Below are 55,970 nucleotides of genomic sequence, written 5' to 3'. Positions count from 1 at the left end.
CGAATCACGGAGAACAACATCATGCTGAGCTGGGACGACGACGTTCAAGCCACCCCGCAGGCCGCACCGCAGCCTGCCCTGCAACCCGCTGCATCGGCTGCCACCGCTGACCAGCAAGGCGTGCTGCCGTCGAGCGCCACGCAAGCCGGCATCCTGGGCAACAACCCCAACGCCGCCGCCGCGCAGAGCAACCGCCGCGTCAACGCCGCCGACAAGCGCGTGATCAACGGCTCGACCGACGTCAACCAGCTCGTCCCGTTCAAGTACAAGTGGGCGTGGGAAAAGTACCTGGCCGGCTGCGCCAACCACTGGATGCCGCAGGAAATCAACATGTCCCGCGACATCGCCACGTGGAAAGACCCCAACGGCCTGACCGAAGATGAGCGCCGCATCATCAAGCGCAACCTCGGTTTCTTCGTCACCGCCGACTCGCTGGCCGCCAACAACATCGTGCTGGGCACCTACCGCCAGATCACCGCGCCGGAATGCCGCCAGTACCTGCTGCGCCAGGCCTTTGAAGAGGCCATCCACACGCATGCCTACCAGTACATCGTTGAATCGCTGGGCCTGAACGAAGCCGAGATCTTCAACGCGTACCACGAAGTGCAGTCGATCCGCGACAAGGACGAGTTCCTGATCCCGTTCATCGACACGCTGACCGACCCGTCGTTCAAGACCGGCACGCCGGAAAACGACCAGAAGCTGCTGAAGTCGCTGATCGTGTTCGCCTGCATCATGGAAGGGCTGTTCTTCTATGTGGGCTTCACGCAGATCCTGGCGATGGGGCGGCAGAACAAGATGACTGGGGCGGCGGAGCAGTATCAGTACATCTTGCGGGATGAGTCGCTGCACTGCAATTTTGGGATTGACTTGATTAATCAGATCAAGCTGGAGAATCCGCATCTGTGGACGGCGGAGTTCAAGGCTGAGATCACCGAACTGTTCAAGAAGGCGGTGGATCTGGAGTATCGCTATGCTGAGGACACCATGCCGCGTGGCGTGCTGGGTCTGAATGCGCCGATGTTCAAGTCTTACCTGCGGTTCATCTGCAATCGTCGTTGCCAGCAGATTGGGCTGGATCAGCTGTTCCCGAATGAGGAGAACCCGTTCCCGTGGATGTCTGAGATGATTGACTTGAAGAAGGAGAGGAACTTCTTTGAGACTCGGGTTATTGAGTATCAGACGGGTGGGGCGTTGAGCTGGGATTGAGTTTTTTATTTTTTAATAGTGATGCAAAATGGGAGCTGATGGCTCCCATTTTTTATGGCCCGCTGATATGAAAAACGGCTGTTACCGGCCAGAAGCAGCCGGCCAGTACTACTTGCTTCAGCATTAGCGGACTCTCATGACATGGATATACAATGGCTCCTATCGGCCAGAAGAGGTCGTTAAATACGTTGCTCCGAAGCAGACAACGGCTATCCCACGAGACATGCTGTCAGAGCTTTAGAGTCCGGCATTCGGGAAAACGCGAGTCCCTTTGATTGATTGGCTGGAGAAAACTAGATGAGTGAACGTGATGACCTGCTTGCTTCCGTCGCGAGCGAGATCAGGACCTATCGAAAAGGGGACCTTCCCGAACCGACGCCGGAGCACGTCGACCGTTGGCTTCATCAGTTCACGCCTGCTCACCAGTTGCCGTTCCTGCGCGAGTTTGACCACGTCATCAAGCGGACCTTCATCACTCGGAAGAATGTGAAGGACTTCCTGCGTCACCTCGTTACCAACCAAAAACTGGCCGGGGATGATCCTACGGAGTATTGGTCGTCCGCGAACTTCTTGAGCATCCAGCAGAACGGGCAGAGCCAGAAGGAGATGCTGAAGCTCTTCTCGAAGTGCCTTGAAGACGAGTGTGGCCTTGACTTGGATGATTGCGGAGAAGATGGCGGCGACTTCATCTACCTTGATGACGTGATGTTCAGCGGCAACAGGGTAGGCAATGATCTTGAGCCGTGGATCGTCAACGATGCGCCGCAGTCGGCCACGGTTCACGTCATAGTCGCGGCTTACCACACACTGGGTCAGTTTCTCGTCGAGCGGAAACTCAACGGAGTGATAGCGAATTCCGGCAAGAAGATCGCTATTAAATACTGGCGAGCGCTCACGGTCGAGAATCAGAAGGCGCATAAGAACAGTTCAGAAGTGCTTTGGCCCACGGCAGTCCCGAACGTCGCCGAGGTTCAGGCCTACATGGCGCTGCCGTCGAGATTCCCCTTTGAGCCGCGTCAACCAAGTGCGAAGCCTATTGCGCCATTCTCGTCGGAGGCGGGGCGTCAGATCTTAGAGAGCGAGTTTCTCATCGCCGGCGCCAAGATCCGGGCCATGTGTGAGAACCCGAAGCAATCCATCCGCCCCCTAGGCTTCAGCCCGTTCGGCGTGGGCTTCGGCTCAATGATTGCCACGTATCGGAATTGTCCGAACAACTGCCCGCTTGCCATGTGGTGGGGAGACCCTGAGTCGACTTTGGGAGCCCTGCACTGGTATCCGTTACTACAGCGGGAAACCTACTCGTCCGCGGGAAACATCTTCGATGACCTTGCGGCGCTCTAACACCGATCCGGCCGAGAATCGCCTGCTGCGGACCTATGTTCGCAGTGAGGTGGTCGTCGTCTTCAAGACGAAGGAAGACTTCGGCGGCCTGTCGAACATGGCGTCGGGTTACCCGCTACAGATCAACGGCGTCCGCATCTTGACGACAGAGGCTCTGTATCAGGCGTGCCGTTTCCCCCACCTACCAGAGGTCCAACGGGAAATCATCGGGCAGCACAGCCCGATGACCGCCAAGATGAAGAGCAAACCGTATCGTAAGGACTCAAGGTCAGACTGGGATGAGGTCCGGTACAAGGTCATGCGCTGGTGCCTGCGCGTGAAGCTTGCGCAGAACTACGAGGAGTTCGCTCGGCTGCTGCTCGCCACGCGCGATCGGCCGATCGTCGAGCAGTCGCGTAAGGATGACTATTGGGGCGCCAAATTGGCGGATGAAGCCGGCGATATATTGGTCGGACAGAACGTCCTAGGCAGGCTTCTGATGGAGTTGCGGGAGAAACTCAAGGAAGACACGGGAGGTGCGCTGAAGACTGTGCACCCGCTCGGCATCCCCGACTTCCTGCTGTTGGGCAAGCCAATCGAGACTGTCACGGCCAGAGACTCAGGCGGCGGTCAGAAGCGACAGCCCGCGCTATTTTAGCCTTGATGCCAGTCCAATAAAGGGACGTAGTGCACGCCTCATGATTTGCGAGTCAGCTTCTCGAAAGCCTGACCGGCCGCAAAGGGCATAGATCCGGGAGTTCTCGAGACAAGTGGTGAGCTTCCGCTTCGGCCGAAGACCAGCCGCTGGTAGGGACCAGATTAACTGTCAGCTTTGGGACGGTAGGGACCGTCGCCGGCGCCCACCGATTTGACTCTCTACGTTAGCCCACCCAAATAACTATCCGCTGACGCTGAACCTTAACCTTCAGAGATTGACCGACGCTGAATCCTGCCCGCTCCAACCAAACGCCTCGCAACCGAATCCAAGGGATCGTTCGCAGACCTGTGAAGTTGTTGTTGTTTCCTGGAACAACCGGGAAGTGAGTCCGACTAATCTTGATAGTCCGAACTTGCGTGCCAGTGGATCTGATTTTCATGGCGGCTCCTGAGAGAATGACCGCAAGCTGTCCAGGTGCGGTAAGGCCGCTGCGAGAGTGTGTTCAGCACTTGACGGGAGGAAGCCTACATGCAGATTATGGCGACGGCAATTCCCTATAGATGCACGTCCTACGAAGCACTGCTGAGACCTCCTACAAGCCCCATGTGACATGCTTAATTCGATGTGTTTTTATGTGCTACCTGAAATTACTATCGGGAAATCATGCCAAGGCGATTGACAAAAAATCGACTGCGATCGATAGAAAAGACGAAAGAGGGCCAACAAGCTACGTTCACACATCGTGTTGATGTATGGCTAACTCGCGGTGCAGCCATAGCACAAATAGCCGGTGTGGCAATCGCATTGTTTGGCATCTTCTACACGGTTATCCCTCTCTACCAGAAGGCTGCAGTAGATGAGCAACTCGCCAGGAAGGAGGCAGAGCTCAAGGACGTCGAGGCGAAGCTGGTTGTTGCACGCATTGAAGCATATCGGCTTCGCCGAGAGCAGTTCTTGCGACCTGTCGTATTCGAGGTTGCGGAAGATTGTACAGGCTTGCGAAAATCGCTCATGCAGCCGGAATTGCCGCAGAAAGATGAGGCGCGTAGTCGCCAAATAAGTCTCGACATCAATATTGAAGATTGTGTGACTCGGACAATCGATCGCGCTATTGCGAAACAAGTGCTGACAGAAGCGGACGGGAGGAAGTTGCGTGAGCAGGGATTGCGTGTAGCAAAGAAATTGGAGGAAAAGCGAAAGAAAATCGCAGCGTTTATTTTCAGCCTCCCGAGATTGGCAGAAGATGATCCATCCCTGTTGGCGCCAGACGGCTATTTCGCTAATGAGATGGATAGGATAATCGGGCCGTATATCAATCGAAGTCCGGAGTTCGAAAGAAGACGATTCGCCTCTAGGGTTTATTCGACACAAAACCGTGCGGCAATCGAATATCGTTTGGAGGCGGCGAAACAGTTGCGAGAGTCACTATCGCCAAATCAATGGGCAGATTAGAAGAAAGAGGAGCGGATCTATTTTAAGATCACGGTCGGAAATAGATCTGTCCCCCTTTCCTCGCTATGCGACATCGGCACCACCATCGAACTGCACCTTGTCCGACAAAGGCCAAAACTCCCCGGAAAGCCTTTCGCGCGGAAACGACGCAATCGCAGCCGTACTCAAGCCCTCACTGTCGACAGAAATGATCTGCTTAGCCACCGTCCGATACCCAGCACGGAAGTGGTTGGCCCCCTTGATCGCAACGATCTTGTACCCGGTAACATCCAGCCCGTGCATCGCAAACGGCTCGACATCAAAGATCTGCTCGGCACGCGAAGCCACGATGACATCGACACCATTGATGATGAGGCGACACATAGCACCCAGGTCGAAGCGAACGCCTTCGAACATCGCCCCAGGGCGATTCACGAACCGACCGTCCGTGATGCACTTCACATAGGCATCCGCCTCGATCGGCGCGCCCTGGAAGCGTCCTTGCTTGCCGCCCAGCGAGACCCTGATCGTGGCCCCGACACCCGCGCGCTGTGCATGTGCAACCACGGCCGCATCGTTGATCGACGCGAAGCAGCACGTGCCGGCGGGCGGATTGGCGTCCAGTAACGCGCGAAGCAGATGCGTGCCGTCTCCGGGTGTGCCGCCGCCCGGGTTGTCTGCGTACTCGTTGACAACGACAGGCCCCTCTGCCGCCGACAGGGCAAGGGCGACGCCCTGTGCGGGGGTCGGAAACGTCGGACGGAACGCCTCGCGATGCGACCAGATCCATTGCGCGACTTCGTCGACGCAACGCTGCGCAAGCGCGGCGTCTCCGGTTGTGGTGCACACGACCGCCGGGCAGGGGGCCGCGATATCCGCGTAGGGGAAACCGTGGAACCACGAGCAGTCGATGACGCCGGGCTGTGCGGCCAGCTTCCGGCAAACGTCGTTGACTTCCGCCGGGATGAACCCGTCTTGTGTCGTCACGATGTACGGCAGCATCGGCAGGCGTCGCATTGCGGTGACCGGTGTGAGCCCGCCCCGAATCATCTCAAGCAGCAGCTCGACGGCTTCGACGCCCCGGTCATGGAAGTCGGTATGCGGATACAGCTTGCACGGCAACGTCAGGTCGCAAGCGTCGCGCATCGCGTCCGTCATGTTGCCGTGCAAATCGTAGACCGCGGCCATCGGGACACGCGGCCCGACCAGCGCACGAACGGCAAGCGCCAGATCGCCTTCGACGTCTTCAGTGCCGTCGGCGACACCGGCGCCATGCAGGGCCAGCAGCACGCCGTCAACCGGCAGCGCAGCGCGAATGCCTTCGAGGATGTCTTGCTTCATGGCGGCATACGCGCCGGCTTCGATCGTGCCCGAGGGCGTCGCCTGCCCGACATAGGTGGGAATGAGCGTGGCGCCGGTCCTGCGCGCGCCTTCGATAAAGCCGCCCACCTGATGATTCGATTTGTCGAACGCCGCGCGGATCTCGTCGCCCCGATACTGCTCGAACGCGCGCAGCGGCGTCATGCCCGCGAATTCGGCGGCGTACGTGTTGGTCTCGTGGATGAGTCCGGCAACGGCCAGGCGGACGGGCAATTGGTCTGAAGTCACGGGAATGCCTCCGGGAGGTAGGTGTTGCGCGCGATCAGCGATTGACCTTCTTTGGATCAAAGCTTAGAGCGAGCAGGGCGCTGGGGACAAGCGCATGGCGCTCTGCCAACTCCGAGACGTGAAGCCTGCGGCAAACCGATTCCCAGCGGCGGATCAAACGAATCGGCTTCATCGGTTCAGCCGTCGAGGTTGCTGCATTTCACCCGGTAGGAGTCGGCATCGTGTGCCCGGCTGAACGGGTTGACAACGACAGGCACGGCCGCCAGCTTCCGCAGCCTGCATTGCACGTCCGACACCATGTGCGGAGCTTCGGATGAGGCTTTCTGGCTAGTTGCCGGTTGCCAACGCAGGCGCGGCAGCGGCGTTCGTGTCGCTCAATCCCATTTCGGCCAGTCCTACGGTGTAATGACCGCCGGTCTCTCTCTTCAGGGCGAGAAGGTCGTAGGTCTTCAGCATGTCCACCAGGCCTGAATGTCCATAGCTGGCGGGCGAGAAGCTGGGATCGGTACGCTTGAGATACTGTCCCAGCGCACCGAGATGCACGCGGCCCTCGGAGGTGTTGGCGGCAAGCAAGCTGATGGCTTCGACCACGAACCTGGGTCGTCGTTTGACTTGAGGTGGCTTTGGAGGAGCTGGCTTCGTCTGGACGGGAGCACCACCGACCGTCTCGGAAACCGCTGCGGGGACCAGTGCCGGTGTCCATTCGAAGAATTGGTCGCTGGCATTGCGCAGCGCTTCCGGCGTTTTAGCCTCTCCAACGATGCAAACCGTCGCGCCACGCTCTCGGAGCTTACGGCAGAGATAGGCAAAATCAGAGTCGCTGGTTACCAGGCAGAATTTGTCAGCCCGGTGATCGAACATGGCTTCCAGCGCATCCAGCGCAAGTGCAATGTCGGCGGTGTTCTTTCCCGCCGCGTATTGATACTGAAGGCAGGGCGTAAAGGCCTGCCGAACCAGCGCTTCCTGCCATGTCTTTCCGAGCGTGCTTTGATTGCCATAGCCGCGCCGGAGTACCACGCGTCCAAACTGGGCCACAACGCGAAGGGCGTAGTCCAGTATGTCCGGTGTCGTGTTATCGCAGTCGACAAGTACTGCAACACGAGATTCGGCAACAAGGGGTGGCGCGCTCATCTGTTCGCTCATCGAGTGACGAAGGGTGACGTCATGATAATGGCAAATCGATACCTGATAGGAGGCTCCGCAATTGGCGGCAGCTTTGTGCGGCGGCAATAGACGTTGTCGATTCCAGAGTCCTCCCGAGGATAGAAGCGCCGTTGGGGCGACGACAACCGGGTCAGGCCGCCTGTCGCATCGCGCCAGACCCATGGCCGCCCAGCGTTGCGGCGTAATCCTGGAACCGCCGAAGCTCCTCAGGCGGAACGAGCGAGCCACCGGTGGACCAGATCACATGCGTGGCGTCGTGCATGTTCAATCCATGATCGCGCACATACGCCTGGCCCTCGGGTGAGCCACGCAGCCAGCCCGGGCCGCCGATGCCGGCCGCCGCTGACGGTTCGACTTCCACGCCCATCGACGTCTTGAGCGCGAGCAACTGAACGTAGAGTTGATCGTCGGGGACGGTGAACACGCCGGCGAGTTGGGAGGCCATCAACGGGCTGACCAGATGGGATGCCTGGCCGACGGCAAGGCCATCGGCGTCGGTCCGGTTATCCAGGCCGATGTCGTAGACGGATACGGGAGTTTGCGCACCTGAGGCCAACTGCACCAGTACGCACGGCGAGGCTACGGGCTCGGCGAAGAAACAGTGCACATGTTCGCCGAACAGTGCCTTGAGCCCGTAAGTGATACCACCGGGCGCACCGCCGACACCGCAGGGCAGATAGACGAAGAGCGGATGCGCGGCATCCACGACGCGGCCGGCTTCGGTCAGTTGGTGCGCCAGGTGACGTGCCGCAGCGGCGTACCCGAAGAAGAGCAGGGCGGAGCGCTCGTCATCCACAAAATGGCAGCGCGGCGCTGCCAGCGCCTGTTCCCGGCCCGCTGCCACGGCTTCTGCGTAGTCGCCTTCATGTTCCACGACGCGTACACCGCGTTTGCGCAGGCGATCCTTCTTCCACGCCTTGGCGTCCGCGGACATATGCACAACCGCATCGAACCCGAGAGCGGCCGCCATCACGCCGATGCTCAGGCCAAGGTTGCCCGTGCTGCCGACCCTCACCGAGTATTGCGAGAACAGCGCGCGCGCTGCCGGCGTCGCCAGCACGCGGCGGTCACCGTCCGGGTCGAGGATGCCGTGTTCGATCGCGATGGATTCGGCAATCGCCAGCACTTCATGAAAGCCGCCGCGAGCCTTGATGGAACCGGCAATCGGTAGTTCGTCGTCACGCTTGATGAACCAAGCGCCCTCGGCGCCGACGTTGCCGACGATCGCATGCTGTAGTCGGGTGGCGGGCATCAGTTGCGATTCGACTTGCCCATGGCTTGAGGCCAGTTCCGGAAACAGCGTCGCCATGAGGGGTTCACACCGTGCAAGAAGCGCCTCGGCCGATGCGATCCCTTCCGTCGATGGGGCGGAAGCCGGCAGGGGTTGCCCCAGCTTCGGATTCAGCCAAAGCAGCGGTTGTCGGGATTGAAGTCTTGCTAATAGGTCGCCAGAGAGCGGCAGAGTGGCCATTACGTCCTTCCAAAGGAATTCCTTATGAGGTGTGATCGTAGGCGCTGCGCTCGTGCAAAAATAGCGATCGTTTCTAACGCAAGCATTAGCCAGGCTAATACGAATGCAGCTCGATTCCTCTGTTCTCGGGGCGCTGCGGTGTTTCGAAGCCGCGGGGCGCCTGCTGAGCTTCACCAAGGCCGCCGAATCGCTGAGCCTCACCCAAAGCGCGGTGAGCCAGCAGATTCGGCATCTGGAAGACCGTCTCGGCTACGTGCTCTTCGTGCGCCAGCCGCGCAACTTGAAGCTGACGCCAAAGGGCGAGGCGCTGTTCGAGACGACGACGCGCGCGCTGCATGACATCCAGCAGACGATTCAGCGACTCGGCCTGCCAAACGCGCCTTTGCAGGTCAATTGCCTGCCATCGTTTGCGCTGCAATGGCTGATGCCGCGTCTGACCGAGTTCCACCGGGAGCAGCCGGATGTGTCCGTGCGCCTGAAAGCCGAGTTCCAGCCGCTGGACAGGCAATCGATGGACGCGGAGGATATTGACGTGGCAGTGCGTTACGACCCGGTCCGCTACAGCCAGTTGCACGCTGACGTCTTGCTGGATGAATACCTGATTCCTGTGGCCACGCCCGAGTACCTCGCCCGGCATCCCGGGTTAGCTGATGGAGCGTCGCTCGACGGTGTCATGTTGCTGCATGACGCATCGCCATGGGTCGGCGCAGCCGAGTTCGTGGAATGGCGCACATGGCTTGAGGCGTTTCACCCGGCATGGATTGCGCATCTGGAGGGGCCGCAGTTCAATCTGTCGAGTCTTGCCATCAGCGCGGCGTTGAACCACCAGGGGGTGGCGATGGGGCGTACGGCCTTGGTCTATGACGAGATCAGGAGCGGACGGCTGGTGAACGTCTTCGGCAAGCACGTACGCGCGCCGGCGCGCTACATGCTGCTTTCTCGGAACGCTGAGGATCGGCGCGTGACTATTTTCTCTACGTGGCTCAAGGCAGAGTGCGCGCGATTCGATGCTGCGCGAATGGAGTTGCTTTCGCTGGACGGGGTGCCGGCAAAAGCCGGGCAGGGGCGTTGATTCGATAGCCCATCGATCCGACGCCGCAACTGAAGCGTGGGTGGCATGGTCGAGCCGCCAAAACGCTGTGCCGTCAGGTCGCATACCAGTAGAAGGGGCAACTGCCTGGCATGGCACGCTGCAGATCGCTGGTCACCCCGCGGCGTTCGCAACGCACGGGGAATGCTCTTGGACGCTGCCGTTCGCGACACGATATACGCGATCTGCTTCCTGGACCAGCGCATGGCGATGCGTAATCACGATTAGCGTTGGTACCCGTTGCCGGACACGGGCAAAAACTCGCGCCTCGCGTTCCGGGTCGAGCGATGACGTGGGCTCATCCAGAATGATGACCGCTGGGCGGCGCGCGAGCGCACGGCCCAGCGCAACACGCTGGCGTTCTCCCCCTGATAGGGCCCTGCCTTGAATGCCCAGTGGGCGATCCAGGATATCGCCGATTCCTTCTGCGGCGATCTCATGCAGTTCGAGCAAGGCAATGAGTTGATGCAGTGCGTGGTCTGACGGCGGATTGTCGCAGCCGTAGGTCAGATTCGCCCTGAGCGAGCCGGTGAGGATCATCGGCGCTTGAGGTGCGACAGCGACTTCGCGCGCGATATCGCTGATGGACAGCTTGCTGACGTCCGCGCCAAAGAGGTAGACCGTGCCAGCCGCGGGTCGGGCGAGTCCGAGCATCAAGTGGACCAGGCTCGATTTGCCTGCGCCCGATGGCCCAGTGAGCGCGACAAACTCTCCCCGCCTGATGGTGATGTTCACGCCCTGCAAAAGCTGCTTGTCCCCTTGTGCGATAACTGCGTGCTCGATGCGACAGACCTCGTTCGCAGTTCGGTCGATCTGCGCGTTGGATTCGCTGCGCTCGATTGGCAGCTCCAGAAGTCCGAAACTCTCGCGCAGCGCGAGATGGTTGCGGCGCAGATCGGACAACGACCCCGCAAGGTTAGTGAAAGGCATTGCTAGCGTCACGATGTAGCTAACAATCATGACGAAATCGCCTGCGCGGAATTCCGAATGGGTAACACCATACGCGGTCGTCACCGTGAAGAGGGTGAGCAACATGCCGGTGCAGATGGATTGGGCCGCGAGCAGAAGCGCGAGGTGGGTGTTTCCGCTGGTCACTTTACCGATATAGACATCGAGCATGCGGTGCAACGCGGCGTCTTCTCTCAGGTACGCGTTGTTGACTTTGATGTCCAGCATGAATCCGAGCTTTTCAACGAGATGGCTCGACAGCATGTCGGCACCGCTGAAAATCTCTTCGTGGGCGCTCTTGCTTTTGTCCGCCAGGAACCATGTCGCGGCAAAGAGAAGCAACATGGATATGGCAAATCCAAGAGCGAACGCGCCGCCGGTCAGTTGCCACAGAACGACGCTGGACATTATCAACTGGAGAGCAGTCGGGGCTATTGCCCAAAACACCGCAAACGTGATTGCACTGAAAGCCGCGCGACTTCGAGCGATGACTGAAACCAGCTTGCCCGGATCTTCTGCCGCCAGGCGTTGGTAGTCAACCCTGATGAGTCTGGCAAAGATGGCGTTATGGAATGCGGCATCACATCTTGCAAGAATGGCCGCGGAAAGTATGGCTTTCAGCCAATCGAATGCGCGACCAGCAGTCCAGGCGAGTCCGTAGGCGGCTGCCAGAAGCACCGGCGAGCCTGTAGCGCTATGTGTGGCGTCTACAGATAGAGCATTGGTTGCCTCACGCAAGAGGTAGGGAACTAGCGTAGACAATGCCGCAGCCAGCGTTACGAATAAAGTTGCTCCGCAGAAGTGGACTGGCAAGGCTGGATATCTTCTGACCGTGATTCGGTAGGCGAGGATCCAATCCTTTAACAAGTCCATAAGTAACCTCATCGTCATGGCCTCCAGGCCACTACCGTACCCCCTCTGCGGTAACTCGATCCACCAGTGTCTGTAGCCTGCGCAGACAATCCGGCGCCACGATTGAAACGGCCCTCGCCAGTGCCCCGGCCGACCTCGGCGCCTGAGAGTGCGTTACGTGAGCTTGACGCAGCGCAAGAGGCTACAGGATTTGCTTTGGGAAGAATCTCGCTTCCGATTGAGGCCACTTTTGGCTCCGATATGCATGGCAAGTCGCCATCGGAGACATGGAACTAGACGTTGGGTACGGAATCAACCGGGTGAATTCGAAATTGGTCGCGGAAATTTCTGCTGGGCGCTCGGTTCAGTAATACGCCCGAACCGGCGGAAGCGGCGGTAATGGAATTGCAGCGGCGGTGTGCCCATGCAAGGCCTCGCCAACTGCATGACGATCCACGGCGATGGTTTTTGTGTTAGCTCTATTGCGAAATGCTTCCTGAGGGCCGCGGCAAATCGGAAAGGGGCGGAAATGAGCTGGAGATCGGATGTGGGTATGTGCGACGGGGGGATCTGGATCTGGCGCAACATCTCCAGTTCGGTTCGCACTAACGTGCAGTCCGGATCGTAAAGCTTAAAGGCCGTCACCTTCTTCTTATGAATCTGTTATGACGTCACCGAAGAGACCAGCCATCGCATCGAGACTGGTCGCCAGTTTGCACGCGTGCGGAATCAGTCGGCCTCAACTTTCAGGTTGCGCAACAGCGGTTGCCATTTGTCGCTCTCGGCCTTCAGCCAGTGCTGCAGCCCCTGCGGGGTCTGTTTGTCCAACGGGACGATCTGCGCACCCAATTCGGTGAGCTTTGCTACGACTGCCGGGTCCCGCAGTCCCTTCTGTAGCGCCTCCGTGATGCGCTTCGTGATGCTCGGCGACGTGCCTTTCGGCGCATAGATGCCGTGCCAGACCTTGACCTCGAAGCCTTTGAGACCGCCTTCCTGAAGCGTTGGGGCCTGGGGTAGCGCGGCAATCCGTTGCGCCGTGGTGACGCCGAAAAGCTTCACGCGGCCGGCCTTGATCTGCGGTAGCGTGGCAGTCGTCTGATCACATAGCAGGTCGACTTGCCCGCCCAGCAATGCGGTAAGTGCGGGCCCGGCGCCGGGATAGGGAACCGCCGTCATCTTGGTTTGCACCGACTCCTCAAACAGCAGGCCACACAATTGCGACACCGCGCCGAGGCCTGCGTTAGCCAGCGAGACTTTGTCCCGGTTCTGGCGAACATAATGGATCAGTTCCGGCAGCGTCGAGGCGGGTAGGTCTTTACGGCCCATGAGCGTCATGGGCACATCGGCGACTTGCCCGATGTACTCGAAGTCCTTGAGCGGATCGTAGGAGAGCTTTTTGTAAAGCGCGGGCGCTGTGGCCATCCCGTTGTGGTGAATCAGGATGGTGTAGCCGTCGGGCTGGGCGCGGGCAACGTACGCTGCCGCGACCGTACCGCCGGCGCCGACCCGGTTCTCCACGATGACACTTTGACCGAGCTCACGCGTCATGGCAGCGGCGAGCGAGCGAGAGACCACATCAGTGGGGCCGCCGGCGGAGTAAGGAACAACCAGGGTAATCGGCCTGGACGGGTACGCGTCCGTGGCGTGGGCAGTCGATGTCACCATCGCTGTGGTAAGCAGGCCAGACATGAACACACTGGCAATCCTGAGTCCAAGCATCATTGTCTCCATCTTGATTTGCCGGCACGCGAGAAACCGCCAGCGAAAGGTGCGTTGCCCGTACGATGGGAGACGCCGCCTAAAGCGGCAATTCATATTTCCGGAAGTGGACTTTTGTGATGGGCGAATGCTGCGCTGAACAACGGCGACGATGTGCCGGCGGGGAAGCAGCGCAAGAGGCCCATCGTCGGCAGCAGACCGAGGATGTGTCGGAAGTTGAAGCGAGACGTCGAGGATGTTGCACGGGGCGCCTGGCGTCGGTCAGCGCGTGGGGCGCTTAAGGCAGGTGGCGTAGACGGCAGACACGTGGCAGAACCTTCGATAACGAGGGCGATGCCCGCAGTCGGCTTATCGGATGAGATGTCGGAGCGGGGTCGTATGGCAACCGTTTCCTTGAGAACACCGTTATCGCATTGGGCGGTGGCTGGCCGCAGGCATGCGGCCAGCCGCCCCGCTCGGTGCGCTTCTGAACGGAGCAGGTCGTTACGCCAGCGCGCCGTCAAGATAGGGATCGACATTGCGAGCAGGCGCGTCCGAAGGCCACTTCTGATCCAGGCCCGCCACAAAGTGGGCGCCGTCGTAATACGGATCCACATTGCGCGCACCGTCGACATATGGGCTGCGCGGTTCCTGCACCGAGCGGGCGCCTTCGGTGTACGGGTCACGTGCATCGCTGACCGAACGGGCACCATCGGTGAACGGGTCGCGTGCGCCAACGTGCGACAGGCCTGCAGCCTGTGCACCTGCGGCAGCGGCAACCAGGGCGATAGCGAGGACAAGGCGCTTGGTGATGTTGGTAGTCATGATCGATTTCCTTTAGCAATGAGTAGTGTTGAGGTCCGGCGGAGACCGCTTCGTTGCAGCTCGTCGCCTGGCCTTGGAAAGCATTAAAGGAAACCGATGTATCTCGCCTGTAAAGCGTGCGAGCGCCGTTTGTCGGCGCGAGTGTCATCGCCGCGGCGCGATACAGAGCGGTACAAATCCCCACCACGGACCACGCGGCAAACGTGCCGGACATCCCGTCAGAGTGACGAGAGAGTGCGGCTTCGATCGCAACAGGGCGCTTTTGGCTTCAGGCGCTAAGCCCTCCGCGAAGGCGCTTCAACCGCGCCATCCGGCATCTCCGTGCTGATCCGATGCACGGCAATCCCCTCTATCGGATCCAGCGGATCGCGCCACGGGGCACGCTCCAGTGCGCGTTGCGTGTCCTCGTACCCGGCCCTCCAGCGGCGCTCGATCCCGCACGTGGAGAAGTCGATATCGCGGTGCATGTCATTGCCATCGAGTTGCGGCGCGTCGAGCTCGACCACATGCATGGTCGTCCCACACCCCCAGCCGAGCAGTTCCTGCACGTCGGCCTGCACGCGTTCGCTTTCGGGGATGTGCTTGCCCAGTTCGCGGATCACATGCCGCAGGCGGTGGATCTGCCGCTGCCGTTCCAGATGGGATTCCGCCCGGCTGGAGTACTGGATATCCCGCAGCCGGCTCATCACCTGCCAGATGGAATCGGGCTCCGGGCCGCTGGCGGGCCAAAGCTGCACGGCAAAGATCAGCGAGCTGCGGCGCGGGCGGTCATCGAGAATCGCTTCCAGCGGCGTGTTCGAATAGATGCCGCCGTCCCAGTAGGGCTCGCCGTCGACCTGCACGGACGGGAAGCCAGGAGGGAACGCCGCCGAAGCCATCACGTGATCGACGTTCAGCGGCGCGTCGCGGTTGGTGAAGTAGCGCATGCGGCCGCTGCGGACACTGACCGTGCCGACCGTCAGCCTTGTCTGCCTGGCGTTGAGGTAGTCGAAGTCGACCAGCCTCGCCAGAGTCGCGCGTAGCGGCGAAGTGGAGTAGAACGCCGCCCTGGCCAGGCCGACAGTGGCGCGTACGCCCAGCCACCAGGCATCGAGGGTTGGGGTGAAGAACGAGGGAATGCCCCGGGTTGTGACCGACAGTACCCGCAGCCAGTCCTCCATCTGCCGAAGGCCGCCGCTCCCTTCGGCAGCGCCGCGATAGGCAACGCCGTCCCAGAATTGCTTGAGCCGCGAGAGCCGCTGCTCTGGTGGATTGCCGGCGATGATGGCCCCGTTGATCGCCCCGATCGAGGTGCCGATCACCCACTCCGGCTCGAGACCCGCCTCATGCAGGGACTGGTAGACGCCCACCTGATAGGCGCCGAGTGCGCCACCGCCTTGCAGTACCAGCACGACCTGGCCCGGTAGCTCCGCGAACGGCGCTCCGGCATGCGCGGGGCTGGTGCCTGGTGTTTTTGCGTTCTCGCCCATTTGCTCCCCCAGTCTGTCGTGGCACAGGGACGCCAACTGTTCGCCAGTATCGCCCTGCATTTCGAGGCCGGCAATCGCCACCACGAGGTGGCGCGGCGTCGACACTCGATCGCTTGTTTGGCGCTGGCGTCTGGACTTCAATCCGTGGCTTGGGCCAGACCATGGCTCAATATCGTCTTGCTCGACTATTGTGTATTGGATGATGAAACGCCTTCCAGGCTGCGCTTGACGAGATTGCAGAGAAGCAGATAGATTGGCGCAACCATGAGCCGCCGCCTTGCCTCCCTCTCTCTTGATCTCACTGCGAACCAACCGCAGTGGGGCGCGCGCGCCAAATCCAAAAAACAGTCGCTCACCTGACCGGAGCGTGCTGTTCCGTCAGTTGAGCGACGGAACAGCATCAGTGTAGAAGACGGTCTGCCAATTTCCCCCTTACTGTCTTGAGCGCCTCTTGCTCTGTCGCTTGCCTGTGCGGTTTCCGAATCGGTCGATCCGGAGCATGCAATGCAAGAAGTGGAATATCTCTATCGTGGTATCTGGCTACCCCTGGTCACCCCTTTTCGCAACGATGAGGTGGATTACGTCGCACTGCGGCGGCTAGTGGCTTATTACCGCTGCAGCGGCCTGGCGGGATTGGTGGTGTGCGGCAGCACCGGCGAAGCCGCCGCACTCGATGAGGCGGAACAGTTGGCTGTTCTGGATACCGTGCTGGCCGAGGCCGGGGAGTTGCCGGTCATGATGGGCCTGGCTGGCAATAATCTCCGGCATGTGCTGGGCCGCCTGGACAGGATTGGCGAGCGTCCGCTGGCGGGGGTTCTGGCGCCTGCACCGTACTACATAAGACCGTCGCAGGAAGGATTGAAGGCATACTTTCGCGAGCTGGCCGATAGATCCCGGGCACCACTGGTGCTGTATGACATCCCTTACCGCACTGGGGTGACACTGAGCGCCGAAACGCTGCTCTCGCTGGCGAACCACGGCAATATCCGAGGCATCAAGGACTGCGGTGGCAACGCTGAAACCACGCAGGCGTTGATAGCCGATGGCCGCCTGGCTGTCCTTGCGGGAGAGGACCACCAACTGCATGCCACGCTGTGCATGGGCGGGCAGGGCGCCATCGTTGCGTCAGCGCATATTCGGCCTGATCTCTTCTCGGCGTTGTGGCGCGCAGTGGCTGACCAGCGCCTGAGCGTCGCCCGCCAGCTTTTCCATGCCCTTATGCCGCTGATTCGGCTTCTGTTTGCAGAACCTAACCCAGGCCCGGTCAAGACATTGCTGGCCAGGCATGGCTTGCTGTCTGATGAACTGCGTTTGCCGATGACGTCGGCTTCAACCGCGCTCGCCGAGCAATTGGCCATTGCGTGTGAAGCCTTGGATTCGGTTCACGCGAATGCGTTGTAATTGCGCAGGCTAGACGCAGGCGTACGGTCACTGCCGTATGCCTGGCCGCTATTGTGAGCGAGGACTGGGTCCGAATGCCAAGGACCTTCGCCTACGGAGCTGGCGAGAGGTTCGATACTGGGAACTCGACGGCGAAGTGCGACCCCATGCATGTCCGTTTCCCTTCGCCTTATCGATGCGCCAGCCCTGCGATTCCGGGTACCTTAGCGCTTCTTCAACTTCCTTCTGAGGGTGTTGCCAATCCGGATTCATTCCCGGCACCAGTGCATGATGGCCCCAGCTCCCTCTGGCACATGATGGAGATTCTCTTGTGGATGATCGGAAAGGGCTACGAGATTGAGCCGGGCCTCATTGAAACCGCATCCACGACCATGCAAGTCAACCTGGCCAGACGTGCCCGAGATGTGGTTCCGGCGATGGCGCGGCAGTTGCGGGCATTGTTAGCGTAGGGCGGCTCCCGTCAGCCGCCCAAGGCGTCAGCAATGCAGGACGATGTCGATCGCATCAACGCACCCTTCACGCTCCACAAGGGCGAACAGCCGGTTTGGTCTGAAGCCGATATCCCGGACGTGGCCCCATTCCTCAGAACACTGAACGACGGCTAAGCGCCGCACGCGCCGGTGTCGACTCGTTTGCTGCCGAGCGCCTGCCACATCAGGCGGGTATGACGCTCTGACCGATTTTCCTTGCCACCTCCTGCCCGAGGCTGGTGACGCCAAAATTCCGTCATGCCGATGCCGATGCCGATGCCGGGCCACGCGAGCCGACTCGCGCCGCTGTCATCGCCCTGTCATGCCGGCGTTCGACAATGCGCAGCAAAGCAGGGGGCCGAGCCTTCCCGGCTGCCCGCGTGACGCGGCGCAGCGACGGAATGTCTTGACTCCCGATTTTTTCCGCCTTCAATGAAAACGTTTTCATCCGGCCGCGCTGCTGTGGTTGCCGGCAATTCTCGAAACACTCAGCCGTGACGCGAAGACACCTCATCGATGGCAAGCCGGAAGCCAGGCCCGACAGCGGCGGCGCGACGCTGCTGGACGTGGCTCAGGCCGCGCGCGTGTCGCTGGCGACTGCGTCGCGCGTCTTCAGTACGCCCGCCTTGGTGCGCGACAGCACCGCACAGCGTGTGCTCGACGCGGCGCATAAGCTGAGCTTTCGCCCGAACCTGCTCGGCAGCAAGCTGCGCGCCCAGCAGTCCCGGATGATCGGCGTGATGCTGCCGACGATGGACAACGCGGTGTTCGCCGAATGCTGGCGCGGGATCGAGGAGGCGGCGCTCGCCGCCGGCTACTCGCTGATGCTGGTCACGAGCGGCTACGACCCGGCACGCGAGCGCGAGCGCGTGGAGTACCTGCTGCGCCATCGCGTCGACGGCATGGTGCTGACGGTTGCCGATGCCGCCCGCAGCGCGGTGCTGGACCAGCTCGACGCCGAGGGCGTGCCCTATGTGCTTGCGTACAACCAGGCCAGCGTGCGCGGCCGGCGGCATTCCGTTTCCGTGGACAACCGCGGCAGCGCGTGCGCGGGCGTGGAGACGCTGATCGCCGCCGGGCACCGGCGCATCGTCGTGGTCTCGGGCGCGTTCGTCGCCTCGGACCGCGCGCGCCAGCGCTTTGCCGGCTACCAGGACGCGATGCGCGAACACGGCCTCGAACCGGTTCCGGCACTCTGCCTGCCGTCGCACACCGCCAGCAATGCGGCGCAGATCCGCGCGCTGATGGACGCTGACGACGCCCCCACGGCCTTCTTCTGCACCAACGACCTGCTTGCGATCGGCGTGATCGCCGACCTCGGCCGGCTCGGCCTGCGCGTGCCGGCCGACGTGTCCGTGCTCGGCTACGACGGCATCGCGCTCGGCAGCGTGGTCGAGCCGACGCTCGCGACCGTGGTGCAGCCCAACACCGACATCGGCGCCCGGGCCGTGCGCCATCTGCTGGCGCGGCTGCGCGCCGCGCCCGACGACGCGCCGGCGCCCGCGCGCGTGACGCTGCTGCCGCACGCTTTGCGCGTGACCGGCACCATCGCGGCGCCGCCGGAGCGTGCCAATCCGAGTACTCGCGCGCGTGTCCCGCGTATCCCATAACCCAGCGTCTTCACCACCGACAGTTGCCAACCAAGGAGCCTCTCATGCAACCGTTCTCCGCCTGGCGCCGCCCGCTGCGCCGGATCGCCCTGATGTTCGCCGCCGCGGCATTCAGCCACGGAGCCTTCGCGCAGACCGCCATCTGCTACAACTGCCCGCCCGAATGGGCCGACTGGGCCGCGCAGATCCGCGCCATCAAGGAAAAGACCGGCGTTACCGTGCCGCTGGACAACAAGAACTCCGGCCAGTCGCTGGCGCAGCTGGTGGCGGAGAAGGCGAGCCCGGTGGCCGACGTGGTCTACTACGGCGTGACCTTCGGCATCCAGGCCAAGAAGGACGGTGTGACCGCACCGTACAAGCCGGCGCACTGGAACGACATCCCCGATGGCCTGAAGGACCCGCAGGGCAACTGGTTCGCGATCCACTCGGGCACGCTCGGCTTCATGGTCAACGTCGACGCGCTGCGCGGCAAGCCGGTGCCGCAGTCGTGGGCCGACCTGCAGAAGCCCGAGTACAAGGGCCTGATCGGCTATCTCGACCCGGCCAGCGCGTTCGTCGGCTACGTCGGCGCGGTCGCCGTCAACCAGGCGCTGGGCGGCACCTTCGACAACTTCGGTCCCGCGTTCAAGTACTTCAAGGATCTGCAGAAGAACCAGCCTATCGTGCCGAAGCAGACCGCCTACGCGCGCGTGCTCTCGGGCGAGATCCCCATCCTGCTCGACTATGACTTCAACGCGTACCGCGCCCGCTACAAGGACCACGCCAACGTGGCCTTCGTGATCCCGAAGGAAGGCACGGTCGTGGTGCCCTATGTGATGAGCCTGGTCAACAAGGCCCCGCATGAGGCCGAGGGCCGCAAGGTGCTGGACTTCGTGCTGTCGGATGCCGGCCAGGCGCTGTGGGCCAATGCCTACCTGCGCCCGGTGCGCAGCAGCGCGGTCTCGAAGGAAGTCCAGGCGCGCTTCCTGCCGGCCTCCGAGTATGCGCGTGCCAAGCCGGTCGACTTCGGCCGCATGGCCGACGTGCAGAAGGCCTTCAGCGAGCAGTACCTGAAGGAAGTGCGCTGAGCACGCGCTGGTAATGGTCGGTCGTCCCCGCGCGCCGCGCGAGCGGGGACGACGCCACGGCAAGGCCCCTCCCATGACAAAGCGAAATCTTCTCCTGTTCGGCTTCGCGCTGCCGGCACTGGTCGTATTCCTTGCGTTCTTCTGCCTGCCGATGGCGCGCCTGGTCGCGGTCAGCGTCGACGGCCCGCAAGGCGCGGGCGTGTACTGGACCGTGCTGACGAGCCCGCGCTATCTGCACAGCCTGATGGTGACCGTGCTGCTGTCCGGCGCCGTCACGCTGGCGACGCTGGTCATTGCCGGCATCGCCGGCACGTTCCTGCAGCGCAACCCCGTGCCGGGCAAGGCAGCGCTGGTCGCGGTGCTGACGTTCCCGCTGGCGTTCCCCGGCGTGGTGATCGGCTTCATGGTCATCATGCTCGGCGGGCGCAACGGCCTCTCGGCGATGGTCGGCGACTGGCTCGCGGGCGAGCGCTGGGCCTTTGCCTACGGGCTTGCCGGCCTCTTCGTCGGCTACCTGTACTTCTCGATTCCGCGCGTGATCCTGACCGTGATGGCGGCGGTGGAGAAGCTCGACACCTCGCTCGAGGAAGCCGCGCGCTCGCTCGGCGCGAGCCCGTGGCGCGTGGTGCGCGACGTGATGCTGCCCGCGCTGATGCCGGCGATGCTCTCCAGCGGCGCGATCTGTTTCGCGACCAGCATGGGCGCGTTCGGCACCGCTTTCACGCTGGCCACGCAGCTCGATGTGCTGCCGCTGACGATCTACAACGAATTCACCAACTACGCCAACTTCGGCATGGCCGCCGCGCTGTCCATCCTGCTGGGCAGCGTGACCTGGGCCCTGCTCGCGGTGGCGCGCTGGTTCTCCGGCGATGCGGTCGCCGCCACCGCGTAGGAGCCTGATCATGTCTAACGTTCGCCCCGGCCTTCGCTACTGGCTTCAGCTCGCGCTGACGCTCGCGGTCTGCCTGTTCATGATCGTGCCGGTCGTGCTCTCCGTGCTGGCCGGCCTCACCAACAATATTTTCGTCGGCATTGCCAGCGGCCTGACCACGCGCTGGCTGGAAGAGGTCTGGTCGCTGTACCGCAATACGATCTTCCTGTCGCTTGGCATCGCGCTCGCCTGCCTGGCCTGCACGCTGGTGCTCGGCGTGCCCGCCGCGTACTATATGGCGCTGCGCCGCAACCGCGTCACGCGCCTGATCGAGGAGCTGCTGATGCTGCCCGTGGCGATCCCGGGCCTGGCCACCGCGCTCGGATTGATCCTGCTCTACGGCCAGTGGCAGGCGCTGCGCACGAGCTGGGTGTTCATCCTGATCGGCCACGTGCTGTTCACGCTGCCGTTCATGGTGCGCGCCGTGCTGGCGATCCTGTCGGCCATCGACATCCGCACGCTCGAGGACGCCGCCGCCAGCCTTGGTGCGAGCCGCATGCAGCGCTTCTTCACGGTGATCCTGCCGAATTGCCGCCAGGGCATCCTGGCCGGCGCGCTGATGGTGGTCACGCTGTCGGTTGGCGAATTCAACCTGACCTGGATGCTGCATACGCCGACCACGCAGACGCTACCCGTGGGACTGGCCGACAGCTATGCGTCGATGCGGCTCGAGATCGGCTCCGCCTACACCATCGTGTTCTTCGTGATGATCATTCCGCTGCTGGTGCTGATGCAGGCGCTGGCCGCCATGGGCGCGCGCGCCCGCAGGCACATCCGCGCCGAGGTGCCGGCCGTGACCGCCGCGCCCGCCACCCCCACCGAGACCCGCCATGCATGAATCCACGACCATTCGCCTGCGCCGCTGCGGCAAGACCTTCGCCGACGGCGCACTGGCGCTGCAGCCGCTGGACCTGGACATCGGCGCCGCCGAGACGCTGGTGCTGCTCGGCCCCTCGGGCTGCGGCAAGACCACTACGCTGCGCATCATCGCGGGACTGGAGTCGCCGGACGCCGGCGGCGAGGTCTGGTTCGGCGACGCCAACGTGACGGCGCTGCCGATCGAGCAGCGCGGCGTCGGCATGGTGTTCCAGAACTATGCGCTGTTTCCCAACATGACGGTCGCCGAGAACATTGGCTATGGCCTGAGCGTGCGCCGCGTGGACGCGGCCACCCAACGCCGGCGCATCGACGACATGCTCGGCATGATGCATCTCGGGCCGTTCGCCGACCGCCGCGTCGACCAGCTTTCGGGCGGCCAGCGCCAGCGCGTGGCGCTGGCACGCGCCATTGCCGTGCAGCCGCGCGTGCTGCTGCTGGACGAGCCGCTGACCGCGCTCGACGCTAAGCTGCGCGATGCGCTGCGCGCCGACATCAACCAGCTGTTGCGCAGCCTTCGCATCACGGCCGTCTACGTGACGCATGACCAGGCCGAGGCGATGGCGCTTGGCGATCGCATTGTCGTCATGGACCGGGGCCGCATCGCGCAGGCCGGCACGCCGCAGGAGATCTACCGCGCGCCGGCCAACGCGTTCGTCGCTGACTTCATCGGCACGATGAACCGCCTTTCCGCCACGGCTGAGCACGGCGGCGCGTGGCGCGTGCCGGGCGGCGTGGTGCCGCGCGACGGCGCGACGGTGGCCAGCCCCCGCGCCGAACTCATGTTCCGGCCCGAGGACGTGGCGCTTGCACCCGCCGGCAATGCGCACGTGCAGGGTGCCGTCGTCACCGCGCTGTTCCTCGGCAACTGCACGCGGCTGCTGGTGGACGTCGGCGCCGGCGCGCCGCTGATCGTCGACACCACGCGGCGCGACGGCTGGCAGGCCGGCGAGCGCATCGGGCTGCGCATCGACACCGCGCACATGATCACACTGGCGGAGGCCGAGGCAGCATGAACACGCCCTATCTTGTCGCGCATGTCACCGATCTGCACATCAAGGCCGGCGGCAAGCTCTCCTACCGGATGGTCGATACCGCCGGCGCGCTGCACCGCTGGATCGACACACTGCTGGCCCTGCCGCAACGCCCGGACCTGGTCATCATCACCGGTGACCTGGTCGACTTCGGCGCCGAGGCCGAGTACCGTTTCCTGCGCGATATCCTGCAGCGCCTGCCGATGCCGTACCGGCTGCTGCCCGGCAATCACGACAGCCGTAGCCAGCTGCGCGCCGTCTTTGCCGATCACGACTACCTGTTCGCCAACGGCGCCGGTGAGGCGCCGGTCCACTATGCCGTCGACGCGGGGCCGCTGCGTCTCGTTGGGTTCGACTGCACGGTGCCCGGAAAGCCGGGTGGACGCGTCGATCCCGCCGCACTCCCATGGCTCCATGCCACGCTCGCCGCGGCGCCGGCCACGCCGACGCTGCTGCTGCTGCACCATCCGCCGTTCCACACGGGCATCGGGCATATGGACGAACAGGGGCTGGACAATGCGGCGGCGCTGGAGGCCGTCGTGCGACAGCACCCGCAGGTCGAGCGCGTACTGTGTGGCCACCTCCATCGCCACATCACACGGCGCTTCGCCGGCACCATCGCGATCACCGCGCCCGGTCCCGCGCATCAGGTGGCGCTGGACCTGGACCCGCAGGCACCGTCGCGCTTCCGGATGGAGCCGCCCGGCTACCTGCTGCACTGGTGGCATCCTCGGCACGGCCTGGTTACACACGCCGCCGCGATCGGCGAATATGGCGCCGCGCATCCGTTCTTCGATGCGCAGGGCAAGCTGATCGATTGAGCGTAGAACGCCTTGCGAGGGACATGTCTTGCGCATCAACTGCGCGCCGCGCACGCATTGGTGGCATAGCGGCAACGTAATGGAAAAGGCGTTAGCTGGATTGCGGCGCCGTTATCAGTCCTTGCGTCACGGCAGAGTGGGGCAAGTCGGCGCCAGCCGCACTCCCGGCTTCCCCGGCCGCTTCCGCCGCGCGCTCCGAACGGACCAGGGCTATTACCTGGCTGAAGGACGACGCGGCAAAGGCTGTCGTGCCGCGATGCTCCTGGGTGTCCCGCGACATCTCCGACACGAAGCCAAGAATCAGCCTCGCGGCAGGCGCTCGCCGCTGAAGCCGCCGCAGCAGAATACGGAGATAGACGTTCGACTGTCCTGCATCGAGCGACGTGATGCAGATGGTCCCCATTGCCGGCAGATTCTCCGGGGAAAATCCCGTGCGGGAGAACTGTTCATAACTGGCGGCCTCTGCCTGAATACCTGCCCTGGACAGAAGTTGTACGGTGGCCGCCGCGACCAGTTCATCGAGCCCCCCGCGACCGGCAATGCAGAGCACGGGGCCGGCAACCGGCGCGCCCGAAGCGGCCGCCTCGGCGGCGATTCCGGTTGCTTCGCGGGCTGGCGGCAGGCTCGGGACCGGTCCGTCATCATCGCCGGAAATTGGCGTGTCGCTGACCGGCTCATCGATATCTTCGAGCCCATCGATGATATCGAGCAGCGCTTCTCGGATGCGGGCAAGCTGGTCGGGCAGGATAACGCCCCGCATCATGTCGTTGTGTGCGAGCTTCAATCCCTCCAGCATGACAGTGTCGTAGTACTCGGCAAGGGTCATGTCCTTCAACAGGGTTTCGGCCTGTCGCAACGCTTCGTCCGGATCATCCGCAAGGATGCGCTGGTAGAAGTTGGTCGGCGGCGATAGAGGCGGTCGATCCCCCAGCAAGACTTCAAGAAACTCCAGCTTGTCGACATGCCGTCCAAGGATGACCAGGCACAGCGTGAGCGGCGTCGAAAGGATCAACCCCACCGGTCCCCAGATCCAGCTCCAGAAGATGGCGGCAACCACCACCGCGACGGGAGAAAGCCCCGTGCTGCGGCCGTATAGCAGAGGCTCGATGACCTGTGCGGTGAGGAGATCCGTAGCGCCGAAAAGGCCAATCGTCCAGAGCAGCATGGTCCAGTCAGGGCCCGTGGCCGCCAGCACGAGTGCGAGCAGCGCCCCGATCCACGTGCCGACATACGGAACGAACCGAAGCAGCGCCGTGATCACGCCGACCAAGATGGCACCCGGCACCCCGATGGTTGCCAGGCCAGCCGAGATGACGATCCCCACGCCGACGTTCACCCCGAGCTGCGTCAGGAAGTAGCGGCTCAAGCGGTGAGCGGCCTCGTTCATGGCCGTCGTGGCACGATGCAGGTCACGAGACCCGAACAGTCGGATCAGCCGGTCGCGCAAGTCTTCGCGCTGCAGGAGAATGAAGATCGCCACCACCAGCACGATGCCTGTGGTCTGGAGCGGGCCGACGATGGGCGAAAGATATTCCCTCATCAGGGCGAGCGGTGATGCCGGGGGCTCCTGGACAGCGACGGGCATCGGTGCCCGCTCTTCCTGTTTGCGGCCTGAGACGGTCGCACTTGGGACGCCCGCGCCGCCGGCTGCATGCGAAGCGTGAACTGGCCGTTTGATGAGGTTTGATGCACTCGCCAGAAGATCATCAAGCCGCCCGACCGTGGCCTGCTGGACGAACTGGACTCTTTTCTCGATCGTAGCCTGGTAACGCGGCAGGTCGGCGGCGAGCTGCGCGACCTGCGCGCCGATCAGTGTCCCGATTCCGCCCATGACTGCCAGCGCCAGCAACACCGCAATGACAACCGAAGGGACTTGTCCAAATCTGAGCCGCGCCAGAATGTCCACCAGCGGCGCGACAAGAAAACTGAGCAGCACCGCGAGCGTAACGGGCATCAACACATCACGGCCAAGATCCAGGGCGCAGATGACCACAACCGCGGTGATGAGCGAGGTCAGCTCCCGCAGGGTAGGAGCGTCCGCGGGCGCCACCTTCGTTGTGGGCCATTCAGGTCGGTTCTTGCCCATCGCGGATACCCCTGCCCGACGCAAGGGATCCTCATTCGAAGGGTTCAAGGCGCCTTGGACTTCTGGCTAATGCGAGAACAGCGCGATCAGGATGATGAGAGGAATCGGTACGCCAAGCAGGAAGAGGAGGATGGAACGCATGATTGTCTCCCGTTGGTTAGATGGAATTCAGAGGTCGCGTTGCCGGCCGCCGATCGTGGCCAAAAGGCTTGCCGCGAACGCGCCCATCAGCAGCGAAACGAAAAGCCAGAGTGATGCGTAGATACCGGCTTTTCTCGCCTTGTCGGCTGCAGCCTTTGCGGCGGCTTTGGCGTCCGCCATTCTTTGCTGAAGCTGCGAATAGGTGGTCGTGACACGGGTCTGCGCGGCGTCCGGCGAGGACCCTGTTCGCCTGGCAACCAGCCGCGCGGCATAGCGAGTGTCCGTGGACGACAACTGGCCGCCCGATGCCAGACTGTTCAGGAATATGCGTACGACTTCTTCCCGGTCTGCAGCCCTTCCTTCGGCGCTGACATTGGGGGTGGCCGCCGCAGCGTCTGGCTCGCGAAACAGGCCATCGACGAGATAGCCCATCGGCCATGTATCGACCGCGGCGGACGCATTCCCACGGTCCTTCATGGTGCCCAATGCGCTACCCGCTGCACCGGCCGACGCCGCTTGCGCCGTGGTGTGAAAGAGCCCCGACGCGGCAGACGCGATCAGGATCGCCGTGACGAGCGTTGCCGCTGCCCAACTGAGAAAGCCGTGCGCGGTATCCCGGAAAAAGGTCTCGTCCGCATGGATCGTGACCCAGCGCTTTCTCAACCGACCGGCCAGGTAGCCACCAAGTCCGGAAGCCAGGATCTGCGTCACGCAAATCCAGACAACAGCCGCGATGCCGAATCGTGCGGCGCTTTCCCCCCGGGGTGCCCAGGGCGAGATTGCCGACAGGCCAAGCCCGGATCCGAGCATGAGGAGGATGAGGGAAAACGCCGCAGCAGCGACCGCGCCCGCGAGAATCGCCCCCCACGATACTGCGCTGCCAAGTGACGACGCCGAAGGGGGGTCTTCCAGGATAGCGTGGCGCCGCGTGTCTCCGAATTCTTCCATGTGGATCTCCTGTCTACGGGGAAGCGCCGGACGCTTCCGCCGCGGGCATGCTGCCCTCCGTCAGCGACGATGGAAGCACTACTTGTGCCTGGTTTGTCTGCGCAGGCCTTCTATGGCTTCTACAGCCGGCATTTGGGACTTTGCTCCCTCGGCACGGCTGGAATCATTGTGATGGTCAAGTAATTTCGAGAATCAGATGAGGTCTGGCGGGTAAATCTTGCACCTGCGCCCCCGCGCCTTGCTGCACATGCGCCTCAATCGCGCGCCCACAGGAACCGCTGCCAGATGGGCAGGCGGCAGATCCGGTGGCATCTGTTTCGATGCGCACGCTCCCGACAGATGCGGTTGCAAGGTCGGGCGGATACACTGGCGGACGTTGTCCACCCCGCCTGGTGGCTCGTCTGCCGCCAGGCTGTTCCTAACTCGATACCGAGCCCATGAAAGCCATCCTTTCCGCCCTGACCCTTGCCCTGCTGGCCCCCATTGCCGCCCACGCCGCCAACGAATGCGACAAGTACCGCACCAGCTACGACAAGACGTATTGCTTCGCCAAACTGTTCCTCGAATCCGACAAGGAACTGAATACGAGCTACAACGACCTGCGCGGCCTGGTCGGCGATAGCGTGAAGCAGCAGTTGAAGGATACCCAGCTGGAATGGATCAAGTACCGCAACGCTTCCTGCGAAGCGAGCGGCGCCATCGACGTCGATTGCAACTACCGCGTGAACCGCGACCGCGCCGAGTACCTGCGCGACCGCGTGCGCGAATGCAAGGCGGGCACGTGCCGCAACGACATGATCAGCAAGAAGTCCTGGAACTGATCCGATGACGCGGGCGATCTCTCGTGGCCGCCGCGCGGTGGTGGCGGGGCTGGTGGCCGGTCTTTCTGCGGTCGCCTGCGCGTCGCAGTCGCCGGCCGGCCCGCGCCCGGTCCGCATCGTCATTGATCCCGGCCACACGCCGTCGCTGGGCGGCGCGCTGGGCGTACGCGGTGTCCATGAGGTGCAATACAACGACCGGCTGGCAGCGCGGCTGGTACAGGCGCTTTCGCTGGCGGGCTTCGATGTGGCCTTGACCCGTGGCCCGACCGAGAACGTGTCGCTGGAAGGGCGGGCGCAGTACGCGAACGCGCGGCAGGCGGACCTGTTCCTGGCAATCCACCACGACTCGGCGCAGTTGCAGTTCCTCGAAAAGGTCAAGGCGGGCGATCTCGACGCGTATCGGACTACGCGGCCCATCGCCGGGTATTCGATCTTCGTGTCGCAACGCAATCCGCGCTTCGCGCAAAGCTATGCGTTTGCGCAGATGCTTGGCGAGGAAATGCGCAAGCTGGGGCGCGCGCCAACGCTGCATCATGCGGAGCCCATCGCCGGCGAATCGCGGGAACTGCTGGCGCCGGATCTCGGCATTTACCGCTTCGATGACCTGGTTGTGCTGCGGCAAACCGTGATGCCCGCGGTGCTGCTGGAGGCGGGCGTGATCGTGGATCCGGCTGACGAAGGCTATGTCAGTGATCCGGGAAACCAGGCTCGCATGGTCAATGCGGTGGTTGCCGCGGTGCGGCGGTATGTGGAAGCCGCGAGAGCCGACTACTCGAAGCGGTAGGGGGCGCCGACTGTCGCGGGGCGGGGAAACCCGCAATTGCCGGGCCAGGTCGCGCAGCCGACAATCGGCGGGCACACGAATCTTCCGGGATGCACTGGGGACTCACCGACCCTCATCCGTAGACCGCCCCGTAACGGCGCCACCAGCGCGCAGACCACCGTGACGTCCTCCGCCCCCTCGCGCAATCCCCGCCTTCATTTCGACCTCACCACCATCCAGCTGTTCATCGCCGTGGCCGACCAGGGCAGCATCACGCGCGGCGCGGAGCGCCTGCATCTGGCGGCGGCTGCCGCATCCCGCCGCATCCTCGAACTGGAATCCCAGCTCGGCGTCTCCCTGTTCGAACGCCTGCCGCACGGCATGGCCCTGACCGAAGCCGGCCGCGCGCTGCTGGCCCACGCCCGCGGCATCACCCACACCGTCCAGCGCATGCAGGACGATGCGTCGTCGTTCGTCGGCGGCGATCTCGGCGTGGTGAGGGTGGCGGCGCCGAAGTCGGCCGTGATCCAGTTCCTGCCGTTCGATATCCAGCGCTGCGCCGCCGCCTGCCCCGGTGTCCGCATCGACCTGCAGGAGATGAACAGCCAGGAGGTCCAGCAATGCCTGCGCCGTGGCACGGTGGATATCGGCATCTACGAAAGCAGCCTCGGCGTGATCGACATGCCGACCGAGCCGTACCGCTCCGACCGGCTCGTGCTGGTGGTGGCGCGCGGCCATGCGCTGGCGCGGCGCAAGCAAGTCACGACGGACGATGTGCTGGACTGCGACCTGATCGTGCTCGGCGAGAGTTCGGCGATCTCGATCGGGCTGGAGCGGCTGGCGGAGGAGGCCGGCCGCGTGCTGCGGATGCGCATGCGCGTAGGGGGCTTCGATAGCATCGCCGCGCTGGTCGCCCAGAACCTCGGCGGTGGCGTGATGCCGGAAGCGATCGCGGCCGAGGTGGCTGCCGGCAGCAGGTTCGTGCGGCAGCCCATCGCGGGGCCTTGGGCGGCGCGACAGTTCGTGCTGTGCCACCGGCCCGAAGGCGCGCTCTCGTCGGCCGCGCGGGGCGTGCTGGCGGTGCTTGCGCAAAACGCGAAACCTGAATCGTCCAAATAGCGATAGCCCGCGGCGGCCGCATTGCGCATCATGGGCTCCATAACTACCAGACACAGGACGGAGACACGCAATGCAGCGCAGGCAATTCATTCTCGCGGCTGCGGCCGGATTGGCGGTGCCCGGCCTTGCTCGGGCCGCGGTCGAGGTGCATGGTCCGGTGCGGATCGTGGTCGGCTTTGCACCGGGCGGCGGCACGGACGTGCTGGCGCGCGTGATCGGGCAGAAGCTCGGGGTCATGTGGAACACCAGTGTGCTGGTCGAGAACAAGCCGGGCGCCACCGGCGCGATTGCCGCCGCCTATGTGGCCAAGCAGCCGCCTGACGGCACCACGCTGCTGATGGCCCACGTCAACAGCCATGCCATTGCCCCGGCGCTGCTCGACGTCAAGTACGACCCGCGCACCGATTTCTCGCCGATTTCGATGGTCGGCGTCACGCCCAATATGCTGACCTGCCGTCCCGAGCAGAAGGTGCGCACGGTGGCGGACATCGTGGCGCTGTGCCGCAAGAACCCGGGCAAGATTTCATTCGGCTCCTCGGGCATCGGCTCGGCGCAGCATCTGGCGCTGGAGATGTTCCGGATGCAGGCGAAGCTCGATGTGGTGCACGTGCCGTACAAGGGCTCGGGACCGCTGGTGGCGGACCTGCTCGGCGGCCAGATCGACTATGCCTTCGACACCATGACCGCTGCCACGCCGTTTATCCAGCAGGGCAAGGTGATCGCCATTGCGCAGACCCGCCTGAAGCGCGCGGCCAGCCACCCCAATGTGCCGACGCTGGCGGAGTCCGGCTTTCCCGGGCTGGATGCAGCCTCATGGTACGGCCTGGTGGGCCCGAAGGGCATGGCGCCGGCGCTGGTGCAGCGCATGAACGAGGACGTCAACCGCGCACTGGCCATGCCCGATGTGGTTGAACGCCTCAAGAGCTTTGGCGCCGAGGATTCCGGCGGAACCAGCCAGCAATTCGCCGCTTTCATCGCGTCCGAGTCCGCCAAGTGGGCCAGGGTCGTGAAGGACGCCGGCGTCAAGGCAGAGGCCTGATGGCCGCGCGGCGCCGCAACCTCGCACGCCGCTCCAACTATCTCTCCAGGAAGTACCCGATGACAGATTTCAGCGAACCCTGCGGCCAGGCATCCGCACGCCCATTGCCGCTGGCCGGCGTGCGCGTGCTCGACGTCAGCCAGGTCATGGCCGGGCCCTATGCCTGCATGCTGCTGGCCGACCTCGGCGCCGACGTGATCAAGATCGAACCGCCCGAGGGTGGCGACCAGACGCGCGGATCGATGGGGTTCAAGATGAAGGGCCCGGACAGCATGGGCTTCCTCAATATGAACCGCAACAAGCGCAGCGTCACGCTCGATCTCAAGACCGAGTCCGGCCGCGAGGTGCTGTATCGCCTGGCGCAGACGGCCGATATCCTGGTCGAGAACTATCGCCCGGGCGTGATGAAGCGCCTCGGCATCGACTACGAGACGCTCAGCCAGATCAATCCGAAGCTGGTCTACTGCAGTATCTCCGGCTTTGGCCAGAGCGGCCCGTGGGCCGGCCGGCCGGGCTTCGACCTGATGGCGCAGGCCATGTCGGGCGTGATGAGCGTGACCGGCTATCCGGGCGGCGCGCCGGTCAAGGCGGGCGTGCCGGTGGCCGACATCGGCTGCGCGCTGTTCGCGACCTACGGCATGCTGTCCGCGTATATCGGGGCCAAGGCAACGGGCAAGGGGCAGTATGTCGATGCGTCGCTGTTCGATTCCGCACTGGCGTTCTCGATCTGGGACACCTGCGAATACTGGGGCACCGGCCGCGAGCCCGAGCCGCTTGGCACGGCCAACCGCATGAGCGCGCCGTACCAGGCAATGAAGGCCGCCGACGGCTACTTCGTCATGGGCGCGACCAACCAGAAGCTTTGGCAGCTGCTGTGCAAGACCATCGACCGTCCGGATTTGCTCGCCGATGAACGCTTTGCCACCGTGGCGCTGCGGCTTAACAATCGCAAGGCACTGATCGCGGCGCTGGAAGAGAGCTTCGCCGCGCAGGGTAGCGACTACTGGATCGAGCATCTGCTTGAGGTCGGCATCCCGGCGGGGCCGATCCTGACCTATCCGCAGGCCTTCGACAGCGAGCACGGCCGGCACCGCCAGATGCGCATCGAGATCGATCATCCGATCGAGGGCAAGGTGCCGAATATCGGCTTCGCCGTGAAGATGGGCGGCACGCCGCAACAGGTACGGCGCCCGCCGCCGTTGCTGGGCCAGCATACGGCGGAAATCCTGGCCGAGCTTGGCATTTCGCGCGATCAACAGCAGTCGCTGGCGGCGGCCGGCGCGTTCGGCGCATGAGTACCGCACAGTCCGATGAAGGGCAGGTCACGCTCGCGACAAAAGGGCAGGTCGCGACGCTGACCTTCGACCGTCCCGCTGCGCGCAACGCGATGACGTGGGCCATGTACGAGCAACTTGCCGCGCACTGCCGCACGCTGTCCGCCGAGGGCAACGCTGGCGCGCGCGTGGTGGTCATGCGCGGCGCGGGCGGCGAAGCCTTTGTCGCGGGCACGGATATCGCCCAGTTCCGGCAGTTCTCCGGCGGTGACGATGGGGTGGGCTACGAAGCGCGCATCGACGCGGGCATCGGGCTGGTGGAGCGATTGCCGATGCCCACCGTGGCAGTCATCGAAGGCTGGGCAGTCGGCGGCGGTCTTGCTATCGCGACCGCATGCGACTTCCGTATCGCTTCACCGAAAGCGCGCTTCGGCGTGCCGATTGCGAAGACGCTCGGCAATACGTTGTCCGCGCAAAATCTCGCCAAGCTGCGTGCGGCATGGGGGCTGCAGCCCGTGCGCCGCATGCTGCTGCTCGCGCAGATACTCGATGCCGATGCGGCGCTGGCGTGCGGCTTTCTGGAAGGCGTATATGCGCCTGAATCGCTGGACGGCGCGGCCAGGGACCTGTGCGACCGGCTCGCAGCACTGGCGCCGGTCACGCAGCGGGTTGTGAAGGAATCATTGCGGCGCCAGACTGTGGAGGCGCTCGCGGATACCGATGACCTGGTGCGGGAGTGCTATGGCAGCGAAGACTTCCGCGAAGGGGTGGAAGCCTTCGTGGGCAAGCGGCCGCCGCAGTGGAAAGGCAAGTGAACGGTGGGCACGGCTGGTAACAGCCGTTGCATTGCTACTCCTTCACGACGAGGGCTTGCACAGCCCTGCGAGCCACCGGCGTGACCAGCAAAACGGCCGGAAACGCAACGAGCCATGCCGTCAGCCATGCGCTGGCCCACATGCCGGCAAAGTCCGGCACCAGGCCGACGGCGCGATACGTCGAGATGCCGGCAACGATCAGGGACATCAGCCCGGACAGCACCAGGCTGAATAGCGGCGGGCCGTATTTTCTTGGGATCATCGGAGTTCCTCCGTTCATTTGCGCGGCATGCGCCGCTTCAGCGCATGCGGTGCAGCGTCTCGGCGAAGTTCCTGCCGAACATTCTGGCGGTCTTTACATCGCCAGGAGCGAACGCATCCGGCGCGGCCGAGTGCGCGGACTGGGCCATCAGTCCCGACCACGATCCCAGCCGGTTGGCGGCTTCGTCATAGGGAACGCCGGCGTGCTGCTCGGGCAGGATAGGGTTGCCGACCCACAACATCCCGTGCTGCATGGAGAACACGAACATCGACATCAGCGTCGACTGCTTGTCGCCGGCAGGCAGCGACGACACGGTGAAGCCGGCGGCGAGCTTGCCCTTGAGCTGCTGCGTTCGCCACAGGCCCCCGGTGGCATCCATGAAGGTCTTGAAGGGACCGGAGACACCGCCGAGGTAGGTTGGCGTGCCGAGGATATAGGCGTCATACCCGAGCAGCTCCTCCGGAGCTTCGGTGAGGTCCCTGGCCGGGAGCAGCCGAGCCTCGGTATGGGCCACGCCTGCTGCGCCTTCCTGCACACAAGTGGCAATGTGTTTGGTGTGCCCGTGGGCGCTGTGATAGATGATGGCGAGTTTCTTCATGGATCGCTCCAGTTGGCGTTGTGCGGGCTTCGGCAGGCTTGCGCTCATTGCGCGAGACAGGCGACGGCGAGCGCGGCAAGGTACAGGCCGAAGCCAAAGATGGTGTGGTTGGCGAAGCTGCGCAGGCAGTTCCTGAGCGGCGTCGGCGTTCGCGATGCTGCAAAGCCCGATCCCATCGCCGGCTGCATCACGAACAGCGGCGCCGCGACGGTGGCCATGCCCACAAGCACTGCCGGCAGCACCGTAGGGCTTTGCGCCCAGTCCATCCCATGAATCGCTATGAGCAATCCCGCGAACGCGATGCCGATCGCATAGTGCGTGAGCCAGCCCAACGCGCGTTCGCCGGGAATTGGGCGCGCTTGCCCGATGGATGTGTGCGCGAAAGTGCCGTGAAACAGGTGCCCGACCCACCGGCCAATGAATGCGAAATTGAGTGTCGGCACGCCTATGCGCTTGAGGAGCGTCAGCCAGACGTCCATGAAAGCGGTGGCGCCGATCCCGATGGCAATGATCGTTGCGATTTCTGGCAGGCGTGTCATGAGAGCCCCTTGCGGTTGACTTGCGGAAACGATGTGGCCACTATAGAAGTTGAAGTCAACTTCAAGTCAAGGGCCGTCTCATGGATATCTCCGAAGTCGCAAAGCTCACCGGTGTGCCGGCGTCGACACTGCGCTACTACGAGAAGAAGGGGCTCATCGTGTCGCTGGGGCCGCAAGGTGCGCGGCGCAGGTTTGCCGACGGCGTGGTGGATCAGCTGGCCTTGATTTCTCTTGGGCAGACGGCGGGGTTCTCGCTGGACGAGATCCGCTCCATGTTCTCGCCCGATGGCCAGCCGCACATCGACCGGCAGTTGCTGCGGGACAAGGCCGACGAGATCGACGCGCTTATCAGGCGGCTACGGGCAATGAGCCACGGGCTGCGGCACGCGGCGGAGTGCCCGGCACCGAGCCATGCGGAGTGTCCGACGTTCCGCAAGCTGGTCAAGGCTGCGGGGTCGGGTGCGATGGACAGGAGTCTCGGCAAGGCTGTGTTGAAACGGGGCGCGAGATAGTGCCTTATCGCCGAGCGCTGCGGCGCGGAGGCATCAAGGCCTGCGGCAAGATGCGAGATGCCAATCGAAGGGAAGGCGCAATGCGCGCCTCCCTCAGTGTCTGCACGGTTGCTTCTTGAGCATCTGGGTTCTGAGGTAGCCACCGTCCTTAGTGGTCGCGACCATAGTCAGAGAGCGGCTGTACAACGTTTTGCTGGTGAGGCACGAAGCGGATCGCTGCATAGCCCTGGAGTGGGACGCCAACGTCAATGGGACAGACGGTGCCAGCGGGCTGTGTCGGAAGGGACGCGGTCAAGTTGACACGGTAGAAGTTCTTGGCCGAGCCAGGTTCCGCCAGCACGGCGGTACCCGTCAACACACAATTTTGGGTGTCATTTGTGTAGGTGCCATTGACATTCCCCTGGTCGTCAACCGAGATATCGAAGTCATTCTGTTTCCGGTCTCCCGGAATGCTTGCTTGTCTAGTGGTTTAAGAGAATTCCGATGGTTTAGGACGCGCCGGTATCGCTGGCGCACAACAGGCTTGCGATGGCGCGAGGGAAAGGGAATCAGTCCGTACCCGTGCCGCCTCCCGGCTCAAGCAGATGCCGCACCAGCAACTGCGCGGCCACGGGTAGTGCCTCCATGCTGCGCACGGCCAGCAGGAACTCGCGCATGGCCAGCGCATCGGCGATCGGCACGATGCAAAGCGGCATGGTCGCTCGGTTACGTTCGGCGATCGCCTCCGGCAGGATGCCGATGCCAAGCCCGGCGCTGACCATCACGCACAAGGCGTCGAAGCTTGTCACGCGGATGCGCAGTTTCAGGGGGCAGTGCAGGTCCTGTGCGGCGCGCAACAGGGCGACATCGATGGCGCTGCCGGTGTGCATGCTGACCAGCTCATGCTTGAGCAGGTCGCGCAGCGTGACATGCGGTCGATCGCACAGGGCATGTCCTCCCGGCGTAATCACGACGAGGCGGTCCCGGCGGAAAGGAAAGGTCTCCAGTCCCGGCACGGGCAGGATCGGCACATAGATGCCGATATCTGCCGCATTCTCCGCAATGGCTTTTGGCACTTGCGAACTGGTCCTCTCTTCAAGCTCTAGCTGGACGGTAGGGTATTGCGAGGAGAACGATTGCAGCGGCTGCGCCAGGAACTGCAGGATCGCAGACAGGCTCGAGCAGATACGGACCACGCCCCGCACGCCGGCCGCAAAGCTCTGCATCTGCGCCCACACCTGATCGAGCTCATGCAACGCACTGCGCGCCAGCGTCAGTAGTGCATGGCCGGCGGGCGTCGCTTCCACGCCCTTGTTGGTGCGCACGAGCAACTGGGTCCGCAACTGGCTTTCCAGCTCGCTGAGGCGCTTGCTGACGGCAGCGGCCGAGATGTGTTCGCGCTCGGCCGCCGCGGCAATCGTTCCCTTTTCCACCACATGGATGAAGAGTTGCAGGGAAAGCGGGTCAAGTTGGCTCATGTCGTCCGCGGCACTCGTCCGTGGCGCCTGGTCTTGCCTTGAATTTTCGTTATGGCGGCATCGCCAATCATTGCTTTGCGCAGGCGCCTTCCCTTACCAGAATAGCAACCTGTCCGGACGGCGCTGTCTGGGCGACACGGCCCGAGGCGTGTCGATGCGCCGCCGCGGTTGCCGGTGCGCGAAAGCGGCCGACGCAGCGAGAAGATCGAGGATCAGGCCGCACACCCCCAGTGGTGCAGGCCAGGATGCAGAATCGGAGACAAGATGCTCACTCACCACGAAGTTTCGGCGTTGATTCTTGTGCGGAACGCGCCATACCAAGCGACCAGCACGCTGGAACTCGAAGAGCTCGCGAGCAAGGGCATGATCCAGTGGGAAGAGCGCGGCATCAGGCGGCCGCGGCCATGCCTCACGGCGCTGGGCGAGAAGTTCTACACCAACGTAGTCGAGCGGATGCGCGTGGCGGCATAAGGCACGCGCGACGGTTTGCAATTTCTCGTCACCCCTTCCCGTCGCGTACCGTGCATTTTTTGCACGCCGCGATGCGGTGTTGCCGCTACGACGTTGATGAACCAGAGGCGCCCGCTTGGCATGTTTTTCGCGTCACACCCCCATTCATCCCACCCCGGACTGCGCGTCCCCCTGCGCGCCATCCGTACAGGAGCCCGTGATGACGACAACAACACCCTTCCTCACAGACGTCAAGACCCTGCGCGAGCGCGCGCGCAAGCATATCGACGATGGCGCGGTGACGGCCGGCTATGCGGCGGATCGCGACACTGTGCTGAAGCTGCTCAATGACGCGCTGGCCACCGAGCTGGTCTGCGTGCTGCGCTATCGGCGCCACTACTTCATGGCCAAGGGTCCGAACTCGAAGAGTGTCGCCGATGAATTCCTCGCGCACTCGAATGAAGAGCAGGGCCATGCCGACCAGATTGCCGAGCGCATCGTGCAGCTCGGCGGCGAGCCCGATTTCGCGCCCAACGGGCTGACCAGCCGTTCCCACGCCGAGTATGTCGAAGGCAAGACGCTGACCGACATGATCCGCGAAGACCTGGTGGCCGAGCGCATTGCGATCGACAGCTATCGCGAGATCGTCAAGTTCCTCGGCGATCGCGATCCGACCTCGCGCCGCATGATGGAAGAGATCCTTGCCGTGGAGGAAGAGCACGCCGACGACATGGCGGACCTGCTGGCACGCCAGGGCGGGGAACAACGCTGATGCGGCCGCCGGGCGGCGGCCGGCTTCAGCTCACGCGCGGAGGCGCTGGCGACAGCGTCTCGGCCGGCTGGGGCTGCACGCCTTCGACCGGCGCGGCGGCAGGCTCGTCGACCCACAGCCAGAACAGGCGGTAGCCGACCGACAGCATCACCGGCCCGATGAACAGCCCGATGATGCCGCCGCTGATCATGCCGCCGAGCGCGCCGATCAGCACCACCGGCATCGGCACGTCGACGCCGCGCCCCAGCAGTAGCGGCTTGAGCACGTTGTCGGCAAGACCGGCCACGAACACATAGACGGCGAAGACGATCGTCGTGACGCTGGCGCCTTCCGTGACGAAGACGTAGACAATGACCGGTATCGTGATCAGCGTCGCGGGCAGCTGCATGATGCCCAGCAGCAGCACGGCCAGCGCCAGCAGGCCGGCGCCGGGAATGCCCTTCATGATGAACGCGACGCCGATCAGCAGCATCTGGATGAAGGCGATGCCCACCACGCCCTGCGCCACGGCGCGAATGGTCGCGGTGCACAGCTCCACGATGCGCAGGCCACGGTCCGGCCCGACAATGCGCGACGCAATCCGCTGCGCGCTGCGCGTGCCCATTTCGCCATACGCCATGATGATGCCGGCGATGATCAACGCAAACACGAAGATAAGCAGCCCCGTGCCGACGCCCGCGAGCTTGCCCAGCATCAGGACACTGAACTCCTTCAGTTGGGGCGCGACTTTCATCAGCAGGCCACTCAGGTCGTTGGCGGCCTGTTGCCAGAATTCGTAAAGCTGCTGGCCTATCAGCGGCCACTGGGATACCGCGTCGGACGGCGGTGGGATGCGCAGGTTTCCGCCCTTGACGATCTCGATCGCGCGCTCCACGGACTCGAACACGGCGAGACCCAGCAGGTACGCCGGCACCAGGATGATCAGGATCGACAGCACGATGATCAGCGTGGCGATGTGTCCCTCGCTGAGGCCCATGCGCCCGCGCAGCCGCACCTGCAGCGGATAGATCGTGACGGCCAGGATCAGCGCCCAGACCACCAGGTCGAAGAACGGGTGGAAGATCTCGAAGCAGAATATCACCAGCGTGGCGATCAGCCCCGCGCGAATCAGGACGTCCAGCAACCCGCGGGACAGCGCCCGCTCGGAAATGGATGTTTGCAGCATCGCTTGTCTCCTGGCAGGGCGCGGCCGGACGCCAGTCCGATGACGGAACGCTGGCTGTGCGACGGCCGCGGAAGGTGCACGGCGCAGAACGCCGGAGTTCAGTCTAGGTCAGCCCGAGTGCCGGATCAAGCTCAAAGACCCGGTGGCGGGACAGCTATTTGTCCGACGCCGCGTCCACCAGCGCGTCCGGCTGTGGCGGCGGCAGCATCAGCGCCAGCGCGGGATTGAGCGCCAGCCAGGGCTGCCATGTCGCGCGCACCATGTCGGCCCACCACTGCATGACATCTTCGAAGGGCAGCGGCGGGGACTGCGCCAGCCAGTGCTCCATGGCGGCGAACGAGGGCGTAGCGCGGATCAGTACGGAAATGACATCGGTATTCTCTTCGGGCAGCCTGTGCCGCATGAGTTCGATATCCATCGTCGGAAGATGTGCGGTGATGCTGGCTTCGGGCATGGTCGGCAACTCCAGTTGGAAGAGAGGCATTGCCCCATTCTTGACGAGGAATGTGTCAACAGCAAGCGGGCGTCGCCAGGCCATTGCAAATCATCGCGCAGCGGTTATGCACGACATCGACAGCGCTTGGCCGAGGCCACTCAGTAAATTGACGGGCCAGGAGAACAGGAGCACCCTGTTGGTATCGTCCTACCATGCAGCGGAGGCCGCCATGCCCACCGACGAATTCAAACCGTTCAAGGCAACCCTGGCAATGCTGCTGCGCGACATGCCAGCGGGAACCACCGCGGACTTCTCCGACGTGGCCGTCGCCTATTGGAACGGCACCAGCGTGGCGGGCTTCTACTTGCGCGACGGCGGGCGGCTCGACGAGGAATTCGAGTTCGACGAAAACGCCTGGGAGAACTGGCGCGATGAACTCGGCGCGTGGCTGGCCGCGCCACATTTCAGCGAACGCGCCGAACTCAAGGCCCGTCTGGCGCGGCCCGAGGCGCGCGCCACCGGCACGCGCCTGGCGACAGTCGCGTGGCTTACGCCGGCGTCGCCGCGCTGAACGTCTTGTTGGCGATACCCCATACGCCATCGATCTCCAGCAGCGTGAAATAGTCGGTGAAGGTCACGCCCGGATACTGCAGCACCACCTTGGCCGTGCCGGCGTTGCCGGTTACATCGAACTGCGTGATGAAGCGCTTGCGCTGCGCCTCGTCCGCGGCGGGCTCGCCCTGGAATCTGGCGGCGATAAACTCCTCGACGCTCAGGCTGTAATACACACCGTCACGGAACGACTGGATGCGCGCATCGGCGTGGAACGCCTTGCGGATGTACTCGCCCTTGCCGGTCGCATGGCCTTTCAGGTAGTTCTCAACTGGCTCCAGTGCGGCAACGTGCTGGGTGGTCGGGCTGGTTTGGTGCGATGTCATGGTCTCTTCCTGTCCGGGCATGGTTCAAGAAGAGATATTGTATTCCATAATTGTATGCAATATGGGTGGCGATCAGATAATCCCCGCCTGGTGCAACGCGTCCAGTTCTTCCGAGCCAAGACCCAGCTCGCCGTAGATTGACGCGTTGTGTTCCCCCACGGACGGACCGGTGCGGGGCGCGGGCGGGATGTGTCCGGAGAACCTCGGCACGACGCACGGGGCGGGGAGCGAGCCGAAATCCGGGTCGGGCAACCGCGTTACCACGTTCCTGGCGCGCAAGTGTGGATCCGCCAGGATGTCTGCCATGCCGAAAACCTTGCTGAACGGCACGCCGTGCCGCTCCAGCGCCACGCTGGCCGCGGCATGGTCGTGTTGCGCGAACCATCCGGCGACGATGGCATCGAGCCTGTCGATGTTGCGCACCCTTTCGACGTTGCCGGCGTAGTCGGCGCTGGTGGCCAGTTCTGGCTGATCCATGGCTTGCGCCAGGCGCGCGAAGGTGGCGTCGGAAGAGGCCACCACCGTGACCCACACATCGTCCGCGGTGCGATACATATTCGATGGCGCGGCATAGGTCGTGCGATTGCCCGCGCGCTGCCGGGCCTGGCCCAGCTGTTCGTATTCGACCGCGAGCGGGTCGAGCAGGCGGAACACGGCCTCGGTGGCGGCCAGGTCGATCTCGCGCGCCGCGGTGTCGCGTCCGCTGCGCTGCTCGGCCACGGCGGTGGCGATGGAGAAGGCGCCGAACAGGCCGGCGATCATGTCGCCAACCGGATAGTTCATGTGCAGCGGGCCGCTTTCGGGCGTGCCGGCCAGATTGGTAAAGCCGCTCATGGCTTCGAAGATGCGCGCAAAACCGGGTCGCGTGGCGGCGGGGCCGGTCTGCCCGAAGCCGGTCAGCCGCAGCACGGTCAGCCGCGGATTCGCCGCGCGCAGCGTACCGATGTCCAGGCCCCACCGGTCCAGCGTACCGGTGCGGAAGTTCTCGACCAGCACATCGAACTGCGGCAGCAGGCGCAGGAAGATATCGCGGCCGCGGGCCGTGCGCACATCAAGCGAAATGCCGCGCTTGCCGCGATTGGTGACCTTCCAGTAGAGCGGGCTGCCGTCCTTGACCGGCGCCAGCGTGCGCAGCGGATCGCTGCCGTCGGGCAGTTCCAGCTTGACCACTTCGGCCCCCATGTCGGCGCACAAGGTCGCGGCAAACGGGCCAGCCACCACCGTGGCCATGTCGAGGATGCGCACACCGGCCAGCGGGCCTTGCGTCGAAGCGGAACAGTCTGCGGAAGAGGGGGTGGAACGGGGCGTTGATGCTGCCGGAGATGCCTGCATGGGAATGACCTGTGGTTGGGCTTCCAGGCAAGGTGGCAGCCCGCGCCGCTGTGCGCAAGCACGGTTCCGCACAGCGAAACCGTCGTGATACAACGTTGACTTCCCCCCTTGCGGACACGAGCATGGAAAGCACGCAACGCCAACCGGAAATGGAACGTCACCCGCTGCCAGGCCTCGCGAGTTCCGATGAACTCTCCGTGGATCGCCAGTTCGCCACCAACCTGGCGCGCGGCCTGGATGTGCTCAGGGCGTTCTCGCCGGACCGTCCCGTGCTGGGCAACCAGGACATCGTGGAACGGACCGGCCTGCCCAAGGCGACGGTGTCCCGGCTGACGTACACGCTGTGCATGCTTGGGTTCCTGAGCCGCGTGGCGTCGAACCAGAAGTACCGGCTGGGCGCGGGCGTGCTGGCGCTGGCGTACCCGATGCTGGCGGGGCTGGCCATCCGGCAGGTGGCCAGGCCGCACATGGAAGCGCTGGCGCGCGAGACCGGCTGCACCGTCAACCTCGGCATGCGCGAGCGCTTGTCGGTGGTGTACGTGGATAGCTGCCGGCTGGACCCGGCCAACTTCTACCAGCCCGACATCGGCAGCACGCGCCCGCTGCTGAGCAGTTCGATCGGCCGCGCGTTGCTGCTGGCTTGCGAGCGCGAAGAGCGCACCGCCGTGCTGAACCGGCTGCGGGTCGAAGACCCGGAGCGCTTCGCCGCGGAGAAGCCGATGTGGGTTGCCGAGCAGAAGCATTTCGCGGAACACGGCTTCTGCGTGAGCCGCGGCGAATGGCGGCGGGAGATCCATGCGATTGCCGCCCCGATCCGGCAGTCGCTCCAGCAGGACGCGTTCGCGCTGAACTGCACGGTGTCGGCCATGCGCGATGCCGGCGACCTGCTGGTTCGCGAGGTGGCGCCAAAGCTGACCGAGGCCATTCGGCAGATCGAACTGGCCTGCGCACGATAGCAGTCGCGGAACCACGTCCCCCGGGGCGCCGCGACGGCAACCTGACCTGTCGTTCACGAAGACGGCGGGCACCCGACAAGGAGACGTGATGCACAGCAGCAAGGCTTGGAGCCGGCACCGTTTTGCCGGCGCAATCGCACGCATGGCGGCGGGTTTGTGCCTGGGCGCCGCCGGAATGGCCGCCGCGCAGGAGCCGGCCGCCGCACGCTTTCCGGAGCACGCGGTCCGCATCATCGTGCCGTTCTCCGCCGGCGGCGTGGTGGATTCGGTGTCCCGCATCGTCGCCGGACGCGTGGCGCAGATCCTGCAGCAGCCGGTCATCGTCGAGAACAAGACCGGCGCGGGCGGCGCCATCGGCACCGACTTCGTCGCCAAGTCCGCGCCGGACGGCTACACGCTGCTCGCCGTCAGTCCGAGCCACGTGGTGGGGCCGCTGCTGAACAGCGCCATCACGTGGAATGCGGAACGGGATTTCCGTTCCATCGCCGGCTTAGGGTTCATCCCCAACGTGATCGTGGTGCCGGCCGCGTCGCCGGCGAAGAGCCTTGACGCCTTGCTGAGTGCCGCGCGCAACCAGCCTGGCGCGGTCACCTATGCGAGCGCGGGTGTTGGTACCTCGAACCATCTTTCCGGCGAACTGCTGGCGCAGATGACCCACGTCAGCCTGACGCACGTGCCCTACAAGGGGCAGCCCGAAGCGCTGTCGGACCTGCTCGGCGCGCGTGTGTCGATGATGGCGCTGACCATCGCCATTGCCGGGCAGCAGGTGCAAAGCGGCAAGCTGCGGGCGCTCGCCGTCACGTCGGCGCGCCGCTCGCCGGCGCTGCCGGACGTCCCCACGGTCGCGGAGGCGGCCCACATTCCCGGCTACGAGGTCGGCGCATGGTTCGGGCTGGTGGCGCCGCGCAAGACCCCGGATGCGGTGGTGAAGAAGCTTGCCGATGCCGTCGCGCAGGCCGTCGCCAATCCGGACATCGCACGGCGCCTGGCAGGCCTGGGCATGGACGTCGCGCCGCAATCGGCACCGGCTTTCGAGCGGTACATCGCAAGCGAATCCCGCAAGTGGACCGGAGTGCTGAAAACGGCCGGCATTGCCTCGCAGTAAGCACGCTGTCCCCAATCTTCCGACCCGTCCTGTTACCACCATGATCCAGAATCCCGCCCGCCTGCAGGCACTGCTTGCCACCCTGCGCCAGTTTGTCCTTGAAACCTGCATTCCACAGGAAGCACAGATCGATCACGACGACTGCATTCCCGAACCGCTGGTCGACGCCATGCGCCAGCTCGGCCTGTTCGGGCACAGCATCCCCGAAGCCTATGGCGGCGCGGGGCTGACATCGGAAGAACTTACGCTGGTCAACATCGAGGTGTCGCAGGCCGCCACGGTGTTCCGCGCCCGCTTCGGCGGCAACACCGGCATTGCCTCGGAGTCGCTCGTCGTCGATGGCACGGCCGCGCAGAAGGCGCGCTACCTGCCGCGCCTGGCCTCCGGCGAGATCACGGGGTGCTTTGCGCTGACCGAGCCCGAGGCCGGCTCGGACGCCACGTCGCTGCGCACCAGCGCGACGCGCGATGGCGACCACTATGTGCTCAACGGGACCAAATGCTTCATCACCAATGCACCGCTGGCGGACCTGTTCACGGTTTTTGCGCGAAGCGAGCCGGATACGCCTGGCGCGCACGGCATCAGCGCATTCCTCGTCGAGCGCGGCACCCCGGGCCTCGACACCAGCGAGCCCGAGCGCAAGATGGGGCAGCACGGCTCGCCCGTCGGTGACGTCATCCTCAGGGATTGCAGGGTCCCCGCCAGCGCCATTGTCGGCGGCGAGCCGGGGCGCGGCTTCACCACGGCCATGAAGGCGCTCAACAAGCAACGCATCAACCTGGCCGGCCTGTGCATCGGCCCGGCGATCCGGCTGGTCGACGAGATGGTTCGCTATGCCCGCGAGCGCGAACAGTTCGGGCGCCCGATCTCGGAGTACCAGCTGGTGCAGCAGATGATTGCCGAAAGCAACACCGACCTGCACGCCGCGCGTGCGCTGGTGCTCGAAACCGCGCGCCGTCGCGACGCCGGCGAGGACGTGACCATGGAAGCATCGATGTGCAAGATGTTTGCTTCCGAAATGACCGGGCGCGTGGCGGACCGGGCAGTCCAGGTATTCGGCGGCAGCGGCTACATGGCGCGCACGGTTGCCGAGCGCTTTTACCGCGACGTGCGCGTGTTCCGGCTTTACGAAGGCACCACCCAGATCCACCAGCTCAATATCGCCAAGCGCACCATGACCGCGCGCGCCGGCGCGCTGGGCGCCACCACCAACTGAAACTGGCAAGGCCAATGCAGGCTTCGGGGCGCGGCCACTGTCTGTCGCGCCCTTTCCACTTTGTCCTGTCGACGTCCCGTTGATGGGACAAATGCTCTGGTCCCATAACTGGCGTTTGTGTGCAGATCGCAGCATAGCAACCGACGTGCATGCGCAGGCACGCAAGAATTCGGGCCGCCTCGCCGAATTGCTGCACACAGCGTTGAATTCGGTGGCGCGTCGGGCCTTTCAGAGACTTGTGTGCGCGTCGATGCGAAATATCTAAAATCACGTGCCAAGAAAACTGAATTCCGTTTCGCTTTTCCTTCTGCAACGATAGCTTCGCGGTGCGCATTACGCACCACTTGTGCTTTGCGGAGGAAGAGCCATGGGCAAGAAGCGCGGGATTTCCGCTGCCACAGCGGTCGCCGCCGCGCCGCGCCGCTGGCGTGGGGCCATGGTCGCGATGCTCGTGTGCGCCGGTGTCGGGGCGGGCTTTGGTGCGACCTGGTGGACGATGCATGGCCGCCACGGCGGCCAGTCGCAGGACATCGTGGTCGGTGATGGCGTGCGCGGCCCGGCCGGCATGGTCCACATCCCCGGCGGCGAATTCCTCATGGGCAGCGACAGCAAGATGGCGCAGGCCAACGAGAAGCCTGCGCACCAGGTGCGCATCCACGGTTTCTGGATGGACCAGCGCCACGTCACCAACGCCGAGTTCCGCAAGTTCGTCGAGGCCACCGGCTACGTCACCACCGCGGAAAAGGCGCCCGACTGGGAAACCCTGAAAGTCCAGCTGCCGCCCGGCACGCCGCGCCCGCCCGACAGTGCGATGGTCGCGGGCGGCATGGTGTTCGTGGGCACCGCGCGCCCCGTGCCGCTGCAGGACTATTCGCGCTGGTGGCGCTACGTGCCCGGTGCCGATTGGCGCCATCCGGGCGGGCCGGGCACGTCGATCGAGGGCAAGGACAACCACCCGGTCGTCCAGGTCTCCTATGAAGACGCGCAGGCCTATGCCAAGTGGGCCGGCAAGCGCCTGCCCACGGAGGCCGAGTGGGAGTTCGCCGCGCGCGGCGGCCTGGAGCAGGCCACCTACGCCTGGGGCGAGAAATTCGCGCCGGACGGCAAGCAGATGGCCAATGTCTGGCAAGGCCAGCAGGGCCAGCCGTTTCCGGTGGTCAGCGCGAAGGCGGGCGGCGCGCTCGGCACCAGCCCGGTCGGCACGTTCCCGGCCAACGGCTACGGCCTCTATGACATGACCGGCAACGCGTGGCAGTGGGTCGCGGACTGGTACCGCGCGGACCAGTTCCGGCGCGAGGCCGCGCTGGGCAAGCTGATCGCCGACCCGGCGGGCCCCGTGGCGTCGTGGGATCCGAGCGAGCCCGGCGTGCCCGTCACCGCGCCCAAGCGCGTCACGCGCGGCGGCTCCTTCCTCTGCAACGAAGACTATTGCCTGAGCTACCGGCCCAGCGCCCGGCGCGGCACCGACCCGTACAACAGCATGTCGCATCTCGGCTTCCGGCTGGTGATGGACGACAGCCGCTGGGCCGAACAGCGCAAGCAGCAGCCGCTGGCCATGGCGCGATAGCCGCGCCGTCCGCCTGCGCCCTTTCCCGATGACCGGAGCACGCTGATGGAACCCTCCACCTTCAAGCCGCCCGCGCGCAATGCGTTGCGTCCCGCGCTGGCCGCGCTGTGCCTGGCGGCACTGGCGTTCACGGGGGCCGGCGTGGGCGGATGCGTGGCACCGGCCGAGGGCGGTGCCGCGGCGGGCACGCAGCCGGCGCAGGCGCCCGAGGTCGCCGCGCAAGCGCTGCCTTCCTGGCGCGATGGCGCGGCCAGGCAGGCGCTGATCAAGTTCGTGGCCGATACCACGCGTCCGGCCTCGCCCACCTTCGTGGCGCCCGACGATCGCGTCGCCGTGTTCGACAACGACGGCACGTTGTGGAGCGAGCAGCCGCTTTATTTCCAGTTCTTCTTCCTGCTCGACCAGGTCAGGGCCGCCGCGCCGCAGCATCCGGAATGGAAGAACAATCCCGCCTTCAAGGCGCTGATGGCCAACGACATGCAGGCCCTGATGCGCAACGAGAAGGCGCTGCTGTCGCTGATCGCCGTGGCCAACAGCGGCATGACGGTGGGGGAATACGACCGCACCATCCGTGCATGGCTGGCGCAAGCAAAGCATCCCAAGCTGCAGCGCCCGTTCACGGAGCTGGTCTACCAGCCGCAGCTGGAACTGCTGTCCTACCTGCGCGCGAATGGCTTCAAGACCTACATCGTCTCTGGCGGCACCATCGAATTCATGCGGCCGTGGGTGCAGAAGATCTACGGCATTCCGCCCGAGCAGGTGATCGGTTCCTCGCAGGCGGTCAAGTACATGGTGCGCGACGGCAAGCCGGTGCTGGTGCGTGACGCCAAGCTCGAATTCATCGATGACGGACCGGGCAAGCCGGTTGGCATCTACCGCCATATCGGCCGTCGTCCGGTCCTTGCCGTGGGCAACTCCGACGGCGACATGCAGATGCTGGAGTACACCACCGGCGGGGATGGACCGCGCATGGCCGTGCTGGTCCACCACGACGACGCCGAACGCGAGTTCGCCTACGACCGGCAGTCCAAGGTCGGCAAGCTCGACAAGGCGCTCGACGCGGCCCAGGCCAGAGGTTGGACGGTGATCAGCATGAAGCAGGACTGGCTGCAGGTCTATCCGGCCGGCAAGCCATGAGCACGATGAGCGCAGCAAACCGACCGTAATGGGTCAATGAACGGAGGCGGGACATGCACCGAGTTGAAGAAGGCAAAGCAAAAGGAGGGGGCACCAGGCTGGTGATGCTGGCCATGGCCGCCGCCGTCTTTACCGTCGCGGGCTGCGGCAAGAAAGAGACGCCGCCCAAGGAGCAGCAGCCAGCGGCACAGGCGTCAGCTGCGGTGCCGGAAACCGCGGCCGCGCCAGTGCCGGCGAAGGAGAACCCGCCAGTTGCCGCCAGTGCGCCAGTCGACGTGGCTTCGGCACCCGCGGTGGCCGCCACCGCGCCGTCCGGCAAGAAGCCGAACATCCTGGTCATCTTTGGCGATGACATCGGGCAGACCAACATCAGCGCCTACAGCCATGGCGTGGTGGGCTATCGCACGCCGAACATCGACCGCATCGCCAACGAAGGCATGATGCTCACCGACTACTACGGCGAGAACAGCTGCACGGCGGGACGATCCACCTTCATCACGGGTGAAGTCGGCCTGCGCACGGGCCTGCTGAAGGTCGGCATTCCGGGCGCACCGGTCGGGCTGCAAGCGCAGAACGTGACCATGGCCCAGGCGCTCAAGCCGCTCGGCTATGCGACCGGCCAGTTCGGCAAGAACCACCTGGGCGACCGCAACGAATACCTGCCGACCGCGCATGGCTTCGACGAATTCTTTGGCAACCTCTATCACCTGAATGCGGAAGAGGAGCCCGAGCGCCCGTACTACCCGAAGAACGATGCAGCCTGGGTCAAGGCGAATGCGCCGCGCGGCGTGCTCCATTCCTTTGCTGACGGCAAGGTGGAAGATACCGGCCCGCTGAACCGCAAGCGCATGGAAACCATCGACGACGAAACCACGGCGGCGGCGATCGGCTTCATGGAGAAGCAGGTCAAGGCCGACAAGCCGTTCTTCGTGTGGATGAACACGACGCGCATGCACGCCTTTACGCATATCCGACCTTCCATGCAGGGACAGAGCGGCATGCCGGGCAATGAGTACGCGGACGGCATGCTGGAGCACGACGGAGATGTCGGCAAGCTGCTCAAGTCGCTCGACGACCTGAAGGTTACCGACAATACCATCGTCATCTACACCACCGACAACGGCCCCAACCAGTGGTCATGGCCCGATGCGGCAACCACGCCGTTCCGCAGCGAGAAGGACACCAACTGGGAAGGTGCATTCCGTGTGCCGGCACTGGTGCGCTGGCCTGGCCGGATCAAGCCTGGCACGGTGTCCACGACCATGATGTCGGGCCTCGACTGGTTCCCTACGCTGCTCGCCGCGGCCGGCGATGCCGACATCAAGGACCGCCTGCTCAAGGGCACCAGCATTGGCGGAAAGTCGTTCAAGGTGCATCTGGACGGCTATAACTTCCTGCCATACCTGACCGGACAGACCAACACCGGGCCTCGCCAGGACTTTTTCTACTTCAACGACGACGGCGTGCTGGTGGCGATGCGGCACAACGATTGGAAGTTCGTCTTCTGCGAGCAGAGGCATCCGGGCGGCTTCGAGGTGTGGACCAACCCGTTCACCTGCCTGCGCGTGCCGAAGGCGTTCAACCTGCGCATGGATCCGTATGAGCGGGCCGATGTCGTCTCGGACCAGTACTATGACTGGACCGCGAAGAATGCCTACATGATCAGCTATGCGTCGTCGCGGGTGGCACCTTTCCTCCAGACGTTCAAGGACTATCCGCCCAGCCAGCGCGGCGCGAGCTTCACTATCGACCAGATGACCGAGGCGGTGATGAAGTCGATCGACAAGGGGTCTGCGGGGGCCGGGAAGTAATTCCAGCGGCAATGGTTGGCCGGGCCATCCCGGCCAACCTCATCACCAGGATCGCACCATGAAAGAAGCGCATGCCGGCGCCAACGCCGGCAAGCAGCAAGCGCGGCACAGATCTGGCAAACCGCGGCGCGAACAAGGCGCCGCCGTGCAGGCAGGGCAGGGTCAACTGGCGCACGACGGCGCCGTGCTGGCACCTGCCCTGTTGCTTTTCGCGTCCGGCGCGGCCGGACTGATCTACCAGGTTCTCTGGATCAAGCAGCTCGCGCTGGTGGTTGGCGTCGATGTACATGCCGTCACCACGGCCGTGAGCGCATTCTTTGCCGGCCTCGCGGTGGGCGGCTGGCTGCTGGGACGCGTGGCGGACCGCCATGCGCAGCCGCTGCGGCTGTACGCGTGGCTCGAGATCGCCGTGCTGGTGCTGGCCATCGGCGCCACGCTGGCGCTCGCACGCGCCGCCGCACCGTTCGCATGGCTGGAGAGCCGCGTCGGGCTGCTGGCGTGGGCGTTGCCGTTCGTGCTGGTGATCCTGCCGGCGGCGGCCATGGGCGGCACGCTGCCGGTGCTGATGCGCGTGCTGGCGTCGCGCGCGGGGCAGGTCGGCACGCATGGCGGACGCTTGTATGCCGCCAACACCGCCGGCGCGATTGCGGGCACCCTGCTGGCGGGCTTCGTACTGATTCCGTGGCTCGGCATTACGGGCAGCGCGCTGGCCGCGGCCACGCTCAACGGGCTTGCCGCGGCAGCCGCGCTGCTGATGGCATCGCGCCCGGTGCCGGCGGACGAGTCTGCCGCCACTGCCGTTACGCCAGCCGCTGCGCAGCCGGGGCGCGACGCCGGCGCTGGCCGGCTGGCACTCGTGCTCTATGCGGCTGCGGGCGGCATCGCGCTGGGTTACGAGGTGGTGTGGTCGCAAGCCATCGTGCAGTTCATCAGCACGCGCACCTTTGCTTTTACGATCGTGCTCGCGACTTACCTTGCGGGCCTGGCGATCGGCAGTGCACTGGCTGCAAAACGCGCCGACCGCGCGCGCGACCCGTGGGGCGCGTTCGCCATGCTGATCGCTGCGGCAGGGCTGGTTGCGTTGCTGGAGATCGTCGTGCTCGGCGAATGGCTGCTGCAGGCGCAGGCGGCGGTATCGGCCTGGGCGCAGGCGGCAACCTCGAACGGCCTGGCAGCCGCCTGCGCGAGTTTCGCGGTGGCGGCGCTGTGCGTGGTGTTTGTGCCGACGCTGCTGCTGGGCGCGGCGTTCCCGTTCGTGCTGCGCGTGGGCGTGGACAATCACCGGCTCGGTGCCGGCGTGGGCGCGGTGGTGGCGCTCAATACGCTTGGCGGTATCGCCGGCACGGCCGTGGCGGGGTTTGTGCTCGTGCCGCACATCGGGCTCGTGCATACGTTGTCGTTGCTGGCGGTGGGCGCAGGCATTGTCGGCGTCATTGCCGCGGCGCTCGGCTCGGGCGTGACGAAACTGGCGCGCTGGGCGGTGCCGATGGTGGCGCTGCTTGCGGTGATCGCCGCGGCGCTTGCGCCCCCGGATCGTCTTGCCACGCTGCTGGCGCGCGCGCGCGGCGGCGAGATGGTGTTCTACGAGGAAGGCCGCGGTGCCACCGTGGCGGTGGTGAAACAGTCATCGGCGACCCACAGCTTCAACCGGCTCTATATCCAGGGCGTGTCCAATTCCGGCGACACCATGACGTCGCTGCGCTACATGCGCTTGCAGGCGCTGCTGCCGCTGATCGTGCACGGCGGCACGCCGCGCTCGGCACTGGTGATTGGCCTTGGCACGGGCATCACCGCTGGCGCCACGCTGCCGTTTGCAGGCCTGGAACACCGCGTGGTGGCAGAGCTGCTGCCGCCAGTGCTGCGTGCCGTGCCGCAGTTCCATGGCAACTTCGGCGTGGCCAGCGACAAGCGCGTCGATATACGGCTTCGGGACGGCCGGCGCGAGCTGCTTCAGAGCGAGCAGCGATACGACCTGATCACGCTGGAGCCGCCGCCGCCTTCGGCCGCGGGCGTGGTGAATCTGTACTCGACCGATTTCTATCGCCTCGCCGCGGCCCGGCTGCAAGCGGGCGGACTGGTGGCGCAATGGCTGCCGCTGCCTACGCAGAACGATGAAGACACGCGTTCGCTGGTGCGCAGTTTCCTCGACGTGTTCCCGCACGCGACGCTGTGGACCACGGAGCTGCACGAGATGATGCTGGTGGGCTCGATGTCGCCGGTCACGCTCGATGCCGCGCGCATCCGCGAGCGCTTTGCGCAGCCGGAAGTCGCGGCAGCACTGCACGCGGTGGGCGTGGCATCACCGGCTGCGCTGCTGGCAACGTGGGTCACGGACCGCGCGGGACTGGAGCGCTATGCCAGTGACGCGCCCGCCGTGACCGACGACCATCCCCGCATCGAATACGCGACGTGGGTGCGGCGCGCCGAGTTCCCGCAAGTCCTGCAGCGCCTGCTGACGCTGCAGACCGAGCCGCCGTTGATCGGAGCGGATGCGGCCCTGATGGCCGATATCGGGCTCGAACGTGAAACGCTGCACACCTTCTACACGGCCGGTCTGGATGCTTATTACGGCGACCGCGATGCCTGGGCGCTGCATATGCAACAGGTCATGCGCACCGATCCCGACAACCCTTACTACGTCTGGTTCGGGGGCGGCCGCCGGGCGCCCGGCTCCGCACCATCGAGGAATGTCCCATGAGCACCCGTGACGACGTGCTGGCATTGCAGCAGCGAATGGGCGAATCCATCGTCGGCCAGCAGCACATGATCGAGCGGCTGTTGCTCGGTCTGCTGGCCGATGGCCACTTGCTGGTGGAAGGACTGCCGGGCCTGGCCAAGACGCGCGCGATCAAGGTGCTGGCGCGCAACCTCGAGGCGAAGCTGTCGCGCATCCAGTTCACGCCCGACCTGCTGCCGGCCGATATCACGGGCTCCGAGGTCTACTACACCGAGGGCGGAAAGGGCGAATTCCGCTTCCAGGCAGGCCCGATCTTCGCCAACCTGATCCTTGCCGACGAGGTCAACCGCTCGCCGGCCAAGGTGCAGGCCGCGCTGCTCGAAGCGATGGAAGAGCGCCAGGTCACTGTCGGCGGCACGACCCATAAGCTCGATCCGCTGTTCCTGGTCATGGCCACGCAAAACCCGATCGAACAGGAAGGCACCTATCCGCTGCCCGAAGCGCAGATGGACCGCTTCCTGATGCATGTGAACGTGACCTATCCCGACGCCGATGCCGAAGCGCAGATCGTGGCGCTGGCGCGTGCCGAAGAGTCGGGCGCCGAGGCCGGCGCACAGGCCGCTGCCATACAGCGGCTCGCGCCGGAGGTGGTCTTCGCCGCGCGTGCCGAGATCCACCGCATTCACGTGAGCGAAGCGGTCTCGCGCTACATGGTCGCGCTGGTGCAGGCGACGCGCGAGCCCAAGACCGTCGATGACGAGCTGGATCGATGGATCCAGGTCGGCGTGAGCCCGCGCGGCTCCATCGGCCTCGACAAGGTGGCGCGCGCGCACGCCTGGCTGCACGGGCATGACTTTGTCTCGCCCGAGAATGTGCAGGCCGTGGTGCACGAAGTGTTCCGCCACCGCCTGATCCTGTCGTACGAGGCGCACGCCGCCGGTGTCAGCGCCGATGCCGTGATCGACCGCCTTGTGCAGCAGGTCGCCGTGGCCTGACGCGGCGGCCGGCGCCATGCGTTCCCATCTTGCCTCGCTTGGCCGTTCGCCGCTGCCTGCCGGCAAAGGGCCCGCCTCGCGCGTGCAGCCGGGCGTCAGCGTGGACGCCGCGGCGCTGGCGGCGCTTGAACTCGCCGCGCGCGATTTCCATTTCCTGCCGCGCCAGCCGGTGCACAGCGTGCTGGCGGGCCGGCATGCGTCCCGCGTACGCGGGCGCGGGCTGACTTTCGAGGAAGTGCGCGGCTACCTGCCCGGCGACGATATCCGCAGCATGGACTGGCGCGTCACGGCGCGCACCGGCAAGCCGCATGTCCGCGTGTACAGCGAGGAGAAAGACCGTCCGGTGCTGCTGCTGGTGGACCAGCGCATCAACATGTTCTTCGGCAGCCGCCGCGCGATGAAGTCCGTGGCCGCGGCCGAGACCGCGGCGCTGGCCGCGTGGCGCGTGCTGTCGGAAGGCGACCGTGTCGGCGGGCTGGTGTTCGGCGACAGCGCATGCACCGAGCTTGCGCCGCGCCGCAGCCGCCAGGCCGTGGAGCACCTGCTTGGCGAGATCGCGCGCCAGAACCAGTCTCTGCGCGCCGATGCGCCCGCGCGGCGTGGCGCGGGTCAGCTCAATGCCGCGCTGGAGCGGGCCTCGCGGCTCGCACGGCATGACCACCTCGTCATTGTCATCAGCGACTTCGACGGGCACGATGCGGCCACGCGCGACCTGATGCTGTCGATGTGCGCGCGCAACGACCTGCTCACGATGCTGGTCTACGACCCGTTCCTGCTCGAACTGCCTGACTCCGGCCAGCTTGTCGTCAGCGACGGCGAGCTCCAGGTCGAGCTGGGCTTTGGCCACGCTGCGACGCGCAAGGGCATCGCCGAGTTCGTCGATGCGCAGAGCCGCGATCTGCTGGCCTGGCATCGCGCCATTGGCGTGCCACTGCTGCCGCTGTCAGCCGCGGAGGAAACGCCGCGGCAGTTGCGTCGCCTGCTCGGGCAAGCGCTGCCGCAAGGCCATGGCACGCTGCGCGCACGGCAGGGAGCGCGGCCATGAGCGACCTGGTACACAGCACGGCCGCACCCGACAGCGCGACGATTGCCGGCGATCTCCTGCATCTGGCCGAAGTGGTCGTGCCGCCGCCGCCATCGTGGCGGCCGCAGACCATCGGCTGGCCGGTGGCGGGCGCGATCGTGCTGGCGCTGGTGGCTTTGGCGGCATGGCGCTGGTGGCGCCGCTATCGCGCCAACCGCTACCGTCGCGAGGCCCTGGCCGAACTGGAGCAATTGCGTGCCGGCATGACCGCGTCACCGCAGGCGCGTGCGCACGCACTGGCCGCCATGGCGGAACTGCTCAAGCGCACCGCGCTGGCGGCGTGGCCGCGCGCCCAGGTGGCCAGCATGGCCGGCGCGGAGTGGGCGAAGTTCCTGCAGGCCAATGCGGGCAAGGCCGGCGCCGCGGTGCCGGTGCTCTCGACGCTGGTCAACGACGCGCAGTACCGCGATGCCGGGGCGCTCGCGCAATGGCCAGACAGCCAGGTAGCGGCCACTGCCGCAGCCTGCCAGCAATGGATTGCGGGCCACCATGTACCAGTTTGAATATCCGTGGCTCTTCGTGCTGCTGCCGCTGCCCTTGCTGCTGTGGTGGCTTCTGCCGGCGTATCGCGAGGAAAGCCCGTCGGTGCGCCTGCCATTCTTTGGCGAGGTGGCCAGCGCGGCAGGGTTGAAGCCGGCGCCCGGCGCGGTCGTGCCGCGCAGCAACTGGCTGCAGCGCATCCTGGCGCCGCTCGCGTGGGCGCTGCTGGTGATGGCGCTGGCGCGGCCGCAGTTCCTGGAGGCGCCGATCGAGAAGGTGCTGCCCGCGCGCGACCTGTTGCTGGCGCTGGACCTGTCGCAGTCGATGGACACGCGCGACTTCCGCGACCCGGCCGGCGCGCTGATCCCGCGCGTGCAGGCGGTGCGCGAGGTGGTCAGCCGCTTCGTGGCGCGCCGCCCCGGCGACCGCATCGGCCTGCTCGTGTTCGGCGATGCACCGTACCCGCTGGCGCCGTTCACGCTGGACCACACGCTGGTGCAGACCATGATCAAGGACCTGCTGCCGGGCATGGCGGGCCCCAGTACGGCGCTCGGCGATGGCATCGGCCTGGGCATCAAGATGTTCGACCAGAGCCAGACACCCGAGAAGGTGCTGATCGTGCTGACCGACGGCAACGACACCGCCAGCAAGATGCCGCCCGAACGCGCCGCGGAAATTGCGAAGCAGCGGCATGTGATCGTGCATACGATCGGCATCGGCGATCCTTCGGCCGCGGGCGAGCAGCGCGTCGATCTGGGCGTGCTGCAGCGCATCGCCGCATCGACCGGCGGACGCTACTTCTTCGGTGCCGACCAGGCGGGACTGGAGAGCATCTATGCGACGCTGGACCGCATCACGCCGCACAACCACAAGACGCTGTCGTGGCGGCCGCGCCGCGAGTTGTTCATGTGGCCGCTCGGGGCCGCGGTGGGCGTAGTGCTGGTGTACCAGCTCATCATGGCGCTCTGGTCGGCGTGGCTGTCGCGTCCGCGCCGGGGTGGCGTGCGGCAGCCAGCGGCGGAGGAAGCGTGATGCACGCGCTGGCGGACTTCCACTTCCTGCGCCCTTGGTGGCTGCTGGTGCTGATCCCCGCGGTGCTGCTGGTCTGGGCCGTGCGCCGACGCGGGGATGTACGGCGCCGCTGGCGCGACGCCATCGCCCCGCACCTGCTCGACGCCTTGATGGTGGGCGAGCGCCGCCGGCTGGCCATCCGCCCCGTGCACCTGACCGCGCTGCTGCTTGCGCTCGGCGCCATCGCGCTGGCCGGGCCCAGCTGGGAGCGCGAACGTCCGCCGTTCCTCGACGACAAGGCGCCGCTGGCGATTGCCGTCGACCTGTCGCCGACCATGGATGCCATCGACGTGAGTCCGACGCGGCTCGAACGCGCGAAGCTCAAGGTCAAGGCGCTGCTGGCGCGCCGCGACGGCGGGCGTACTGCGATCTGGGCCTATGCCGGCTCCACGCACCTGGTGCTGCCGCTGACCGACGACGCCACGCTGCTGCAGACCTTTGTCGATGCGCT

Annotated in this window: 53 protein-coding genes (1 of these 53 running past the window's edge); 35 read left to right on the top strand and 18 right to left on the bottom strand. The window is 64.7% G+C overall.

The genetic code is table 11. The features are described from left to right. Nucleotides 1–21: 21 nt before the first annotated feature. The 3 genes from ACIGJC_RS13385 to ACIGJC_RS13375 all read left to right on the top strand — a co-directional run bounded on the left by ACIGJC_RS13385 (nt 22) and on the right by ACIGJC_RS13375 (nt 3,187). The gene (locus ACIGJC_RS13385) at nt 22–1,209 is read left to right on the top strand and encodes a ribonucleotide-diphosphate reductase subunit beta (protein ID WP_116318196.1); all 1,188 of its coding nucleotides are present in this window, start codon (nt 22–24) and stop codon (nt 1,207–1,209) included. Between the two features lie 297 nt (nt 1,210–1,506). After that, a complete protein-coding gene (locus ACIGJC_RS13380) occupies nt 1,507–2,550 on the top strand; it encodes a phosphoribosyltransferase-like anti-phage protein (RefSeq protein WP_483709377.1) in 1,044 nt (347 codons plus the stop codon). After that, nucleotides 2,531–3,187, top strand: coding sequence for an NADAR family anti-phage protein (locus ACIGJC_RS13375; RefSeq protein WP_483709376.1), 657 nt, complete (start codon nt 2,531–2,533; stop codon nt 3,185–3,187). The genes ACIGJC_RS13380 and ACIGJC_RS13375 overlap by 20 nt, the downstream gene beginning before the upstream one ends. Before the next feature lie 223 nt (nt 3,188–3,410). Here the strand turns inward: ACIGJC_RS13375 and ACIGJC_RS13370 are convergent, their stop codons facing one another. Then, nucleotides 3,411–3,626, bottom strand: a complete 216-nt coding sequence (locus ACIGJC_RS13370) for a SymE family type I addiction module toxin (protein WP_483709374.1) — start codon at nt 3,624–3,626, stop codon at nt 3,411–3,413. Between the two features lie 353 nt (nt 3,627–3,979). On the opposite strand from ACIGJC_RS13370, the gene ACIGJC_RS13365 reads away from it, so the two are divergent. Then, complete coding sequence (locus ACIGJC_RS13365) at nt 3,980–4,639, top strand: hypothetical protein (protein ID WP_483709373.1); 660 nt, start codon at nt 3,980–3,982, stop codon at nt 4,637–4,639. Nucleotides 4,640–4,702: 63 nt separating this feature from the next. Here ACIGJC_RS13365 and ACIGJC_RS13360 read toward each other — a convergent pair whose 3' ends face one another. The 3 genes from ACIGJC_RS13360 to ACIGJC_RS13350 all read right to left on the bottom strand — a co-directional run bounded on the left by ACIGJC_RS13360 (nt 4,703) and on the right by ACIGJC_RS13350 (nt 8,861). Next, a complete protein-coding gene (locus tag ACIGJC_RS13360) occupies nt 4,703–6,226 on the bottom strand; it encodes a M81 family metallopeptidase (protein WP_483709372.1) in 1,524 nt (507 codons plus the stop codon). Nucleotides 6,227–6,553: 327 nt separating this feature from the next. Further along, complete coding sequence (locus tag ACIGJC_RS13355) at nt 6,554–7,357, bottom strand: NYN domain-containing protein (protein ID WP_483711543.1); 804 nt, start codon at nt 7,355–7,357, stop codon at nt 6,554–6,556. 163 nt (nt 7,358–7,520) lie between these two features. Beyond that, entirely contained in the window at nt 7,521–8,861 is a 1,341-nt protein-coding gene (locus tag ACIGJC_RS13350) for a D-serine ammonia-lyase (RefSeq protein ID WP_483709371.1), read from the bottom strand. A 97-nt stretch (nt 8,862–8,958) separates the two neighbouring features. On the opposite strand from ACIGJC_RS13350, the gene ACIGJC_RS13345 reads away from it, so the two are divergent. Beyond that, entirely contained in the window at nt 8,959–9,933 is a 975-nt protein-coding gene (locus ACIGJC_RS13345) for a LysR substrate-binding domain-containing protein (RefSeq protein WP_483711542.1), read from the top strand. A gap of 132 nt (nt 9,934–10,065) precedes the next feature. On the opposite strand, the gene ACIGJC_RS13340 is transcribed toward ACIGJC_RS13345, so the two are convergent. From ACIGJC_RS13340 to ACIGJC_RS13325, 4 genes are all read right to left on the bottom strand, one after another. Then, complete coding sequence (locus ACIGJC_RS13340) at nt 10,066–11,772, bottom strand: ATP-binding cassette domain-containing protein (RefSeq protein WP_483709370.1); 1,707 nt, start codon at nt 11,770–11,772, stop codon at nt 10,066–10,068. A gap of 708 nt (nt 11,773–12,480) precedes the next feature. Next, nucleotides 12,481–13,440: a tripartite tricarboxylate transporter substrate-binding protein gene (locus ACIGJC_RS13335; RefSeq protein ID WP_483711541.1), complete on the bottom strand. Its 960-nt coding sequence runs from the start codon at nt 13,438–13,440 to the stop codon at nt 12,481–12,483. A 513-nt stretch (nt 13,441–13,953) separates the two neighbouring features. Beyond that, nucleotides 13,954–14,274 (bottom strand): hydroxyquinol 1,2-dioxygenase, encoded by a 321-nt coding sequence (locus ACIGJC_RS13330; RefSeq protein WP_483709369.1) that lies wholly within the window; start codon nt 14,272–14,274, stop codon nt 13,954–13,956. A 275-nt stretch (nt 14,275–14,549) separates the two neighbouring features. Then, nucleotides 14,550–15,743, bottom strand: a complete 1,194-nt coding sequence (locus tag ACIGJC_RS13325) for a patatin-like phospholipase family protein (RefSeq protein ID WP_483711540.1) — start codon at nt 15,741–15,743, stop codon at nt 14,550–14,552. A gap of 504 nt (nt 15,744–16,247) precedes the next feature. On the opposite strand from ACIGJC_RS13325, the gene dapA reads away from it, so the two are divergent. The 8 genes from dapA (at nt 16,248) to ACIGJC_RS13285 (ending at nt 23,953) form a co-directional block, all read left to right on the top strand. After that, nucleotides 16,248–17,144 carry a 4-hydroxy-tetrahydrodipicolinate synthase gene (dapA, locus tag ACIGJC_RS13320; RefSeq protein ID WP_483709367.1) on the top strand — a complete coding sequence of 299 codons (897 nt, stop codon included), beginning with the start codon at nt 16,248–16,250 and terminating at the stop codon, nt 17,142–17,144. A gap of 482 nt (nt 17,145–17,626) precedes the next feature. After that, a complete protein-coding gene (locus ACIGJC_RS13315) occupies nt 17,627–17,749 on the top strand; it encodes a hypothetical protein (protein ID WP_483709366.1) in 123 nt (40 codons plus the stop codon). Nucleotides 17,750–18,108: 359 nt separating this feature from the next. Continuing rightward, a complete protein-coding gene (locus ACIGJC_RS13310; protein WP_483709365.1) occupies nt 18,109–19,224 on the top strand; it encodes a substrate-binding domain-containing protein in 1,116 nt (371 codons plus the stop codon). A gap of 44 nt (nt 19,225–19,268) precedes the next feature. Then, nucleotides 19,269–20,291: an ABC transporter substrate-binding protein gene (locus ACIGJC_RS13305; RefSeq protein ID WP_276098550.1), complete on the top strand. Its 1,023-nt coding sequence runs from the start codon at nt 19,269–19,271 to the stop codon at nt 20,289–20,291. Nucleotides 20,292–20,364: 73 nt separating this feature from the next. Next, nucleotides 20,365–21,183, top strand: a complete 819-nt coding sequence (locus ACIGJC_RS13300; protein WP_483709363.1) for an ABC transporter permease — start codon at nt 20,365–20,367, stop codon at nt 21,181–21,183. A 10-nt stretch (nt 21,184–21,193) separates the two neighbouring features. After that, nucleotides 21,194–22,060 carry an ABC transporter permease gene (locus tag ACIGJC_RS13295; protein WP_483709361.1) on the top strand — a complete coding sequence of 289 codons (867 nt, stop codon included), beginning with the start codon at nt 21,194–21,196 and terminating at the stop codon, nt 22,058–22,060. Further along, nucleotides 22,053–23,114 (top strand): ABC transporter ATP-binding protein, encoded by a 1,062-nt coding sequence (locus ACIGJC_RS13290; RefSeq protein WP_483709360.1) that lies wholly within the window; start codon nt 22,053–22,055, stop codon nt 23,112–23,114. Before ACIGJC_RS13295 ends, ACIGJC_RS13290 begins: the two co-directional genes overlap by 8 nt. Then, the gene (locus ACIGJC_RS13285; RefSeq protein ID WP_483709359.1) at nt 23,111–23,953 is read left to right on the top strand and encodes a phosphodiesterase; all 843 of its coding nucleotides are present in this window, start codon (nt 23,111–23,113) and stop codon (nt 23,951–23,953) included. Before ACIGJC_RS13290 ends, ACIGJC_RS13285 begins: the two co-directional genes overlap by 4 nt. A gap of 91 nt (nt 23,954–24,044) precedes the next feature. On the opposite strand, the gene ACIGJC_RS13280 is transcribed toward ACIGJC_RS13285, so the two are convergent. Beyond that, nucleotides 24,045–26,039: an AI-2E family transporter gene (locus ACIGJC_RS13280; protein ID WP_483709358.1), complete on the bottom strand. Its 1,995-nt coding sequence runs from the start codon at nt 26,037–26,039 to the stop codon at nt 24,045–24,047. Nucleotides 26,040–26,207: 168 nt separating this feature from the next. Further along, nucleotides 26,208–27,128: a hypothetical protein gene (locus tag ACIGJC_RS13275; RefSeq protein WP_483709357.1), complete on the bottom strand. Its 921-nt coding sequence runs from the start codon at nt 27,126–27,128 to the stop codon at nt 26,208–26,210. 437 nt (nt 27,129–27,565) lie between these two features. Between ACIGJC_RS13275 and ACIGJC_RS13270 the strand changes: the two genes are divergently transcribed. The 6 genes from ACIGJC_RS13270 (at nt 27,566) to ACIGJC_RS13245 (ending at nt 32,959) form a co-directional block, all read left to right on the top strand. Continuing rightward, nucleotides 27,566–27,949 (top strand): lysozyme inhibitor LprI family protein, encoded by a 384-nt coding sequence (locus ACIGJC_RS13270; RefSeq protein ID WP_483709356.1) that lies wholly within the window; start codon nt 27,566–27,568, stop codon nt 27,947–27,949. 4 nt (nt 27,950–27,953) lie between these two features. Further along, nucleotides 27,954–28,733: an N-acetylmuramoyl-L-alanine amidase family protein gene (locus tag ACIGJC_RS13265; protein ID WP_483709355.1), complete on the top strand. Its 780-nt coding sequence runs from the start codon at nt 27,954–27,956 to the stop codon at nt 28,731–28,733. 159 nt (nt 28,734–28,892) lie between these two features. Beyond that, nucleotides 28,893–29,831 carry a LysR family transcriptional regulator gene (locus ACIGJC_RS13260; protein ID WP_483709354.1) on the top strand — a complete coding sequence of 313 codons (939 nt, stop codon included), beginning with the start codon at nt 28,893–28,895 and terminating at the stop codon, nt 29,829–29,831. A 70-nt stretch (nt 29,832–29,901) separates the two neighbouring features. Then, a complete protein-coding gene (locus ACIGJC_RS13255; protein ID WP_483709353.1) occupies nt 29,902–30,870 on the top strand; it encodes a Bug family tripartite tricarboxylate transporter substrate binding protein in 969 nt (322 codons plus the stop codon). Between the two features lie 59 nt (nt 30,871–30,929). Continuing rightward, nucleotides 30,930–32,165 carry a CaiB/BaiF CoA transferase family protein gene (locus ACIGJC_RS13250; protein ID WP_483709352.1) on the top strand — a complete coding sequence of 412 codons (1,236 nt, stop codon included), beginning with the start codon at nt 30,930–30,932 and terminating at the stop codon, nt 32,163–32,165. Continuing rightward, entirely contained in the window at nt 32,162–32,959 is a 798-nt protein-coding gene (locus tag ACIGJC_RS13245) for an enoyl-CoA hydratase/isomerase family protein (protein WP_483709351.1), read from the top strand. Before ACIGJC_RS13250 ends, ACIGJC_RS13245 begins: the two co-directional genes overlap by 4 nt. A gap of 34 nt (nt 32,960–32,993) precedes the next feature. Here ACIGJC_RS13245 and ACIGJC_RS13240 read toward each other — a convergent pair whose 3' ends face one another. The 3 genes from ACIGJC_RS13240 to ACIGJC_RS13230 are packed head-to-tail and all read right to left on the bottom strand — an operon-like array spanning nt 32,994 to nt 34,358. After that, nucleotides 32,994–33,221: a DUF2798 domain-containing protein gene (locus ACIGJC_RS13240; RefSeq protein WP_483709350.1), complete on the bottom strand. Its 228-nt coding sequence runs from the start codon at nt 33,219–33,221 to the stop codon at nt 32,994–32,996. Between the two features lie 37 nt (nt 33,222–33,258). Then, the gene (locus tag ACIGJC_RS13235; RefSeq protein WP_483709349.1) at nt 33,259–33,819 is read right to left on the bottom strand and encodes a flavodoxin family protein; all 561 of its coding nucleotides are present in this window, start codon (nt 33,817–33,819) and stop codon (nt 33,259–33,261) included. A gap of 44 nt (nt 33,820–33,863) precedes the next feature. Next, a complete protein-coding gene (locus ACIGJC_RS13230) occupies nt 33,864–34,358 on the bottom strand; it encodes a DUF2938 domain-containing protein (protein ID WP_483709347.1) in 495 nt (164 codons plus the stop codon). Between the two features lie 80 nt (nt 34,359–34,438). Between ACIGJC_RS13230 and ACIGJC_RS13225 the strand changes: the two genes are divergently transcribed. Then, nucleotides 34,439–34,870, top strand: coding sequence for a helix-turn-helix domain-containing protein (locus ACIGJC_RS13225; protein ID WP_483709345.1), 432 nt, complete (start codon nt 34,439–34,441; stop codon nt 34,868–34,870). A 548-nt stretch (nt 34,871–35,418) separates the two neighbouring features. Here ACIGJC_RS13225 and ACIGJC_RS13220 read toward each other — a convergent pair. Then, nucleotides 35,419–36,327: a LysR family transcriptional regulator gene (locus ACIGJC_RS13220; RefSeq protein WP_483709343.1), complete on the bottom strand. Its 909-nt coding sequence runs from the start codon at nt 36,325–36,327 to the stop codon at nt 35,419–35,421. Between the two features lie 264 nt (nt 36,328–36,591). Between ACIGJC_RS13220 and ACIGJC_RS13215 the strand changes: the two genes are divergently transcribed. Then, the gene (locus ACIGJC_RS13215; protein WP_483709341.1) at nt 36,592–36,798 is read left to right on the top strand and encodes a hypothetical protein; all 207 of its coding nucleotides are present in this window, start codon (nt 36,592–36,594) and stop codon (nt 36,796–36,798) included. 199 nt (nt 36,799–36,997) lie between these two features. Further along, nucleotides 36,998–37,549: a ferritin-like domain-containing protein gene (locus ACIGJC_RS13210; RefSeq protein WP_483709340.1), complete on the top strand. Its 552-nt coding sequence runs from the start codon at nt 36,998–37,000 to the stop codon at nt 37,547–37,549. 25 nt (nt 37,550–37,574) lie between these two features. Here the strand turns inward: ACIGJC_RS13210 and ACIGJC_RS13205 are convergent, their stop codons facing one another. After that, complete coding sequence (locus ACIGJC_RS13205) at nt 37,575–38,714, bottom strand: AI-2E family transporter (RefSeq protein WP_483709338.1); 1,140 nt, start codon at nt 38,712–38,714, stop codon at nt 37,575–37,577. Between the two features lie 154 nt (nt 38,715–38,868). After that, nucleotides 38,869–39,198: a hypothetical protein gene (locus ACIGJC_RS13200; RefSeq protein WP_483709337.1), complete on the bottom strand. Its 330-nt coding sequence runs from the start codon at nt 39,196–39,198 to the stop codon at nt 38,869–38,871. A gap of 181 nt (nt 39,199–39,379) precedes the next feature. Here ACIGJC_RS13200 and ACIGJC_RS13195 point away from each other — a divergent pair, with 181 nt between their 5' ends. After that, entirely contained in the window at nt 39,380–39,721 is a 342-nt protein-coding gene (locus ACIGJC_RS13195; protein WP_483709335.1) for a hypothetical protein, read from the top strand. Here the strand turns inward: ACIGJC_RS13195 and ACIGJC_RS13190 are convergent. Beyond that, nucleotides 39,699–40,088, bottom strand: coding sequence for a nuclear transport factor 2 family protein (locus tag ACIGJC_RS13190; protein WP_483709333.1), 390 nt, complete (start codon nt 40,086–40,088; stop codon nt 39,699–39,701). The genes ACIGJC_RS13195 and ACIGJC_RS13190 overlap by 23 nt on opposite strands. Before the next feature lie 72 nt (nt 40,089–40,160). Next, entirely contained in the window at nt 40,161–41,420 is a 1,260-nt protein-coding gene (locus tag ACIGJC_RS13185) for a CaiB/BaiF CoA transferase family protein (protein ID WP_483709332.1), read from the bottom strand. 149 nt (nt 41,421–41,569) lie between these two features. Here ACIGJC_RS13185 and ACIGJC_RS13180 point away from each other — a divergent pair, with 149 nt between their 5' ends. The 12 genes from ACIGJC_RS13180 to ACIGJC_RS13125 all read left to right on the top strand — a co-directional run. Continuing rightward, entirely contained in the window at nt 41,570–42,376 is an 807-nt protein-coding gene (locus tag ACIGJC_RS13180; protein WP_483711539.1) for an IclR family transcriptional regulator, read from the top strand. Nucleotides 42,377–42,464: 88 nt separating this feature from the next. Beyond that, nucleotides 42,465–43,481 (top strand): Bug family tripartite tricarboxylate transporter substrate binding protein, encoded by a 1,017-nt coding sequence (locus tag ACIGJC_RS13175; protein WP_483709330.1) that lies wholly within the window; start codon nt 42,465–42,467, stop codon nt 43,479–43,481. Nucleotides 43,482–43,521: 40 nt separating this feature from the next. Then, nucleotides 43,522–44,697, top strand: a complete 1,176-nt coding sequence (locus ACIGJC_RS13170) for an acyl-CoA dehydrogenase family protein (protein WP_483709328.1) — start codon at nt 43,522–43,524, stop codon at nt 44,695–44,697. A 367-nt stretch (nt 44,698–45,064) separates the two neighbouring features. Next, entirely contained in the window at nt 45,065–46,264 is a 1,200-nt protein-coding gene (locus ACIGJC_RS13165) for a formylglycine-generating enzyme family protein (RefSeq protein WP_483709326.1), read from the top strand. A 45-nt stretch (nt 46,265–46,309) separates the two neighbouring features. Continuing rightward, complete coding sequence (locus tag ACIGJC_RS13160; RefSeq protein ID WP_483709324.1) at nt 46,310–47,401, top strand: HAD family hydrolase; 1,092 nt, start codon at nt 46,310–46,312, stop codon at nt 47,399–47,401. Nucleotides 47,402–47,454: 53 nt separating this feature from the next. Continuing rightward, nucleotides 47,455–49,212, top strand: a complete 1,758-nt coding sequence (locus ACIGJC_RS13155; RefSeq protein ID WP_483709322.1) for an arylsulfatase — start codon at nt 47,455–47,457, stop codon at nt 49,210–49,212. Between the two features lie 58 nt (nt 49,213–49,270). Beyond that, nucleotides 49,271–51,910, top strand: coding sequence for a fused MFS/spermidine synthase (locus ACIGJC_RS13150; RefSeq protein WP_483709320.1), 2,640 nt, complete (start codon nt 49,271–49,273; stop codon nt 51,908–51,910). Continuing rightward, nucleotides 51,907–52,884: an AAA family ATPase gene (locus ACIGJC_RS13145; RefSeq protein ID WP_483709319.1), complete on the top strand. Its 978-nt coding sequence runs from the start codon at nt 51,907–51,909 to the stop codon at nt 52,882–52,884. Before ACIGJC_RS13150 ends, ACIGJC_RS13145 begins: the two co-directional genes overlap by 4 nt. 16 nt (nt 52,885–52,900) lie before the next feature. Next, nucleotides 52,901–53,929 carry a DUF58 domain-containing protein gene (locus ACIGJC_RS13140; protein ID WP_483709317.1) on the top strand — a complete coding sequence of 343 codons (1,029 nt, stop codon included), beginning with the start codon at nt 52,901–52,903 and terminating at the stop codon, nt 53,927–53,929. Next, nucleotides 53,926–54,471: a DUF4381 domain-containing protein gene (locus ACIGJC_RS13135; protein WP_483709315.1), complete on the top strand. Its 546-nt coding sequence runs from the start codon at nt 53,926–53,928 to the stop codon at nt 54,469–54,471. The genes ACIGJC_RS13140 and ACIGJC_RS13135 overlap by 4 nt, the downstream gene beginning before the upstream one ends. Beyond that, complete coding sequence (locus tag ACIGJC_RS13130) at nt 54,458–55,480, top strand: vWA domain-containing protein (protein WP_483709313.1); 1,023 nt, start codon at nt 54,458–54,460, stop codon at nt 55,478–55,480. Before ACIGJC_RS13135 ends, ACIGJC_RS13130 begins: the two co-directional genes overlap by 14 nt. Next, a protein-coding gene (locus ACIGJC_RS13125) for a vWA domain-containing protein (protein ID WP_483711538.1) crosses the window boundary here: on the top strand, nt 55,480–55,970 show its 5' end (the start). 1,144 nt of this gene lie beyond the right edge of the window; only the first 491 of its 1,635 coding nucleotides appear in the window; it begins with the start codon at nt 55,480–55,482; its stop codon lies beyond the right edge, outside the window. The genes ACIGJC_RS13130 and ACIGJC_RS13125 overlap by 1 nt, the downstream gene beginning before the upstream one ends.

The organism is Cupriavidus sp. C3SS-1 (assembly GCF_057073755.1).
This window is presented reverse-complemented; position numbering and strand designations above follow the sequence as displayed.

Excerpts from the sequence above, each read along its gene's own strand:
- ACIGJC_RS13165 (WP_483709326.1), top strand. The coding sequence starts at position 45,065 with ATGGGCAAGAAGCGCGGGATTTCCGCTGCCACAGCGGTCGCCGCCGCG.
- ACIGJC_RS13315 (WP_483709366.1), top strand. The coding sequence starts at position 17,627 with ATGCAGGACGATGTCGATCGCATCAACGCACCCTTCACGCTCCACAAG.
- ACIGJC_RS13205 (WP_483709338.1), bottom strand. The coding sequence starts at position 38,714 with ATGCTGCAAACATCCATTTCCGAGCGGGCGCTGTCCCGCGGGTTGCTG.
- ACIGJC_RS13250 (WP_483709352.1), top strand. The coding sequence starts at position 30,930 with ATGACAGATTTCAGCGAACCCTGCGGCCAGGCATCCGCACGCCCATTG.
- ACIGJC_RS13200 (WP_483709337.1), bottom strand. The coding sequence starts at position 39,198 with ATGCCTCTCTTCCAACTGGAGTTGCCGACCATGCCCGAAGCCAGCATC.
- ACIGJC_RS13255 (WP_483709353.1), top strand. The coding sequence starts at position 29,902 with ATGCAGCGCAGGCAATTCATTCTCGCGGCTGCGGCCGGATTGGCGGTG.
- ACIGJC_RS13175 (WP_483709330.1), top strand. The coding sequence starts at position 42,465 with ATGCACAGCAGCAAGGCTTGGAGCCGGCACCGTTTTGCCGGCGCAATC.
- ACIGJC_RS13265 (WP_483709355.1), top strand. The coding sequence starts at position 27,954 with ATGACGCGGGCGATCTCTCGTGGCCGCCGCGCGGTGGTGGCGGGGCTG.
- ACIGJC_RS13230 (WP_483709347.1), bottom strand. The coding sequence starts at position 34,358 with ATGACACGCCTGCCAGAAATCGCAACGATCATTGCCATCGGGATCGGC.
- ACIGJC_RS13300 (WP_483709363.1), top strand. The coding sequence starts at position 20,365 with ATGACAAAGCGAAATCTTCTCCTGTTCGGCTTCGCGCTGCCGGCACTG.
- ACIGJC_RS13180 (WP_483711539.1), top strand. The coding sequence starts at position 41,570 with ATGGAACGTCACCCGCTGCCAGGCCTCGCGAGTTCCGATGAACTCTCC.
- ACIGJC_RS13295 (WP_483709361.1), top strand. The coding sequence starts at position 21,194 with ATGTCTAACGTTCGCCCCGGCCTTCGCTACTGGCTTCAGCTCGCGCTG.
- dapA (WP_483709367.1), top strand. The coding sequence starts at position 16,248 with ATGCAAGAAGTGGAATATCTCTATCGTGGTATCTGGCTACCCCTGGTC.
- ACIGJC_RS13285 (WP_483709359.1), top strand. The coding sequence starts at position 23,111 with ATGAACACGCCCTATCTTGTCGCGCATGTCACCGATCTGCACATCAAG.
- ACIGJC_RS13225 (WP_483709345.1), top strand. The coding sequence starts at position 34,439 with ATGGATATCTCCGAAGTCGCAAAGCTCACCGGTGTGCCGGCGTCGACA.
- ACIGJC_RS13150 (WP_483709320.1), top strand. The coding sequence starts at position 49,271 with ATGAAAGAAGCGCATGCCGGCGCCAACGCCGGCAAGCAGCAAGCGCGG.
- ACIGJC_RS13325 (WP_483711540.1), bottom strand. The coding sequence starts at position 15,743 with ATGGGCGAGAACGCAAAAACACCAGGCACCAGCCCCGCGCATGCCGGA.
- ACIGJC_RS13355 (WP_483711543.1), bottom strand. The coding sequence starts at position 7,357 with ATGAGCGCGCCACCCCTTGTTGCCGAATCTCGTGTTGCAGTACTTGTC.
- ACIGJC_RS13375 (WP_483709376.1), top strand. The coding sequence starts at position 2,531 with ATGACCTTGCGGCGCTCTAACACCGATCCGGCCGAGAATCGCCTGCTG.
- ACIGJC_RS13145 (WP_483709319.1), top strand. The coding sequence starts at position 51,907 with ATGAGCACCCGTGACGACGTGCTGGCATTGCAGCAGCGAATGGGCGAA.
- ACIGJC_RS13380 (WP_483709377.1), top strand. The coding sequence starts at position 1,507 with ATGAGTGAACGTGATGACCTGCTTGCTTCCGTCGCGAGCGAGATCAGG.
- ACIGJC_RS13280 (WP_483709358.1), bottom strand. The coding sequence starts at position 26,039 with ATGGGCAAGAACCGACCTGAATGGCCCACAACGAAGGTGGCGCCCGCG.
- ACIGJC_RS13240 (WP_483709350.1), bottom strand. The coding sequence starts at position 33,221 with ATGATCCCAAGAAAATACGGCCCGCCGCTATTCAGCCTGGTGCTGTCC.
- ACIGJC_RS13385 (WP_116318196.1), top strand. The coding sequence starts at position 22 with ATGCTGAGCTGGGACGACGACGTTCAAGCCACCCCGCAGGCCGCACCG.
- ACIGJC_RS13330 (WP_483709369.1), bottom strand. The coding sequence starts at position 14,274 with ATGACTACCAACATCACCAAGCGCCTTGTCCTCGCTATCGCCCTGGTT.
- ACIGJC_RS13305 (WP_276098550.1), top strand. The coding sequence starts at position 19,269 with ATGCAACCGTTCTCCGCCTGGCGCCGCCCGCTGCGCCGGATCGCCCTG.
- ACIGJC_RS13220 (WP_483709343.1), bottom strand. The coding sequence starts at position 36,327 with ATGAGCCAACTTGACCCGCTTTCCCTGCAACTCTTCATCCATGTGGTG.
- ACIGJC_RS13275 (WP_483709357.1), bottom strand. The coding sequence starts at position 27,128 with ATGGAAGAATTCGGAGACACGCGGCGCCACGCTATCCTGGAAGACCCC.
- ACIGJC_RS13160 (WP_483709324.1), top strand. The coding sequence starts at position 46,310 with ATGGAACCCTCCACCTTCAAGCCGCCCGCGCGCAATGCGTTGCGTCCC.
- ACIGJC_RS13335 (WP_483711541.1), bottom strand. The coding sequence starts at position 13,440 with ATGTCTGGCCTGCTTACCACAGCGATGGTGACATCGACTGCCCACGCC.
- ACIGJC_RS13140 (WP_483709317.1), top strand. The coding sequence starts at position 52,901 with ATGCGTTCCCATCTTGCCTCGCTTGGCCGTTCGCCGCTGCCTGCCGGC.
- ACIGJC_RS13190 (WP_483709333.1), bottom strand. The coding sequence starts at position 40,088 with ATGACATCGCACCAAACCAGCCCGACCACCCAGCACGTTGCCGCACTG.
- ACIGJC_RS13195 (WP_483709335.1), top strand. The coding sequence starts at position 39,380 with ATGCCCACCGACGAATTCAAACCGTTCAAGGCAACCCTGGCAATGCTG.
- ACIGJC_RS13130 (WP_483709313.1), top strand. The coding sequence starts at position 54,458 with ATGTACCAGTTTGAATATCCGTGGCTCTTCGTGCTGCTGCCGCTGCCC.
- ACIGJC_RS13215 (WP_483709341.1), top strand. The coding sequence starts at position 36,592 with ATGCTCACTCACCACGAAGTTTCGGCGTTGATTCTTGTGCGGAACGCG.
- ACIGJC_RS13350 (WP_483709371.1), bottom strand. The coding sequence starts at position 8,861 with ATGGCCACTCTGCCGCTCTCTGGCGACCTATTAGCAAGACTTCAATCC.
- ACIGJC_RS13270 (WP_483709356.1), top strand. The coding sequence starts at position 27,566 with ATGAAAGCCATCCTTTCCGCCCTGACCCTTGCCCTGCTGGCCCCCATT.
- ACIGJC_RS13340 (WP_483709370.1), bottom strand. The coding sequence starts at position 11,772 with ATGGACTTGTTAAAGGATTGGATCCTCGCCTACCGAATCACGGTCAGA.
- ACIGJC_RS13155 (WP_483709322.1), top strand. The coding sequence starts at position 47,455 with ATGCACCGAGTTGAAGAAGGCAAAGCAAAAGGAGGGGGCACCAGGCTG.
- ACIGJC_RS13370 (WP_483709374.1), bottom strand. The coding sequence starts at position 3,626 with ATGAAAATCAGATCCACTGGCACGCAAGTTCGGACTATCAAGATTAGT.
- ACIGJC_RS13210 (WP_483709340.1), top strand. The coding sequence starts at position 36,998 with ATGACGACAACAACACCCTTCCTCACAGACGTCAAGACCCTGCGCGAG.
- ACIGJC_RS13135 (WP_483709315.1), top strand. The coding sequence starts at position 53,926 with ATGAGCGACCTGGTACACAGCACGGCCGCACCCGACAGCGCGACGATT.
- ACIGJC_RS13290 (WP_483709360.1), top strand. The coding sequence starts at position 22,053 with ATGCATGAATCCACGACCATTCGCCTGCGCCGCTGCGGCAAGACCTTC.
- ACIGJC_RS13185 (WP_483709332.1), bottom strand. The coding sequence starts at position 41,420 with ATGCAGGCATCTCCGGCAGCATCAACGCCCCGTTCCACCCCCTCTTCC.
- ACIGJC_RS13245 (WP_483709351.1), top strand. The coding sequence starts at position 32,162 with ATGAGTACCGCACAGTCCGATGAAGGGCAGGTCACGCTCGCGACAAAA.
- ACIGJC_RS13235 (WP_483709349.1), bottom strand. The coding sequence starts at position 33,819 with ATGAAGAAACTCGCCATCATCTATCACAGCGCCCACGGGCACACCAAA.
- ACIGJC_RS13170 (WP_483709328.1), top strand. The coding sequence starts at position 43,522 with ATGATCCAGAATCCCGCCCGCCTGCAGGCACTGCTTGCCACCCTGCGC.